This is a genomic window from Terrabacter sp. Soil810 (assembly GCF_001429645.1).
Taxonomy (GTDB): Bacteria; Actinomycetota; Actinomycetes; order Actinomycetales; family Dermatophilaceae; genus Terrabacter.
The window spans coordinates 233,815-282,002 of the sequence record NZ_LMSW01000016.1 but is presented as its reverse complement, the minus strand read 5'-3'; the positions used below and the strand labels follow the sequence as shown (position 1 = coordinate 282,002).

The following is a 48,188-nucleotide window of genomic DNA, read 5'->3' as shown; positions in this document are numbered from 1 at the left end:
GGAGACCGACGGGCACCCCGTCAACGTCGGCCGCGCCCAGCGCGTCGTCCCGCACCGCACCCGGGTCCTGGTCCTCGACCGCGACCGCGGCTGCCGGTTCCCCGGCTGCGGGACCACCCGACACCTCGAGATCCACCACCTCCAGCACTGGCGCGACGGCGGACCCACCGACACCACCAACCTCCTGGGCCTGTGCCCGNCCACGACGGCCACCACCGCGGCGAGTTCACCATCACCGGCGACCCCACCCGACCCGACGGGCTCACCTTCCACACCGACACAGGCCTGCTCATCGGCCCACCCCAGCGACCACCAACCCCGCACCCACCACACCTCACCCTGGCCCCCGACCCAGACCCCCGCGCCGACCAGAAACAGCCCGACCGACGCCGGCCACCAGCCAGACTCGGGCGGCGCTACCCCGCCCCCAGCGGCGCACCCCTGCACCTGCACCTCGTCGACCTCACCCCGACCCGACGCGTCGCCGGCGAGGTCAGCATGACCACTCAGCTGTCGAAGAGCTGCCGGACGCCCCAGGTCGACAGGCAGAACGGGTGGCCGGCCGGGTCGGCATAGACGACGCAGTGGTCGTTCGGCTGGAACTCGAGACGCGTTGCTCCGGCCGCGCTGGCCCGCGCCCCGGTCGCCTCGAGGTCGTCGACGCGGAAGTCGAGGTGCAGGTGCATCGGGGTGGAGCCGCCGGGCCAGGTCGGCGGCTGGAAGTGCTCGACCTGCTGGAAGGCGATGAACGCGTCTCCACTGGAGACCGCGGCCCAGTGCGACGTGCCTCGCGCGACCCCACCGGTGATCTCGGCATAGAACTGCGCGAGCTCGAGTGCGTCGGGAGCGTTGACCGTGGTCCCGTCGAACCGGATCGTGTCGGACATCAGTGGTCCGTCAGGTTCTCGTAGTCAGGAGTCAGGGCGGTCCAGCGCTCATGCCAGGCAGGGGCGGCGGTCTGCTCCGACCAACCGTCGGGGTGGACCGGACCGCCGGTGCGCAGCGACCGCCCGAGGTCCTCGAGGTGCACCTGCCAGCCGGCGCCGTAGAAGTGGAGCTGCCCGACCGGCAGCCCGCGCTCCTCGACGACGAGCCGGGTCTGCGACCCCTCGGCGGTGAGCCAGGCCTCGATCTGGCTCTCGTCGTCGGTGCCGGGCTCGGTCGTCAGCAGCAGGTGGTGCGGCGCGTCGCAGACCTCGACCGTCGCCGGTCCCGTCCACGTGCTCGTGAAGACGGCATGGACCGTCCCACCCACTCGCAGGTCGCCGGACACCTCGGCGATCCAGCGGGCCAGCCGCTCGGGGTTCGTGCAGGCCTCCCAGAGGTCATGGATGTCGGTGTCGTAGACGTCCTCCACGCGGACTGCGCCGCGGGTGTCGTCGAGGGCGCGCATCGTTCCGGTGAGCTTCACTTCCGTGCCTTCTTTCCTCGTGCGATCTCGGTGTGCAGGGCATCGAGCCGGTTCTGCCACAGGGCCCGGTAGCCGTCCAACCACTCGTCGACCTCCATGAGCGCCTCAGGGTGCAGGGTGTAGATCCGGCGCTGCGCCTCCTGGCGCACGTCGACGAGCCCGGCCTCACGGAGCACCCGCAGGTGACGCGAGACGCCGGGTCGGGCGATCGGCAGGGCGTCGGCCAGCTCGCCGGCGGTCGCCGGGTGGTCGCGCAGGATCTCCAGCACCGTGCGTCGGCTCGGGTCGCTCAAGGCCTGCAGTACCGCGTCCATACTTCGACCGTACCCGATCGGGTACGTACCCACAAGGGTACTCAAAAGAGAAGGGATTCAGCCGCCGAAGTCCTGCGTCCAGTAGGAGCGGTAGGGCCCACCGACCGCCGAGCCGACCCCGATGGCCGTGTAGCGGCAGTTGAGGATGTTGGCCCGGTGTCCCGGGCTCTTCATCCACGCGTCCATGACGGCCTTCGGCGTGGGATAGCCGGCCGCGATGTTCTCGCCGATGATCGAGCCGGTGTAGCCCTGTGCCCGGATGCGCTGCGCGAAGGTGCGCCCGTCGAGGCTGGTGTGCGAGAAGTAGCGACGCTTCGCCATGTCGATCGAGTGTGCCTGCGCGGCGCGCGAGAGGCGCGCGTCGAGCGCCAGCGCGCGGCACCCGGCCTTGGTCCGCTGCACATTGGCGAGCTGGATGACCTGGTTCTGGACGCTCACCGTCGCGGCCTCGGCCGCCTGCGGCGACCCGACCGCCGGGGCGGCGAGCGCGGCGGACGCAGCGGCGACGAGCGCCAGGCGGGTGCGTAAGGGCGTAACGGTCTGCATGGGTCCTCCGAGGTGACTGCGGGCGGATGCCGTCCAGCCACGGTACGGAGGTCCGTGACCCCATGTCGGCAAAACGGACATATCCACCTCGCGACCGTGGCGGTGACGAAGCGCTGTCGCCACCGCTGGCTAGCGTGGTCGGCATGAGCATCGAGGTGCGGCCGGCCACGCACGCCCGGTTCGGCGACGTCGCGACCATGCTCGGCCCGAAGAACCCTGCGTCGACCGTGTGCTGGTGCCTGAGCCACCGCATCGACGCGAAGACCAGCAAGGCGCTCGTGGGTCCGGCGCGCGGGGAGTTCGTCCGGGCCCTGACGCGCCGCCGGGTCGCGCCGGGCGTGCTGGCCTACGACGGCGACGAGGTCGTCGGCTGGGCCGCCGTGGCCCCCCGCGCCGAGCTGCCCTTCGCCCGCTCGACGAAGATCCCGCACGTCGACGACCTCGCCGTGTGGTCGCTCTGGTGCATCCGGGTGCGCCCGGGCCACCGCGGCCAGGGCATCGCCCTGCCGCTCCTCGAGGGCGCCGTCGACTACGCCCGCGCGAAGGGCGCGCCGGCCGTCGAGGGCTACCCCGTCGACAACCGTGGGCGCAAGGTCGACCTGACGATGGCGTACGTCGGCACCCGCGCCCTCTTCGAGAGAGCGGGCTTCAGCAAGGCGGCCGACACTGACGCCGTCTCCGGGGGCTTCCCCCGCGTCGTCATGCGCCGGGCGCTGTCCTAGGGTCGCGGCATGACGGTCGTTGGTGCTGACGGGCTCGCCCGCCCCACGTGGGCCTCGGTGGACCCCCTCCTCATGGACTACTACGACACCGAGTGGGGGGTGCCGATCCGCGACGAGCGCGGCCTCTACGAGCGGATCTGCCTCGAGGGCTTCCAAGCGGGACTGTCGTGGGCGACGATCCTTCGCAAGCGCCCCAACTTCCGGGCCGCCTTCTCCGACTTCGTCCCCGACGTCGTGGCCACCTACACCGACGCCGACGTCGAGCGGCTGCTCGGCGACGCCGGCATCATCCGCCACCGGGGCAAGATCCAGGCTGCCATCACCAACGCCCGGGCCACCATTGCCCTGCGCGACGAGGGTGGACTCGTCGACTTCGTCTGGGGCTTCCGGCCCGCCGACACCCCGCGCCCGATCGACCACTCCGAGGTGCCCACCGTCTCCGACGAGAGCAAGGCGCTGTCAAAGGCCTTGCGCAAGAAGGGCTTTGCCTTCGTCGGCCCCACGACGATGTATGCCTTGATGGAGGCCGTCGGCATCGTCGACACCAATCTCATGGGCAGCCACCGACGTGGCAGCTCGGGTGTCTGGCCCGACTAGCCCTCAGCCGAGGACCGCCCGCGCCGCGTTGTGGCCGGGGATCGCACTGACCCCGCCGCCGCGCCGGGCCCCGGCTCCGCCGAGCAGCACGTTGTCGTATGCCGTCTCGACACCCCACGTGCCCACCTCGGAGTCCCGCTCGGCCCAGGGCCACTGCAGCGAGCGGTGGAAGATGTTGCCGCCGGGCAGGCCGACCGACTGCTCGAGGTCGACGGGGCTCTTGACCTCGATGCAGGGGTTGCCGTTGCCGTCACGGGCGAGCACCGACTCGATCGGCTCGCCGAGCACCGAGTCGAGCGAGCGCAGGGTCGCGGCCAGCGCCTCCTTCGTCGCGGTCTCGTTGTCGTCGCGGAAGAGACGGGCCGGCAGGTGCAGGCCGAAGAGGGTCAGCGTCTGGGCGTCGCCGGCCGCGAGCTCGGGCCCGAGGATCGAGCGGTCCGAGAGGGTGTGGCAGTAGATCTCGCACGGCGGCAGGTCGGGGATGTGCCCGTCGCGCGCGGCGGCATACGTCTGCTCGAGCTGGGCGTAGCCCTCGTTGATGTGGAACGTCCCGGCGAAGGCTGCCGCCGGGTCGACGGCGCCGTCGCGGAGCCGGGGGAGGCGCGTCAGCAGCATGTTGACCTTGAGCTGGGCGCCCTCGACCTCGGGCTCGGTGTCGACCGGGTCGGCACCGGCCGCGGCGAGCAGGCGGTTGAGCACGGCCGGCGCACAGCCGGCGACGAGGGTGCCGCCGACGGCACTGCCGCTGCCGGCGCTCCCGCCGGACCAGGCGACCTCGCCCGTCGACGGGTCGACCGAGGTGACCTCCGCCCCGGTGACGATCGTCGCGCCGGCCGAGGCGGCCGCTGCCGCAAGGGAGTCGGTGAGCGCGCCCATGCCCCCGACGGGGACGTCCCAGTCGCCGGTGCCGCCGCCGATGAGGTGGTAGAGGAAGCAGACGTTCTGGCGCAGGTCGCTCTCACCGAGCGAGGCGAACGTGCCGATGAGGGCGTCGGTGGCGATGATGCCGCGCAGCGTGTCGTCGTCGGTGACCGACTCGATGAGCTCGCCGACCGGCCGGGTCGTCAGGGCGTCGAAGAGCTCAGGGTCACCGGAGAGCGCGCGCACCTCGTCGCGCGAGCGCAGCGGTTCGAGGACCGTGGGAAAGACGTGTCCGGCCACCGCGGCCATGCGCCGGTAGAAGTCGCTCCACCCGGCATACGCCTCGTCACCGCCGGTCAGCGCGCGGAAGGCCGCGCGGGTCGCGGCCTCGTCGCCGTGGTCGACGAGCAGGCCGCGGTCGGGGTCCGACGGGACCGGCGTGTACGACGAGAACCGTCGCCGGATGAGCCGGAGGTCGAGGTCGAGGTCGGTGAGCACCTGCCGCGGCAGCAGCGACACGAGGTAGGAGTAGCGCGACAGCCGCGCGTCGACGCCTTCGAAGGCCCGGGCGGACACGGCAGCGCCGCCCACCCGGTCCGATCGCTCGAGGAGGAGGACAGTCCTTCCCGCGCGGGCCAGGTAGGCGGCGGCCGTCAGGCCGTTGTGACCGGCCCCGATGATGATGTCGTCGTAGCGCACCCGGTCAGACTAGGTGCCGTGTCCGGGCGACGCCCCACGACCTCACCACTCCTTCACCGCGTGGTCACCGCGTGGCCGCGGCCTGCCTCGCGGCGTCCTGGCGAGCCGCGTAGAGCCGGTCGGCGGCGTCGATGCTGGCGCGGCTGCTCAGGTCGACCCCGGCGCGGGCCGCGGCGGCGCGCGCCGCGGACGTCGTGAGGTCGGGAGCCACGAAACGCTCCGGCGTGATCGTGCGGTCCACGGCGGCATACCGCTTCGCGTCGCGGGCGAGCGAGTCGGCGGACGCGACCGCCTTCGCCTCCGCCTGCGCGGCCGACAGCTTGAGCGCGAGCCCGAACGCCGGCTTCGTCACGACGGCGTAGCCGTCACGGTGACCGGCGACGTTGGGGTGGTAGCTCTCGCCGACCGGGTTGCTCAAGCCGTTGAGCCACTCGACGTCGTCGCACACGGCGTGACCGACGAACTTCGAGGTCGGGTTGACGAACGTGAACCCGGCGTTCGAGGCGGCCGTGGCCGTCTTCGAGTTGAGCAGGTCCGCGGTCGCGTTGAGGCGTGCCTCCTCGGTGGGCGAGAACCACGTGAAGGCGTTGCAGTCCTCGCCGTTGAAGATGCGGGGGTAGCCGACGACGATGACTCGGGCGTTCGGGGCCTTGGCGCGGATCGAGGAGTAGAGCGTCGCGAGGCGTCCGGGGATCGTGTTGTTGATGGTGCCCTGGGCGGTGTCGATGGCGCCGTTGCAGTTGCTCAGCCAGCTCGGCTGCGCACAGGTCGTCAGGACGCTCGAGAAGCCGGCGTCGTTGCCGCCCACCGAGATCGTGACGTAGGCCGTCGTGCTCGAGAGCGCGGCCAGCTGGGTGTTCGTCACGTTGGCGACCGTCGCCCCGGAGCACGCCCGGAAGCTCAGCGCCAGGCCGAGGGCCGAGGCGTCGAGCGAGGGGTAGGCGTAGACCGAGCGCTGGCACGACGTGCCGTCGCTGATGTAGGTCCGGGTGCCGGTCCCTGAGGAGTAGGAGTCGCCGAGGGCGACGTAGGTCGTGCCGGCTGCGACGGCGGGGGCGCCGAGGGCGAGCGCGGCCCCGAGACCGATGAGGGCGAAGAGGCCGGCGCCGAGGGCTCGCCGGCGGGGGGATGACATGAGGGACCTGCGCTTCACGACACACTCCTTTGTGGGTGGAAGGCTTGCTGACGCTGAGCACTGCAACCGCGAGGGGCGGCACCCGCCGGCCACGGTGTGTCCCGCGTCACACGTCCCACTACCGGACAGTAGGGCCGCCACCCCGGCCCCGCGACCCGAACGCTCGGACCCGTCGTCGGGCGGGTCAGGACGGCGACGCGGGCCGGTCCCCGAGGAGACCGCCGAGCCATCGGGTGTCGGGGTCGACGTCGACGAGGAGGGCCTTGACGAGCAGCGTCAACGGGATGGCGAGCACGGCGCCGACAGCACCGATCAGGAGCGACCAGACGACGAGGGACAGGATCGTCACGAGGGCCGAGAGCCCCACCGCGTCACCGACGACCTTCGGCTGGATCACCGACTGGATGATGAGGTTGATGACGCTGTAGACCACGACCACGAGGACGAACGAGCCCCACCCGCCGTCGAGCAGCGCCAGGATCGCCGGCGGCACGAGGCCGATGAGGAAGCCGATGTTGGGGATGTAGTTCGTGATGAACGCGAGCACGCCCCACAGGAGCGCGCCGGGCACGCCGATGTACCAGAGGAACAGGGTGTCGAAGACAGCGACGATGGCACCGAACACCGTTGCCACGACGAGGTATCGACGCGTGCCGTGCGTGAAGGAGCCCATGGCCGAGACGAACGCGGGACGCTCGGTGCGCAGGGTGGTGAGCGTCTCGGAGAAGCCCCTCGCGTCCATCGCGGAGAAGAGCACGAGCGCGAGGACGAAGACGAGGTTCGTCACGAGCGAGAGGATGTCCGAGAGCAGCGAGGTGAGGACGGCGCTCGCACGCCCGAGGTCCAGCGACGACGCGAGGGCCTGCGTCTGCTCCGGCTTCACCCCGCGCGCCGCGAACCAGTTCGTGATGTCGGCGACGATGGCCGTGAGGTTGTCGGCGTACTGGGGCAGGAGACCCGCGAGCTCGGCGCCCGACACCACGATGAGCAGGGCCAGGCCGACGACACCGAGGTAGATCGCGACGACGACGGCGAGCGTCCCGAGCCAGTGCGGCAGACCGCGGCGGACCATGGCGTTGCGCACCGGGAAGGCCGCGATGGTCAGGACGAGCGCGAGGAAGAGCGGCCCCAGGATGCCGGAGACGAGGTGGATGCCGAACGCCACGACGAAGCCCGCTGCCAGCGCCACGAGGATGAGGACGCCGCGCGGCACCGGTGGCGTCGCGGCGACCGGGCGCGCGGGCCGTGCAGGGCGTGCGGGCGGCGCGTCCGGTGAGGTCATGGCATCCATGGCAGCACCGGGCTCGTCATGGGGGCCTCACCCTGCCGGGGTGATGCCCCTGACCTCAGGTCGCCGGAGCATGAAGGCGAGCGACGTCGGCACGGCGCCGCCACGAACCGGGGAGGGAGTCCCATGTCGACTGCGACGGGGCCCATCGGCCCAGTGGACCTGGCGGTCATCGGATTCCGCGGGGAGCTGCGGCAGAGCGGCATACGCGATGCGGTGGCGCGAGCCGTCGACCGAGGGGCCGTGCGCGTGCTCGACGTCCTCCTGGTCCGCAAGGACGACGACGGCAGCGTGCTGATGTTCGATGCCGAGTCCCCCGAGGGGGCTGAGGAACTCCTCGGCTTCCCGACGGTCATGCCCGACCTCGTCGGCGAGGAGGACGCGCTCGCGATCGCCGCCGAGATGGACCCGGGCACGACGGTGCTCGTCATCGCCTGGGAGAACGTGTGGGCGTCCGAGATCGCCGCCGAGGTGCGCGAGCTGGACGGCCAGCTGCTCGTCCTGGAGCGGCTGCCGCGTGAGGACATCGAGGTGGCCCTGACGGCCATCGCGTCGAGCGAGGAGGGGTCATGAGGGGACGCAGGGGACGGCCCGGTCTGCTCGGGGTGGCGGCCCGCACGGCCGTCGTTGCCGGCACGGCGACCGCTGTGAGCGGGAAGGTGCAGCAAAGCCAGCAGGCCAAGGCGCAGCAGGCGGCGGACGCCGAGGCGCAGGCCGCCGCGACCCAGCCGCCACCGCCACCGCCACCGCCACCGCCACCACCGCCCTCCGCCCCCGCGGTCGACGACATGCTGGCCTCGCTCGAACGCCTGGCGGCACTGCACGCGCAGGGCATCCTCACCGACGAGGAGCTGGCGCAGCAGAAGGCCCGCATCCTGGGCGGCTGATCCACCCGTGGGGGCAGCGACCCCGGGAGCGCGAGCCCTGGCGCGGCTGAGGAGCCGATCGCTGCTGGCCGACCTCAAGGCAGGACTCGTGCTCGGCGTCGAGAGCGTCCCCGACGGGCTGGCGAGCGGCGTCCTCGCGGGCGTCAACCCGCTCGCGGGGCTCTACGGCTACCTCTACGGCATGGTGGGCGCCGCGCTCTTCACGAGCAGCACGCTCATGGCCGTCCAGGCGACCGGGGCCATGTCGCTCGTCGTCGCCGACGCCGACCTGGGGTCGCGCCCCGACCCCGAGCGGGCGCTCTGGACGCTGGCCGCCCTGACCGGCGTCGTCATGATCGCGGCGGGGCTCCTGCGGGGTGGAGTGCTGCTCCGCTTCGTGCCGAGCTCGGTCATGACCGGCTTCGTCACGGCCGTCGGCGTCAACATCGTGCTCGGGCAGCTCGGCGACTTCACGGGAGCCGAGACGTCCGGCGCCAACCGGATCATGCGCACCCTCGACCTGCTCCTCCATCCGTGGCGGATCGACCTCATGACCCTGCTCGTCGGGGTGGTGACGCTCGTCCTCATCGTCGGGCTCCAGCGGACCCGCCTGGGCGCGCTCGGCCTCGTGGTCGCGATGGCCGTGGGCTCCCTCCTCGCGGGCGTGCTCGGGTGGCTCTTCGACGCGGACGTCGCCGTCGTCGGCGACATCGCGGCCGTCCCTCACTCGCTCCCGCTGCCGGCGCTGCCGTCGCTCGGCGACGTGCCCTACCTTGCGTTGCCCGCGGTCTCGCTCGCGTTCATCGGACTCGTGCAGGGCGCCGCGGTCTCGGCTGCGGTGCCCAACCCCGACGGGCGCTCGTCCGTCGCCTCGCGTGACTTCATCGGCCAAGGGGTCGGCAACGTCGTCTCCGGACTCTTCCGGGGCATGCCGGTCGGCGGCTCGATGTCGGCGTCGTCGCTCGTCGCGACGGCGGGCGGCCGGACGCGCCTCTCGCTCGGCTTCGCCGGCGGGGTCATGGCACTGGTCGTGCTCGTGCTCGCCGACGTCGTGGCCCTGGTCGCCCTGCCGTCCATCGCGGCGCTGCTCATGGTCGTCGGCGCCGGCGCGGTGAAGCCGGCGAGGGTGCAGTCGGTCATGCGCACGGGGACCGTCCAGACCGTCGTCCTCGCCCTCACCTTCGTGCTGACCCTGCTCATCCCGGTGCAGTACGCCGTGCTCGTCGGGGTCGCCCTCGCGATCGTGCTCCACGTCGTCGAGCAGTCCAACCGGGTGCGGGTCGCCAGCCTCGACCTCGACGCCGACGGGAGGGTGCGTCAGGGCGAGCCACCGGACACGGTGCCGGGCGGCGAGGTGCTCGTGCTCCAGCCGTACGGCTCCCTCTTCTTCGCCAGCGCCCCGACGTTCCGGGCCCTGCTGCCGCGCGTCGACGAGGGGTCGCGGCACGCCGTCGTCGTGCTCCGGCTGCGCGGGGTCGACCAGATCGGGCTGACCCTCATCGACGTGCTCCGCGGCTACGCGAGGGAGCTCCACGCCCATGACGGCGTCCTCAAGCTCGTCGTCGACAACCGGCAGGTCCTGCACCAGATGGAGGCAGAGGGGCTCGTCGGCCTCGTGGGCCCCGACCACGTCTACCTCGGCACCGAGTGGCTGGGCGAGACCACCCGCCGGGCCCGGGCCGACGCACTGCGGCTCCTCGCCGAGTCGGGCCCGGCCGACGAAGAGGCCTGACCGCCTAGGCTGAACGTCAACAGGTGTGGTCCGAGGGGACCGTGACGACAGGAGGATGACCGTGGGCTTCCCGGAGAACGTGCTCGCCAAGGGAGAGAAGGTCGAGCGCGACCTGCACCCGCACTGGCTCACCGTCGTCGTGCCCACGCTCTTCGGCCTGCTGCTGGCCGCGGCCTGCATCACCGTCGCGCGCGCCACCCCCGACGACGACACCGGCAACCGGATCCAGTGGATCGCCGTGGCAGTGTTCGTCCTCGTCGCCGTCCCGGCGGTCTTCGTGCCCTACCTGCGCTGGCGCACCACCCACTACGTCATCACCTCGCACCGCGTCATGGTGCGCCGAGGCATCCTGACGAAGAACGGCAAGGACATCACGCTCTCGAAGATCACCGACGTGAGCTTCCAGCAGACCGTGGTCGACCGGATCATCGGCGCGGGCTCGCTGCACATCGAGTCGGCCGGCGACAGCCCCGACGAGAACCTCACGAACATCCCGCGCAGCAACGAGGTCCAGCAGCTCATCAACCGCCTCATCGACGAGGACGACCTGCGCCGGCGCACCCACGGCCGCGGCATCGCCGACGCCCCCGGCTCTGACCCGGCCTCCGCGTCCGGTGACGACGGCTACGACGACGACACCACGGCGATCCCGCCCCAGCGGTCCGGGCGTCCCGACCGGCCCGAGCTCGCCGAGGAGCGCCGCCGCCCGCGCGACCTCGGTGACGGCAGCGACCAGGCGCTCTGAGCTCGTCGCCGTCCTCTGCCGCACCGCAGGCGCGTGTGGCATCGTCGGGTCATGACCTCCACTGTCGACGAAGCCGGTGTGACCGCGACCTACCGGGCCGCCCGTGACGAGCTCCTCTCCCTGCGTGGCGACCATGCGCGCGCCGTCCGCGAGTTCACCTTCCCCGACGTGGGGGACCGCTGGAACTGGGGCGTCGACTGGTTCGACGCCGTCGCCCGGGGCAACGACGGCGCCTGCCTGACGATCGTCGAGCAGGACGAGTCGTCGAGGTCGTACTCCTGGGACGAGATGGCCCGCCGCTCCGACCAGGTGGCCGCGCGGCTCGCCGCCCTCGGTGTCCGCCGGGGTGACTCCGTGATCCTCATGCTCGGCAACCAGGTCGAGCTCTGGGAGTCGATGCTCGCCGTCATCAAGCTCGGTGCCGTCGTCATGCCCACGACGACCGCCGTCGGCCCCGGCGACCTCGTCGACCGGATGGAGCGGGGGGCCGCCCGCGCCGTCATCACCAACGCGTCCGAGGTGCACAAGCTCGACGACGTGGCCGGCGACTACGCACGCGTCGCCGTCGGTGGAGCCGACCCGGCGGGGACCGCCACGGACGGCTGGGAGCGCCACGAGGCGGCATACGACCTCGACGTCCCGCCCACCGAGCACCCGGGCACCGGGCCCGACGACCGCATGCTCCTCTACTTCACGTCCGGCACGACGAGCCGCCCCAAGCTCGTCGAGCACACCCAGCGCTCCTACCCCGTCGGGCACCTGTCGACGATGTACTGGATCGGGCTCCAGCCCGGCGACGTGCACCTCAACATCAGCAGCCCGGGCTGGGCCAAGCACGCGTGGTCGTCGTTCTTCGCGCCGTGGGCCGCCGAGGCGACGGCGTTCGTCTACAACTACAGCCGCTTCGACCCCGCCGCCCTGCTGCGGGTCCTGCGCACGCACGAGGTGACGTCGATCTGCGCGCCGCCGACGGTGTGGCGGATGCTCATCAAGAGCGACCTGTCGGGCGGCCCGGGGTCGCTGCGCGAGGTCATCGGCGCCGGCGAGCCGCTCAACCCCGAGGTCATCGCCCAGGTCGACAAGGCGTGGGGGCTGACCATCCGCGACGGCTACGGCCAGACCGAGATGACGGCCGCGGTCGGCAACACGCCCGGCTCGACCGTCAAGCCCGGCTCGATGGGACGACCCCTGCCCGGCTGCCCGGTCGTCGTCGTCGACCCGATCACGAATGTCCTTGTCACAGAGCCGGACTCGGACGGCAACCGCGAGGGCGAGATCTGCCTCGACCTGTCGCAGCACCCGGTGCCGCTCATGACGGGCTACCAGGGTGACGAGCAGCGCAACGCCGACGCCATGGCCGGCGGTTTCTACCACACCGGCGACGTCGCCTCGGTGGACGCCGACGGCTACATCTCCTTCGTGGGCCGCACCGACGACGTCTTCAAGGCGAGCGACTACAAGATCAGCCCGTTCGAGGTCGAGTCGGTCCTCATCGAGCACCCGGCCGTCGCCGAGGCCGCCGTCGTGCCCGCGCCCGACCCGGTGCGCCTGGCCGTGCCCAAGGCGTACATCGCCCTCGCCCCGGGCCACGAGCCCGGCGAGGACGTCGCGCGCTCGATCCTCGCCCACGCCCGCGAGAAGCTCGCGCCGTGGCAGCGGGTGCGACGCATCGAGTTCTACGAGCTGCCCAAGACGATCTCCGGCAAGATCCGCCGGGTCGAGCTGCGTGGCCGGGAGAGCGACCTCGAGGCGGCCGGAGCCGGCCAGCCCGAGAACGAGTGGCGCGACGACCAGTTCCCCGACCTCAAGGGGTGAAGGTCGAGGAGGTCGGGGCCGCAGAGGTCGTCGTCGACGGCGACGCCGGTTCCTGCGGCACGAGGGGCAGGGAGCGCACCGTCGTCTCGTCGATGCGGCTGCAGATGCGCCTGGCCGGGTCCGGCTGGTCCTGACCCGGCTGCTGCACGGTCGGCGCCACGGGTCGGTAGGGGTCGATGCGGGCGCCGCTGATGACCTGGACGCTGTCGTAGGCGGGGCGCCCCTCGAGCAGGTTGCGGAACGAGTAGCGCGTCAGCGAGGTCAGCTCGCACGACGTGCCGAACTGCGCGACGTCGAAGGAGTAGGGCTGCCCGTCGAGCTCCTCGCCCGGCCCCTCGGAGTAGTGCGAGACGACGCCTCCACCGGTGAAGGTGCCGACCTGGATCCGGTTCCCCTCGATCGCCGGCGTGTGCATGTGCCCGTTGACGAGCAGGCGCCCGCGCTCGACCTGCTCGGCGGCATACGGCTCGTGCGTCACGACGACGTCGGGCTCGGGCTGGTCGGCCACGGCCGCGTTGTAACGGTCGGCCGCGGGCTTGGCCTTGGCCGTCGGGTCGGCGTTGTCGTCGCCGAAGTAGCGCGGGTCGTTGAAGCCGGTGATGCGCAGGCCGTGGAAGGTCAGCTCCCGCAGCGACCCCGCGGCGTCCTCGAGGAGCACGACGTTGGGGATGCGGCCGAGGCGCGAGAGGACCGCACGGTCGGTCGGGGACGACTGGTCGTGGTTGCCGCTCGTGAAGATGTAGGGCACGCCGAGCGACTGGATGGAGGCGTAGAGGCCTGCGGCGTCGCCCTCCTGCACGCGGCCGAAGTTGACGAGGTCGCCGCTGTCGATGACGGCGTCGACGTCCTCCTCCTCGATGATCGTGCGCATCAGGGCGTACTGGTTCGCGCCGTGGATGTCGGAGACGAGCAGGAAGCGGGCCGAGACGGGCTCGTTGACGTTGCCGGCGACGTACTTCTGCTGGAGCGCCTGCGTCACCGCGAGGAGGTTGCGGAAGTAGGGCGTCACCTGGTTGGCCCGCGCCTCGACGTCCGCGAGGAGCCCGGCGTTGCGCTGGACGACGCCGAGGACGCCGGTCGTGCGGTACTCCGCGAAGCGGCTCGGCTGGTAGGTCAGGGCGATCCCGCCGAAGGTGACGACGGTCGCCACCACCATCGCCGACGCGACGAAGATCACGTGGTGGCGGCGGGTGTTGCGCTGCCGGATGTAGTGCGAGGCGAGGGCGAGGAGCACCGCGATCGCCGTCGCGCCGAGGACGAAGCGTATGCCGACGCCGACCCCCGCCTGAGCGATCGCCGACGAGATCTCGTCGGAGGACGGCTGCAGGGCCTTGATGTCGACGTTGGGCCGGGTGAAGAGGTTGGTGATCTCCTCCCGCACGGCGACCTGCACGTCGAGGCCGGGCGCGACAATGGGAGAGGCGAACTGGACGTCGACGTCCCCGACGATCGTGGGCGCGTGCAGCACGGGGGAGTGGCGCGGCACGGGGTCGAGGCGCAGGACGGCGCGGTACTGCGACGTCTCGGCGACGGTCGGCGCGAGGTTGGTCGCGGCGACCCCGCCGAGGTAGCAGGCTGCGAGCACTGCGAGCCACTTGAGCACGTGCGAGGCCCGGCGCAGCCAGGGGCTGTCACCGGTCAGCAGGTCGCCCACCTGTCGCATCGACTCACCCTAACCGGACCGGACGTGTCACCCGGACGGTGCCGCCCGTTCACGTCGGCGTGCTGCGATGAGGATGTCAGCGCACCGCAGCGAGGGGGAGTCATGGGGTCGACTCGTCGCAAGGCCGTCGTCGTCACGGCGCTCGTGGCGTATGCCGTCCTGCTCGTCCTCGGCCCGCGCGTCCTCGGCGGGTCGGCCGGGGTCGTCATCCTCGTGGCGAGCTTCGTCGTCGGCTTCGCGTGGCTCGTGCTGCTCGTCGCCCCGTGGGCGGCGCGTGGTCGCGACCGTAGTCTGAGGCGGTGAGCCTCGAGCACCGACCGACCCGGATCATCCTCGTGCGACACGGCGAGTCCGAGGGGAACCTCGACGACACCATCTACGAGCGGGTCCCCGACCATCGGATCGGCTTGACACCCAAGGGATTCGAGCAGGCGCGCCAGACCGGTGCCGTCATCCGGGACGTGCTCGACGGTGAGTCGGTGGAGGTGTACGCCTCGCCCTACGTCCGCACCCGGCAGACGGTCGAGGCGATGGCTCTGCCGGTCGCTGCGGGTGACGTGCGGGTCGAGCCGCGCCTGCGCGAGCAGGACTGGGCCAACTTCCAGGACCCCGTCGACATCGCCGAGCAGAAGGCGCAGCGCGACCGCTACGGCCACTTCTTCTACCGTTTCACCGAGGGGGAGTCCGGCTCGGACGTCTACGACCGGGTGTCGACGTTCCTCGAGTCGATGCACCGCAACTTCGAGACGCCGGCCGCGCCGCGCAACGTCGTGATCGTGACGCACGGCCTGACGATGCGGCTCTTCTGCATGCGGTGGTTCCACTGGGGCGTCGACTACTTCGAGTCGCTCGACAACCCCGGGAACGCCCAGCCCGTGGTCCTGCTGAGGCAGCCGGACTTCCGCTACAAGCTCGAGGCCCCGTTCACGCAGTGGGACACGGGCGTCGTGCCCACCGAGCGCGAGCGCTCCAGCTGGCTCTGACCCTCGGGTCAGAGGTACTGGCCGGTGGGGCCCGGGTCGCCCGGGTGGTGCTCGCCCGGCTGCATGCCGGGAGGCGTCCCGTAGGTGACGCCCGGGCCGGGCGGCAGGGCGCGCATCTGCTGGAGCTGCTGCTGCGCCGCCATCTGCTGCGCGACGAGCGCCGTCTGGATGCCGTGGAAGAGCCCCTCGAGCCAGCCGACGAGCTGGGCCTGGGCGATGCGCAGCTCCGCGTCGGACGGGGAGTCGTCGCGGAACGGCAGCGCGATCCGGTCGAGCTCGGCGACGAGCTCGGGCGCGAGGCCGTCCTTGAGCTCCTCGATGGAGCGGTGGTGCACGTCGGCGAGGCGGCGGCGCCCGGCCTCGTCGAGAGGAGCGTTGCGCACCTCCTCGAGCAACTGCTTGATCATCGAGCCGATGCGCATGACCTTGGCCGGCTCCTCGACGAGGTCCGCCGGGTTGGTGCGCTCCCGCTCGCGTCGCTCCTCGCGGCTCTCCGCGTGGGTGTGCTTGCCATCGGCGGGGTCGTCGTCCTGAGCGTTCGCGACGCCCATGCCGTCGGGGGTCACGACGACGATGCGCGGCTCGTCGCGCTGGGAGTCGGTGTCGGTGCCCTGGCCCTGTCGGCTCGCGTCGTCGCTCATGCGCTCCATCCTGCCTCACGCGCCGGTCTGGATGGTCGGGGCCCGTGCGTCCCCCGTCAGGTCGCACGGGCGTCCAGGCGCGACGAGGCACCCGCCCTCAGGTCGAGCCCGAGGGCGGGCAGGTGCGAGGTTGTCAGCGCGCGCCGGCCGTGGCGAACCACGGGTGGTGGAGGTCGTGGTAGCTGACGTCGCTCATCAGCGCCATCATCTCGTCCATCTCCGCCTGGGTCTCGGGGGGCGGGCTCTTCTGCTCGCCCTCGCGCGCCGCGTCCTCGGTGCGGAAGGCCATCGTCTGGGTGAAGAAGCCGTCGGCGTCGATCGCGATGGTGCCGCCGATGATGTCGGGGCGGGCCTCGTGGAGCATGTCCATCGGGCCCTCCATCATGTGGCGGAAGCGCTCCGCGTCGCTGAGCCGGCCCTGGATGACCTGGACGAAGCCGGCGTCGTCGCTGCCGCCGTCGAGCATCATCGTCACGTCGTCGCAGTCGTGGAAGCTGGCTTCTCCGTCGAAGAGCCGAGCCGTCTGCTTCCACCATGCGCCCTGCTCGGGGCGGGCCGAGTTGGCCTCGGCCGAGGCCCGCGAGTCGAAGCGGACCACGCCGACGAACTCGCCGTCCTCCGTGATGCCGTACGTCCCGCCGAGCCAGCCCTGCGCGCCCGGCTCGAGTTCCTCGCGCCACCGGTCCATCTGCCGGTGGATGGCGTCGGCGTCGGTGCACCGACCCTGGATGACCTGGATGAACACCGTGAACCTCCCGTTGCGATCGGGGGCCGCTTCGAGCCGAAGTGGCCCATCGATCGACGGTACGCCGGTCGCGTCGGACGCGTCAGGGGACGAGTCCGACACGACCGGATTCAGGTGGTGAGGAGGATCTTGCCGATGTGGCCGGAGGCCTCCATCTCGCGGTGCGCCTCGGCGGCGTGCTCGAGCGGGTGCCGCGAGTGGATGACCGGCCGCACCGCGCCAGCTTCGAGGAGGGGCCACACGTGCTCGCGGACGGCGGCCACGATGGCGGCCTTCTCCGTGGCGGGGCGGGCCCGCAGCGACGTGGCGATGACGGCGGCGCGCTTGGCCAGCAGCATGCCCATGTCGAGCTCGCCCGTGCGGCCGCCCATGAGACCGATGGTCACGAGACGACCGCTGATGGCGAGGGCCTCGACGTTGCGGGCGAGGTACTTCGCGCCCATGTTGTCGAGGATGACGTCGGCGCCATGCCCCTTCGTCTGCTCGCGGACCCGCTCGACGAAGTCCTCCTCGCGGTAGTTGACGAGGAACTCGGCGCCGAGGTCGCGGCACACGTCGAGCTTGGCCTGGCTGCCGGCCGTGACGGCGACGTGCGCGCCGACCGCCTTGGCGAGCTGGATGGCCATGGTGCCGATGCCCGAGCTGCCACCGTGGACGAGCAGCACCTGGCCGGGCTGGATGTTGGCGACGAGGAAGACGTTGGACCACACGGTGCACGTCACCTCCGGCAGTCCGGCTGCGTCGATGAGCGAGACGCCCCGCGGCACGGGCAGCACCTGCTCGGCGGGTGCCACGACCTGCTCGGCATAGCCGCCGCCGTCGATGAGGGCGCACACCTCGTCACCGACCCGCCAGCCCTCGACGCCGTCGCCGAGCGCCGCGATCCGGCCACTCACCTCGAGGCCGGGATACTCCGACGCACCGGGCGGCGGCGGGTAGTGCCCGAGGCGCTGCATGACGTCGGCGCGGTTGACGCCCGCGGCGACGACGTCGATGAGAACCTGCCCCGCCTTCACCTCGGGCTCGGGCACCTCGTCGAGGAGCAGGCTGTCGGCGTCTCCGGGCTCGGGGATCGTGATGGCGCGCATGGGTGCGAGCCTATTGACCTCGACGGCCGGACGAGGCGCTGGGGCTGAGGCGGCGCGCGATGTCGTCGGCCGCCAGACGGGCCCGCGCCACGAGCTCGGCCACGTGCTCGGCGCCGGCGTCGGGGGTGCGCAGCGTCAGGGCGATCGCGGCGAGCGGCCGTCCCGCCCGGTCGAGCACGGGCACGGCGACCGACGACAGGTCGGCCGTCACGGTGCCCTCCTCGCGGGCGTAGCCGTCGGTGCGCGTGCGGGTGAGCACGCTCCGCAGCTCGGCGAGCGACCGCGGCCCGCCGCCGCTGCGCTGCAGGAAGGAGGCCCGGTCGGGGTAGAGGGCGCGCACCTGGGTGGCGGGGAGCGCCGACAGCATCGCGAGACCGCTCGCCGTGAGGTGCGCGGGCAGGCGCACGCCGACGTCGGTGACGAGCATCGGCTGCCCGGGCGCGCGCTCCTCGAGGAGGTAGATGACGTCGCGCCCGTCGAGGGTGGCGAAGTGGGCGTTGCGGCCGCTCTGGTCGACGAGCCGGCGCATCGCCGCGCGGGCGACGCGGGCCAGGGGCGCCTGCCGCTGGTAGGCCGAGCCCAGCTCGTAGGCCGCCTGGCCGAGGCCGAAGCGCCGCTCCTCGACGTAGTGGGTGACGTAGCCGCGGCTGTGCAGGACCTTGAGCAGGTGGTAGACCGAGCTGCGGGGGAGCCCGAGGTCGCGGGCGATGGACGCGGCCGGCACCGGCTCGGCGTGGCGGGAGAGGTGCTCGAGGACGTCGAGCGCGTTGGCGGCGGCCGGGGCGTTGGACATGTGGGCCACCTCCAGTCCACGATCGAGCAAGTCTCGCATCCGAGACAATTGTCCCCCCTCGTGGGCCGCCGCGCCAGCCGTTCGGCGGTTCGATGGAGGCATGAACGCAGCACCCGCCCCCGTCGCCGCCTCCGCCTCATTCGCCGGCACCGTCACCGTCGGCACCGGCCCGCTCTCCATCGACGACGTCGTCGCCGTCGCCCGCCACGACGCCCGGGTCGAGCTGTCCGCCGAGGCCGAGGCCGAGATCGCCCGCAGCCGCGAGGTCATCGAGGACCTGGCCCACGACACGGTCGCCCACTACGGCGTCTCGACCGGCTTCGGCGCGCTCGCGACCCGCCACATCCCGACCGCCCTGCGTGCCCAGCTCCAGCGCTCGCTCGTGCGCTCGCACGCGGCCGGTGCCGGCCCCGAGGTCGAGCGCGAGGTCGTGCGCGCCCTCATGCTCCTGCGCCTCTCGACCCTCGCGACCGGACGCACCGGCGTGCGCCTCGAGACCGCGAGGGCGTATGCCGCCCTGCTGAGTGCCGGCATCACCCCGGTCGTGCACGAGTACGGCTCGCTCGGCTGCTCCGGCGACCTCGCGCCGCTGGCGCACTGCGCGCTCGCCGCCATGGGCGAGGGCCCCGTGCGCCTCGCCGACGGCACCCTCACTGACGCGGCAACCGCCCTGCGCGACAACGGGATCGAGCCCGTCGTCCTCGCCGAGAAGGAGGGCCTCGCCCTCATCAACGGCACCGACGGCATGCTCGGCATGCTCGTGCTCGCCATCCACGACCTGCGCCACCTGCTCAAGGTCGCCGACGTCTCGGCAGCCATGAGCGTCGAGGGACTCCTCGGCACCGACGACGTCTTCGCCCCCGACCTGCACGCCCTGCGCCCGCAGGTGGGCCAAGGAGCATCGGCCGCCAACATCCGCGCCGTCATGGCTGACTCGCCGATCCGCGAGTCGCACCGCACCGAGGAGTGCACCCGCGTGCAGGACGCGTACTCCCTGCGGTGCGCACCGCAGGTGCACGGCGGCGCCCGCGACACCGTCGAGCACGCCGCCCGCGTCGCCGCGGCCGAGCTGGCCTCGGCCGTCGACAACCCCGTCGTCACCCCCGACGGCCGCGTCGAGTCCAACGGCAACTTCCACGGGGCGCCCGTCGCCTACGTCCTCGACTTCCTCGCGATCGTCGCCGCCGACGTCGCCTCGATGGCCGAGCGCCGCTCCGACCGCTTCCTCGACCAGGCCCGCAACCACGGCCTGCCGCCCTTCCTGGCCGACGACCCCGGCGTCGACTCGGGCCTGATGATCGCGCAGTACACCCAGGCCGCCATGGTCTCGGAGATGAAGCGCCTCGCCGTCCCCGCGTCGGTCGACTCGATCCCGAGCTCGGCCATGCAGGAGGACCACGTGTCGATGGGGTGGTCTGGCGCCCGCAAGCTGCGCCGCTCGGTCGACGCCCTCGGCCGGGTCCTCGCCATCGAGGTGCTGACGGCGGCGCGCGGCATCCAGCTGCGGGCCCCGCTCGAGCCCTCGCCCGCGACGGGCGCGGTCATCACGGCCCTCGCGGCCCGCACCAACGCGGCTCCCGGCCCGGACCGCTTCCTGGCCCCCGACATCGAGGGCGCCCACCAGGCCGTGACCGACGGCGACGTCCTCGCCGCCGCGGAGTCCGTCACCGGCCCCCTCCGCTGAGCGACCCGGCATACCAACGTTTTCCACCTCGAAGGAGAGTGACATGGAAGGTGCACGACCCGTCCGCGCGGCGCGTGGGACGACCCTGACGGCGCAGTCGTGGGCCACCGAGGCCCCCCTGCGGATGCTCATGAACAACCTCGACCCCGAGGTGGCCGAGCGCCCCGACGACCTCGTCGTCTACGGCGGCACCGGTCGCGCGGCCCGCGACTGGAAGTCCTTCGACGCGATGGTCCGCACACTGACCACGCTCAAGCAGGACGAGACGATGCTCGTGCAGTCCGGTCGCCCGGTCGGCGTCATGCAGACGCACGAGTGGGCACCGCGCGTGCTCATCGCCAACTCCAACCTCGTCGGCGACTGGGCGACGTGGCCCGAGTTCCGCCGGCTCGAGCACCTCGGGCTGACGATGTACGGCCAGATGACGGCCGGGTCGTGGATCTACATCGGCACCCAGGGCATCGTCCAGGGCACCTACGAGACCTTCGCCGCCGTCGCCGAGAAGAAGTTCGGCGGCACGCTCGCCGGCACGCTCACCCTGACCGGCGGGTGCGGCGGCATGGGCGGCGCGCAGCCGCTCGCCGTCACCCTCAACGACGGCGCCTGCCTCATCGTCGACGTCGACCCCGCCCGCCTCCAGCGCCGCGTCGAGCACCGCTACCTCGACGAGGTCGCCACGGACCTCGACGACGCGATCGAGAAGGCGCTCGCGGCCAAGCGCGAGCGCCGCGGCTGGTCGGTCGGGGTCGTCGGCAACGCGGCCGAGGTCTTCCCCGAGCTGCTCCGTCGCGGGGTCGAGATCGACATCGTCACCGACCAGACGTCGGCGCACGACCCGCTCAGCTACCTGCCCGAGGGCGTCGACCTCGCCGACTGGGCCGAGTACGCCGAGAAGAAGCCCGAGGACTTCACCGACCGGGCCCGCGCCTCGATGGCCAAGCACGTCAAGGCCATGGTCGAGTTCCAGGACGCCGGCGCCGAGGTCTTCGACTACGGCAACTCGATCCGCGACGAGGCCCGCCAGGGTGGCTACGACCGGGCCTTCGAGTTCCCCGGCTTCGTCCCGGCCTACATCCGACCGCTCTTCTGCGAGGGCAAGGGCCCGTTCCGCTGGGCCGCGCTCTCGGGCGACCCGCGCGACATCGCCGCGACCGACAAGGCCGTGCTCGAGCTCTTCCCCGACAACGACCGGCTGCACAAGTGGATCCGCGGCGCGCAGGAGCGGATCGCCTTCCAGGGCCTGCCTGCCCGCATCTGCTGGCTCGGCTACGGCGAGCGCGACAAGGCGGGTCTGAAGTTCAACGAGATGGTGCGCACGGGCGAGATCTCGGCGCCGATCGTCATCGGTCGCGACCACCTCGACAGCGGTTCCGTCGCGAGTCCCTACCGCGAGACCGAGTCGATGGCCGACGGCTCCGACGCCATCGCCGACTGGCCGCTGCTCAACGCGCTCGTCAACACGAGCTCGGGCGCGAGCTGGGTCTCGATCCACCACGGCGGCGGCGTCGGCATCGGCCGCAGCCTGCACGCCGGCCAGGTCTCGCTCGCCGACGGCACCGACCTCGCGGCGCAGAAGCTCGCGCGCGTCCTGTCGAACGACCCCGGCATGGGTGTCATCCGCCACGTCGACGCGGGCTACGACATCGCCGACCGCGTCGCGCACGAGCGCGGCGTCCGCGTCCCGATGCAGGAGGGCTGAGAGGGCGTATGCCGTCCCCCTCGTTCGATGTATCGCGCGGTCACCCATGACCGTGCGATACATCGAACCGCGCGGGTGTGCAGGGCGGGCTCAGCGGGGGCGGCGCACCGTGATCGGGCCCTTCGCGTGGTCCGGGTCGATGACCCGGCCACCTTGGATGATCTGGGCGCGCCCGGCGGCCACGAGCCGCCGGGCGGCGTTCCGGGCCGGCTCGACGAGCTGCTCCCAGTCCGCGCCACCGACGGCCCTGGCCGCCTCCGACGGGTCGACCGTGGCCGAGGCGGGGTGTGCCCTGACGAGCTTCGTGAGGGCGTCCTCGAGCTCGAGGTCGACGGGCGTCAGACCGTGCTTGCGGCAGTTGTCGGAGCACCAGCGGACCGTCGCCCAGTCGCGCTCCCAGGCCTTGCGCCACGTGATCGTGCGGCCGCATCGAGCGCACGGTTTGGTGGGCAGCGGGGTGCGTGACATGTGCACAGTCTGCGCCCTCGGGGCCGCGGGGGCGTCAACGGTCCTTGCGGACCTCCTCGTCGGAGATGTCGGCGACGGTCGCGTCGAAGAGGCGGATGACATCGTCGCCGTTGACGGTGAGGCCGATCCCGTGGCCGCCGCCGCCGAGCGAGATGCGGCGGCCGACGAGGTGGGTGTCGGCGATGACGGGCAGGCGCGCAGCGGAGCCGAAGGGCGTGATGGTGCCGCGCTCGTAGCCCGTGACGGCCTTCGCGGCGTCGGCGTCGGGCATCGAGATGCGGTTCGTGCCGAGCAACGCGCGCACCTTGGCCCACGAGAAGGTGCGGTCACCGGGTACGAGGACGAAGACGTGGTCGTCCTCCGCCCGGCGCACGACGAGGGTCTTGATGAGGTCACGCGGCTCGATGCCCCGGGCGGCGGCCGCCTCCTCGAGACTCGAGACGCGCCCGTGCCGGGTCACCGTGTGCTCGATGCCAGCCGCGAGGACCGCGTCGACCGCCGGCGTGCGGATCGGCGGTTCCGAGCCCGAGTCACTACGCTCTGCGGTGTCATCGCGGTCAGGGTCCATGTGACAGAGCCTAGTTATGCCGCCGGACGCAGGCGCCGGCGTTGCGAGGAGTGGTGATCGAGGTGACGACGAGCTTCGAGAAGATGTGGGCCGATCTCGAGCCCGTCGGTCGCGCGCCCGCGTCGGGCGGCTACCGCCGCTACGCATGGACCCGGACCGACCACGACCTGCGGGAGTGGTTCGCGGGCGAGTGCGCGGCGCGGGGCCTCGACCTCGTCGAGGACCGGGCCGGCAACCAGTGGGGCTGGTGGGGCGACCCCGACGCGACGCCCGGCGTCGCCATCGGCTCGCACCTCGACTCCGTCCCCGACGGCGGCGCGTTCGACGGACCGCTCGGCGTGGTCAGCGCGCTCGCGACGGTCGACGCGCTGCGTGACGCAGGGTTCGAGCCCGACGTGCCGCTCGGGGTCGTCAACTTCGTCGACGAGGAGGGGGCGCGCTTCGGCATCGCCTGCGCGGGCTCGCGCATCATCACCGGCGCCCTCGACGCCGACCGTGCCCGGTCGCTCACCGACGACGACGGCGTGTCGATGGCCGACGCCTGGCGCAAAGCGGGGCGCGACCCGGAGACGCTCGGCCGCGACGACGAGGCCGTGCGTCGCGTCGGCCGGTTCGTCGAGCTGCACGTCGAGCAGGGCAAGGCGCTCGCGCTCACCCCCGACGGCGGCGAGGACCTCACCGACCCGGCCCGCGCCGTCGCGATCGGCACCGACATCTGGCCCCACGGTCGCTGGCGCATCGACATCCCCGGTGAGGCCAACCATGCGGGCACGACGCGCATCGCCGACCGCCGGGACGCGATGATCGGCCTCGCCACGGTCATCCAGACCGCCCGGTCGTATGCCGTCGGGCTCGGCTGCGTGGCCACCGTGGGCAAGGTCGACGTCATCCCCGGCGGGGTCAACGCGATCCCGAGCCACGTCACGGCCTGGCTCGACGCCCGGGGCCGCAGCGAGCACGTCGTGCACGCGGTGGTCGACGCCGTGTCGGCGGAGGCCGGCCGCCTCGGCGCGACGACGACGCCGGAGTCGTGGACGCCGACGACCACCTTCGACGCCGGCCTCGTCGGCAGGCTGCGCGGCGTCCTGCCCGACGCGCCGCTGCTCGGCACGGGCGCCGGGCACGACGCGGGCATCCTCGCGACGCACGGGGTGCCGAGCGCGATGCTCTTCGTCCGCAACCCCACAGGAGTTTCACACTCTCCGGTCGAGCACGCAGACGTGGACGACTGCCACCATGGGGTCACGGCCCTCACCGCCGTCGTGACCGAGCTGTGCACAGGGAAGGACCCCGAGTCGATGAGCGACGTCCGATGACCGCGTTCTGGTGTGAGAGTGCTTGGCTGACAGGAGGATTCGCTCGACGCGTCCGCCTCGTGACGCAGGACGGCCTGCTCAAGGAGGTCCTTGTCGACGCGGACCCCCAGCCCGACGACGTCCGCCTCGCCGGCGTGACGCTGCCCGGCATGGCCAACGCGCACAGCCACGCCTTCCACCGTGCCCTCCGCGGGCGCGTCAACGGGGGCGGCGGCAACTTCTGGAGCTGGCGCGAGCAGATGTATGCCGCCGCGGAGCAGCTCAACCCCGACACGTACTTCGCGCTCGCGCGGGCGGTCTTCGCCGAGATGGTGCAGGCCGGCATCACGCTCGTGGGGGAGTTCCACTACGTCCACCACCGTCCGGGTGGCCACGCGTACGGCGACCCGAACGCCATGGGTCTCGCGGTGCGCCAGGCCGCCGACGAGGCCGGGATCCGGCTCACCCTGCTCGACACGTGCTACCTCGAGGGCGGCCTCAACGGCGGCGGCCACGTCGAGCTGCACCCCGGCCAGCGGCGGTTCAGCGACGGCACGGTCGAGGCCTGGGCCGCGCGCATGTCGGCACGGCGCCCCGAGACGGACCGCGTGCGGCTCGGCGCGGCCATCCACTCCGTCCGCGCGGTCAAGCGCGCCGACCTGCCCCGGGTCGTCGAAGCCGTCGGCGACCTGCCGCTGCACGTGCACCTCTCCGAGCAGCACGGCGAGAACCTCGCCTGCCAGATGTTCTACGGTGCCAGCCCGACCCAGCTGCTCGACGAGGCCGGTGCCCTCGGTGCCCACTCGACGGCCGTGCACGCCACCCACCTCGAGGACCGCGACATCGACCTGCTCGGCGGCACCGGCACGGGTGCGTGCTTCTGCCCGACGACCGAGCGCGACCTCGCCGACGGCATCGGCCCGGCCCGGGCCCTCCACGACGCCGGCAGCCCGATCTCGCTGGGCTCCGACCAGCACGTCGTCATCGACCCGTTCGAGGAGCTGCGGGGTCTCGAGATGCACGAGCGGCTCGTCACCAACGAGCGCGACCGCTTCTCGGCCAACGACCTGCTCCTCGCGGCCTCCTTCAACGGCTACCGGTCCCTCGGCTGGTCCGACGGCGGCCACCTGAGCAAGGGCGCCCTGGCCGACTTCGTCACGGTGCGCACCGACACGGTCAACACGGCTGGTGCCGCGCACGACCAGATCATCTACGCGTGCGTCGCGTCGGACGTCTCGACCGTCGTCGTCGGTGGCGACGTCGTCGTCAGCGACGGCCACCACCGGATGGGCGACGTCGGGCGGATGCTCGTCGGCGCCATCGACCGGGTCGCGGGAGGGGTCCCGGCGTGAGCCTGCTCCTCACGGGCATCGCCGAGCTGACGACGAACGACCCGGAGCGGCGCGACGGCCACACCGACCCCGGCGACGCCCTCCTCGGCATCGTCCGCGACGCGGCCCTGGTCGTCTCGGCCGCCGGCGAGGTCGAGTGGGTCGGTCCGGCGGCCAAGGCCCCCGCCGCCGACGACCGGCGCGACCTCGGCGGCCGTGCGGTCATCCCCGGCTTCGTCGACTCGCACACGCACCTCGTCTTCGCCGGCGACCGATCGGCGGAGTTCGCGGCCCGCATGAGCGGCACGCCCTACGACGGAGGGGGCATCGCCGTCTCGGTCGCCGCCACCCGGGCCGCGAGCGACGACGACCTCCGCGCCCTCGTGGCCTCCCGCGTCGCCGAGATGCGTGCGCAGGGCACGACGACGGTCGAGATCAAGAGCGGCTACGGCCTCACCCTCGACGACGAGCTGCGCAGCCTGCGCGTCGCCCGCGAGCTCACCCCGCACACGACCTTCCTCGGTGCGCACGTGGTCCCCGGGGAGTACGCGACGCGGCGGGCGGCCTACGTCGACCTCGTGACGGGCCCCATGCTCGACGCGGTCGTCGCCGACGGCCCCACCGCGCTCGCCGAGAGCATCGACGTCTTCTGCGAGCCGCACTCGGCGCACGCCTTCGACGGTGACGAGGCCCGCACCGTCCTCGAGGCCGGTCGCGCCGCCGGACTGTCGCTCCGCGTCCACGGCAACCAGCTCGGCCACGGCCCCGGCGTCCGCCTGGCCTGCGAGCTCGGTGCCCGCAGCGTCGACCACTGCACCTTCCTGGACGACGCGGACGTCGAGGCGCTCGCCGCCGCACGCGGCACGACCGTGGCCACCCTGCTCCCCGGCGTCGAGTTCTCGACGCGGTCGCCCTACCCCGACGCGCGGGCGCTCATCGACGCCGGCGTCGACGTCGCGCTCGCGAGCGACTGCAACCCCGGCACGTGCTACTCGTCGTCGATCCCCTTCGCCATCGCCCTCGCCGTGCGCGAGATGGGGATGACGCCCGCCGAGGCGCTGCACGCCGCGACGGCCGTCTCAGCGCGCTCGCTCGGCCTGGATCGTCGGGTCGCGCCGGGGCAGCCCGCCGAGCTGGCGGTCATCGACGCGCCGAGCCACCTGCACCTCGCCTACCGGGCCGGGGTGCCGATCGTTCGCGCGCTCGACGTCTAGGAGCCGGCCGCGTCGTCGGCGGGGTGCTCGCAGCGCAGCACCGACCCGGGGCCGGGATGGATGATCCCGGTGTGGCCGTCGGACCACTCCACGACGTAGGGCGGTGCGCCGCCCTCACCCTTCACCTCGCGGATGACGCCCTCGCGCGTGCTCTGACCGACGTGCTCCGCGGCCATCGTGATGCGGTCACCGACCCGTGCCTCCATGGCACACCTCCTCGCGCTGGGGCTCTCCTCCAAGGAGACCACCTCCGGGCCCGCGCGGGAAGGTCTTCGCGGGTCGAGTGACCGACCAGACGTCAGTCGAGCAGCACCCGCTCGCCCAGGCGCGGCACCGAGACGGCGCAGTCGAACCGCTCGCGTATGCCGTCCGCCAGCGCCCGCGCGGCCCCCGGCTCCCCGTGGACGACGTGGACGCTCTCCGGAGGGTGCGGCATCTCGCCGATCCAGGTGAGCAGCTCGTCGGCGTCGGCGTGGACGGAGAAGTCGTCGAGGGTGACGACCTCGGCCCGCACCGGGACGTAGCGACCGGCCATCTTGAGCTCGCGGGCGCCCTCCTGCAGGTCGCGGCCGCGGGTCCCGACGGCCTGGTAGCCCGTGAGCAGCACGGTGTTGCGCGCCTGGGGCAGCAGGTGCCGCAGGTGGTGCACGACGCGGCCCCCCGTCGCCATCCCGGAGGCCGACACGATGATGCACGGCGTGCCCGGGGTGTTGAGCCGGATCGACTCCTCGGCGCTGTGCGCGGTCCGCAGGCCCGAGAGCCGCCGAAGCCGTTCGAGCGCGTCGGGACGCACCTCACCGGCGTGGGCGGGGTCGCGGTAGATGTCGAGCGCCGCGAGGGCCATCGGGCTGTCGACCCACACCGGGACGTCGGGGATCGCTCCGCTCTCGACGAGGTCGGCGATGGCGAGCAGGACGATCTCGGTGCGGTCGACCGCGAAGGCGGGCACGACGACGCTGCCTCCGCGCCGGACGGTGCGGCGGATCGCGTCGGCCATGACCCGGTGGCCGCGGTCGATCTCGGGGTGGGCCCGGTCGCCGTAGGTCGACTCGACGACGACGGTGCGGGCTGCGGGCGGCCGCGCCCGAGGGAGCAGCACCGGGTGGTCGGGCCGGCCGAGGTCGCCGGAGAAGAGGACGCTCGCGCCGTCGATCTCGACGAGCACGCTCGACGACCCGAGGATGTGCCCGGCGGGCACGAAGGTCACGGTGGCGCCCGCGGCGCCGCCCACACGTACGGCCGCGTCGTCGCCCACGGGGCGCAGGGCGGCGACGGCCTCGTCCGCGTCGGCGACGGTGTAGAGCGGGAGCGGTGGGTCGTGCCGCGACCACCCGCCGCGCCGGGCCCCCTCGGCCTCCTCCTCCTGCAGGTGCGCGCTGTCGCGGAGGATGACGCCCGCGAGGGCCGCGGTGCCGGCCGTCGCGTGCACCGGTCCCGCGAAGCCGCCCCGGACCAGTGCGGGCAGGTAGCCGCAGTGGTCGAGGTGGGCGTGGGTCAGGGCCACGGCGTCGACCGAGGCGGGGTCGACCGGAGGGGCCTCCCAGTTGAGCGACCGCCAGCGACGCTCGCCCTGGTAGAGGCCGCAGTCGACCATGAGCCGAGCGCCCTCTCCCTCGACGAGGAACTTGCTGCCGGTGACGGTCCCGGCGGCGCCGAGGAACGTCAGCGCCGGCGCCGGTCCGTGCCTCTCCGGTCTCACGTGAGTGCTCATGGCCCCTCCTCGGGTCCCTCTCCATCGTCCTCCCGCACCCCGGCAGGCAGTCGTGCTTCGCCGCGTGATCATCGAGACATCCGCCTGCTGGACGGCAGCGTCGGCGGGTCTCCGACCACGGTCTGACGACCCGGTCGCACGGCCCTCGTAGGCTCGGGGGGTGAGTGAGGGGAGCGTCTACGACTGGCTGCAGCGCCGGCCGATGCTCCTCGACGTGCCGCTCGCGATCGTCCTCGCTCTCCTCGGGCTCGTCGTCCTCGGCGAGGGCCAGGGCATCGGGTGGGCCGTCGTGGGCCTGTCCAACCTCGCCCTCATCTGGCGCCGCTCGCACCCCGCCACGGCCTTCGCCGTCGTGAGCATCGCGCTTGCGCTCCGGGTCGTCCCGACGAGCAGCCTCCTCCCCGGCGACATCGCCTTCCTCGTCGCCCTCTACTCGCTCGCCGCCTACGACCGACGCCGCGCCGTCCGCCTCGCCGGGCTGGGCGTCGCCGCGCTGGGCTCGGCCATCGCCGGGGTGCGGTTCAGCGCGGTCAGCGGCCGGGTGCCGGGGCCGGGCGAGTTCCTCTTCACCTTCGTCGCCTGCGCCGCCGCCTCGCTCGCGGCGTGGGCGCTCGGCGACCTCAAGCGCGCCCGCCTCCAGCGCCTCGCCGACCTCGAGGACCGCGCCGAGCGGGTCGAGCGCGAGCGCGAGCAGGCCCTGCGGCTCGCCGCCCAGCAGGAGCGCGCGGCCATCGCCCGCGAGATGCACGACGTCGTGGCCCACGCGCTGTCGGTCATCGTCGTGCAGGCCGACGGCGCCGCGTATGCCGCCGAGCGCAGTCCCGAGGGCGCGCTGGCCCGGTCGGTGGGCGCGCTCGAGACCATCGGGTCGACCGCCCGTGACGCCCTGACCGAGACCCGACGCCTCGTCGGGGTGCTGCGCGACCCGGACTCGGGCGTCGAGCTCGCACCGACCGGCGGGGTCGCCCAGCTCGACGACCTCGTCGCGGGCGTGCGCGCCGCCGGGGTGCCGGTGACGCTGACCGTCCGGGGCGCGGAGCGCGGGCGATCCGTGGGCCTCGACCTCGCGGCCTACCGCGTCGTCCAGGAGGCCCTCACCAACGTCATCAAGCACGCCGGACCCGGGGCGAGCGCCGTCGTCGACGTCGAGCAGACCGACGAGGTGCTGCGGATCTGCGTGTGCGACGACGGGGTCGGGGCGCGCAGCGTCGACGACGGCCGTGGCCACGGGCTGCCCGGCATGCGCGAGCGGGTCGCCGTGCACCGGGGCACCCTGACCGCGGGGCCGCGGGTTGGTGGCGGCTTCGAGGTCCTCGCGACGATGCCGACGGAGGGGGAGCGATGACCGAGGTGACGACGGAGCGGCCGACCGACCGGCCGACCCGGGTGATGATCGTCGACGACCAGGCGCTCGTGCGAGCGGGCTTCCGCATGGTGCTCGACGCCGAGCCCGACATCGACGTCGTCGCGGAGTGCGCCGACGGGTTGGCCGCGCTCGACGCACTGCCCGGTCGCGACGTCGACGTCGTGCTCATGGACATCCGCATGCCGCGGCTCGACGGCATCGAGGCGACGCGCCGGGTCGTCGAGCGCGGCGCCACCCCCAAGGTGCTCGTCCTGACGACCTTCGACCTCGACGAGTACGTCTACGCGGCGCTCCGCGCGGGCGCGGCCGGCTTCCTGCTCAAGGACGCCGGCCCGTCGGAGCTGCTCTCGGCGATCCGGGCCGTGCACACCGGGGACGCCGTCGTCGCGCCCGGACCGACGAGGCGGCTGCTCGACGGCTTCCTGCCCGTGCTCGCGACCCCCGTGCAGCCGGCGGGGATCGAGCGGCTGGACGTGCTGACCGAGCGCGAGCGCGAGGTGCTCGAGGCCGTCGGCAAAGGCCTGAACAACACGGAGATCGCCGCGTCGTTCTTCGTCGCCGAGGCCACGGTCAAGACCCACATCGGGCGCATCCTCGCCAAGCTCGGGCTCCGCGACCGGGTGCAGATGGTCGTGCTGGCCTACGAGACGGGCCTCGTCCGCGTCGGCGACGGCTGACGCAGGACGAGGCGGTGCCGGGGCTCGCGCCGTCCGGCGGCGGCTCGCGCCGTGCGGCATCGGCTCACGTCGTCCTGATGTGGGCCTCCTCGCCCGTGCGCTGCCGGATGTCGCGCTCCGCCGCCACGATCAGCTGGTCGGCGAGGTGGCGCAGGGCCCGGGCGACGGCAACCTCGTCGCCGATCCGCCGGGACGCCGGGTCGTCGGACGACCGGTGGCTCGAACCCTTGGCGCTCAGCCGGTCCGTCGGGTCGGCGACGAGCACGACGGTCGCCTTGGTGTCGTCGCCGGACTCGAGCAGCGAGACACGGACCTGCCACTCGCGCAGGTGCTGAGTCGGTGCATGGTCCGCCGGCTCCGCCGGCCGGGGTGCGGCCGTCGCAGCCACGTCGCCAGGCACTCCGACGTGCAGCACCGACCCCGGGCCGGGGTAGATGAGCCCGGTGTGGCCGTCCGCCCAACGCACGACGTACGGCGGGCCGCCGTCGTCGCCGTGCACCTCGAGCACCTCCCCGTCGCGGGTGGGCTCGTCGACGTGCTCTGCCGCGAGCACGATGCGGTCTCCGACGTGTGCTCTCACGATGGCCTCCTCGATCGGTCTCAGACCAGAACACCACCCGGACGGCGGGCTGCTCAGGGGCGAAGGGCTCCCGGGTACGGGACCTTGGACCCTGTCCGCGCCTGACGGTCCGGGCGTGAGATGGGTCCACGTCGTGCGCAGGCACGGCCGACGGGCCGAGGGAGGCGCGACGAGCACCATGCAGGCGTGGGTCGTCGACGAGCCGGGACCGCTGCGGCGGCACCCGCTCGTCAGGGCCGAGCTGTCCCTCCCGGAGCCCGGCCCCGGCGACGTGCTGGTCCGTGTCCGGGCCTGTGGGGTGTGCCGCACGGACCTGCACCTCGTCACGGGCGACCTGCCGCGACACCGGCACCGCGTCGTGCCCGGTCACGAGGTGGTCGGTGAGGTGGCACTCCTCGGAGAGGGCGCACACCGCTTCGCGCTCGGGGACCGGGTGGGCGTGGCCTGGCTGCGGACCACGTGCGGCGCGTGCCGGTGGTGTCGCTCGGGACGCGAGAACCTCTGCGCCGCTTCGCGATACACCGGCTGGGACGCCGACGGCGGCTACGCGGAGTGGACCGTCGTGCCCGAGGCGTACGCCTACCGGGTCCCGGCCTCGTTCTCGGACGTCGACGCGGCGCCGCTGCTGTGCGCGGGAATCATCGGTTACCGCTCGCTGCGACGCGCGCAGCTGCCGCCCGGCGGCCGGCTCGGCATCTACGGCTTCGGCGCGAGCGCCCACCTCACGGCACAGGTCGCCGTCGCCCAGGGGGCCGAGGTGCACGTGCTGACCCGGGGTGAGGGTGCCCGCGCGCTCGCCGCAGAGCTCGGGGCGGCCTCGGTCGGTGGTCCGTACGACGCGCCGCCGGTGCCGCTCGACGCCGCGATCCTCTTCGCACCGGTGGGCGAGCTCGTCCCGGTCGCCCTCGAGGCCCTGGCGTCGGGCGGCACTCTCGCCCTGGCGGGAATCCACCTCACTGACATCCCCGCGCTCGACTATCAGCGCCATCTCTTCGGGGAGCGGTCCGTGCGCAGCGTCACGAGCAACACGAGGCAGGACGGGGTGGAGTTCCTCCTGCTGGCCGAGCGGCTGCGGCTCCGGGTGACCACGACGCCGGTCCCGCTGGGTGAGGCCGACCGCGCGCTGATGGATCTCGAGGCCGGCCGCGTGCACGGAGCGGCGGTGCTCGTGCCGGACCACTCGCGCTGAACCGCCCGGTCGATGAGCCGCGCGCCGCGCGGGTCGGGCAGCTGACGGCCTAGCGGCCGCCGGTGGCCTTGTCGATGGCCTTCTTCGTGGCGCGCTCGGCCTTGTCCTTGCCCTTGGCGAGCTTGCGCGCCGCCTTCTTGTCGGTGAGCGACGCCTTCTCGTCCTCGAGGGCCTTGGGCAGGTGGCCCGTCGAGCGCCGGTAGTAGCTCGCCGCGCCGCGCTCGACGGCGACCCGGGCCGTGGCCACGGCCATCGACGAGATCGCGGTGAAGATGATGACGTCGCGGGTGCGCTCGCGCTCGAAGTCGCCCTTGACGGGCACGTTGCGGCCGGTCGCGAGCTTCCAGCCCTTCTGCGTGGCGTCGGTCGCGATCTTCGTGGCGAGGATGGTCGACCCGACGCTGAGGATCTTCCACACGGGGCCGCCGAGCGGCGTACGGGGCGTGGCGGCGTCCTCGGCCTTGGCCTTCGCCCTGCTGAGCGCCTTGGTGGCCTTCTTCGAGTCCTTGGGTCCCATGCCGTGACTGTACCCACGTCGTGCGGAGTAGAGTCACCCCCGACAACTGAAGAGCACCACCCACCCATCACGACAGGGGAGCGCGACACGCGCTGAGAGTGCGGCAGCCCGAAGGGCCGAGCCGCAGACCCTCGAACCTGCTCCGGTTAGCACCGGCGAAGGAAGTCGGTATTTCTCAGGCCACCGCACGGCATACGTCATCGACGTGTGCCGTCCGGCTGGCTTCCCCCAGGTATCCACACGTATCCACTGGAACCCGGGAGACACACCATGTCCAAGACCATCACCGCGAGCGGGCCGCTGACCCGCTGGCGCACCATCGACCTGCTCACCTGCGCCTTCCTCGGGGTCGCCTTCGGCGTCGCCTACTGGGCCTGGGGGCTCGTCTACTCCGTGCCGTCCGAGGCCGTGTCGGCGGCCTTCCCGCCCCTCGGGGCCCTCTTCAACTGGCCCTGGCTCGTCGCCGGCATCGTCGGCATGCTCATCATCCGGCGCCCCGGCGCGGCCGTCTTCACCGAGCTGCTCGCGGCGATCGTCTCGGCGCTCATCGGCACGCAGTGGGGGCTGACCACGCTCGTGTCGGGCCTCGTGCAGGGGCTCGGCGTCGAGCTCGGCTTCGCCGTCTTCGGGTATGCCGTCTACAGCTGGGCGCCGCTGTTGCTCGGTGGCTTCCTCGGCGGCGCCTTCGAGGCCGTCTACGAGTGGTACTCCTACTGGACCGACTGGGGCTGGGGCTACAAGATCTCCTACCTGCTCCTGCTCGGCGCCTCGGTGGCCGTCCTCGGCTCGCTCCTCGCCGTCGGCCTGACGCGCCTGCTCGCCGCGGCGGGCGCGCTCAACCCGTTCCCTCCGGGCCAGGAGGTCCGCGAGCAGCGGGCCGTCTGACGGGTTCGAGGTAGACGCGCCGATGGCACGAGAAGCCGAATACCTCGACGCGGGGTCGCGGTCGGTGACCTCGGGTGTCGGCGTGCGCGTCGAGGACCTGACGTGGCGGCCCTTCGGGCGCTCCCGTCCGGTCCTCGACGGCCTCGACCTGACCCTCGATCCCGGCGAGCGCGTGCTGCTCGCCGGGCCGAGCGGGTCGGGCAAGTCGACCCTGCTCCGCGCCGTCGCCGGTCTGCTGCTCACGGCCGACGCCGGTGACCTGTCGGGCACCGTCACCGTGGGCGGTCATGCGCCACAAGACGTTCCGGGCTCGGTGGGGCTCGTCCTGCAGGACCCGGGAGCCGGAGTCGTCGCCTCGAGCATCGGGCGTGACGTCGCCTTCGGCCTCGAGAACGTCGTGCTGCCCCGCGACGAGATGCCGGCACGTGTCGCGGCCGCGCTGCGCGAGGTCGGGCTGACGATGCCGCCCGACAGCCCACCGTCGACCCTGAGCGGCGGCGAGTCCCAGCGGCTGGCGCTCGCGGGCGCGCTCGTCATGGAGCCTTCCGTGCTGCTGCTCGACGAGCCCACGGCGATGCTCGACGCCGACACGGCGGCCGGCGTGCGTGCCGTCGTGGCCGAGGTCGTCGAGCGGCGCGGTCTCACCCTCGTCGTCGTCGAGCACCGGCTGGGCGGCTGGCTCGACCTCGTCGACCGTCTGGTCGTCCTCGACGCCTCCGGCTCGGTCGTCGCCGACGGCGAGCCGCGTCAGGTCCTCGCAGAGCACGGCAACTCCCTTGCGGCGCAAGGCATCTGGGTCCCTGGCGTGCCCGATCCGGAGCCGCTCGAGCTCGTTCTCGAGCCGGCCCCGTCAGCGGCGGCCGGCCGCGTGCCGCAGGGCCGTCTCGTCGCGGCGGCCGCCGACGTCCGGGTCGAGCACCGCAGTCGTCGGCTGGGGGAGCGGTCGCGCACGACGCTCGCCGTCGACGGCCTCGACCTCGAGGCGCGCGCCGGTCGCTCGCTGGCGCTCGTCGGGCCGAGCGGGGCCGGCAAGTCCTCGCTCATGTCCGCACTCGGCGGCCTCGTCTCGCCGAGCGGCGGGAGCGTCGACGTCGCGCTGCCCCTCACGCCGGCCGAGACCGGCGACCGCGCCGTGGCCCGTGACCGGCTCGCGCCGCCGCACGAGTGGTCCTCGATCGACCTCGCCCGCGTCGTGTCCTGGGTGCCGCAGCGTGCAGCCACCTCGCTCGTCGGCCGCACCGTGCGCGACGACGTGCTCACCACCCCGCTCGCCCTCGGGCAGGACCCCGATTCGGCCGGTCGCCGAGCCGACGACCTGCTCGCGGCCCTCGGGCTCGCCCACCTCGCCGACGCCGACCCGCGCCAGCTCTCGGGCGGTGAGCAGCGTCGCCTCGCGATGGCCTCCGCGGTGGCGCACGGGCCCGCCCTCGTGCTCGCCGACGAGCCGACCGTCGGGCAGGACCGGCTCACGTGGGCGGCCGTCTCCGGCGTGCTCGCGGCGGCCCGTGACGAGGGCGCGGCCGTCGTCGTCACGACCCACGACCCCGGCGTCGTCGACGACGCCGACGGCGTCGTCGCGCTGGCCGCCCCGAACCAGCCACCGCCCGACCCGGAGCCGGAGCGGCACCCGCTGCTCGCCCGGGTCGGCCCGCTCGCGCTGCTCGGCGCGGCGCTGTGCGTCCTGCCCCTGCCCGCCCTGCTGGACACGTGGCGCCAGGCCCTCGCCGTCCTCGCCGTCGAGGTCCTGCTGGGGCTCGTCGGCCTGCTCGCGCCGGGCCACGGCCGAGCCCCGGAGGGACGCCTGCGCGGGGTCCTCGCCCGGCTCGCGCCCGCTGGGCTCGCCGTCGTCGGCGTCGCGTGGTCCGCCTGGCTCCTCGGCGGGCGTGACCTCGAGGTCGCGGCCGGGGCGGCCTTGCGCGTGCTGTGCCTGCTCGTCCCGTCGGCGTTCGTCGTCGGCTTCCTCGACCCCGAGGGACTCGGCGACCACCTCGCCCAGCGGCTCCGTCTGCCGGCCCGTCCCGTCGTGGCCGCGACGGCGGCCCTCCAGCGGCTCCAGTCGTTCGACACTCTCTGGGGCGAGCTCATGACGACCCGCCGGGTGCGCGGCATCCGCGCCGACCGGGGGCCGCTCGCCCGCGGCCGTGAGGCCGTCGTCGTCACGGGCGGCCTGCTCGTCGGCGCCCTGGGCCAGGCGTCGGCGCTGGCGCTCGCCATGGACGCCCGGGGCTTCGCGGAGGCCCGGCGCCGCTCGTGGGCGGGCCCGGCGCCGTGGCGACTGCCCGACACGCTGGCCCTCGGCGCCGGGGTCCTCGTGGTCGCCGCCGCGGTCGCGGCCCGGCTGACGCTCTCCTGACGTCGTAGCGGGGCACAATGGGCGGCGCACACCTCGCGACAGGAAGGCGCCGCACGTGCCCATGCCAGGCCGACCCCGCCCAGCCACCCGTGTCATCCGCACACCCAGGGCGTATGCCGTCCCGACCGTCGCGCTGGGCCTGTCCGCCTCGCTCGTGCTGGCGCTCGCCGCGTGCGGCCAGCCCGCGCCGTCATCGCCCGACGACTCCGTCGCCCCCACCGTGAGCGTGCCCGTCCAGCCGACGATCACGGCCGAGACCCCGAGCGACGACGTGGCGGACCCGAGCGACACGGCCGCGCCGAGCGACGGCGGCCTCTTCGACGCGGCCTCGAGCCTCACGGACGCGACGTGCGAGCCCACGGGCGAGTCGTGGAGCTTCACCGGCACGCTGACCAACTCCGACACCGAGGAGCACACGTTCACCGTGGCCGTCTTCATCGTCAAGGACTCCGACGGCTCAGACGTCGCCGGCAAGGAGGTCGACGTCACGCTGGCGGCGGGGGCGACCGCACCGGTCTCCGTCAAGAACTTCCACACCGGGCCGAGCAAGGGCGTCGAGTGCCTGAGCGGCGTCACCGTGAAGGGCCTCTGAGGTGCGGCTGTTCCTCGTGCGGCACGGGCAGACCCACGCCAACGTCGCGCGCCAGCTCGACACGGCCGTGCCCGGTCTCGACCTCACCGACGAGGGTCGGGGGCAGGCCCGGGACCTCGCCGAGCGGCTCGGCGGCGAGGACCTCGGGGCCATCTACACCTCCGACCTCGTGCGCACCCAGCAGACCGCGGCGCCGCTCGCCGAGATGCTGGGCCTCGAGATGGTCGTGCTCCCCGGGCTGCGCGAGATCCAGGCCGGCGACTACGAGATGTCGACCGAGTGGCAGCCCTACATCGACGCCGTCATCCGCTGGCGCGACGAGCCCGACCACGCGATCCCCGGGGGCGACAGCGGTGCCGGCTTCATGGAGCGCTACGACGCGGCGATCGCCCGCATCGCCTCCGACGGCCACGAGTCCGCCCTCGCCGTGAGCCACGGAGCGGCCATGCGCGTCTGGTGCTCTGCCTCGCTCGGCCTGCCGGCCGACTTCTTCGACGGGCGCCGCCTCGACAACGCGCACGTCGTGACGATGGAGGGTGACCCCGTGGCCGGGTGGCGCCTGCTCGCGTGGGGCGACGAGCCGGTCACGCATGGCTGAGCCGCGACGCGCCGCCAGCCATGGCACGTGGCGATGGGCCGGCGCCGTCGGCGGGGTCGTGCTCGCCGCCGCGTCGTGGGGCTCGGGCGCGCTGCCGCGACCCAACACGGGTGTGCTGTGGCCGGGCCTCGCGTGGTGGACGACCAAGGGCGGCTCACCGCTCCTCGCGACGGTCTCGGTCCTCGCGATGGGCCTGCTCGTGCTCGCCTGGTGGCGCCTGCGCGAGGCGGACGTGTCGGTGCGCTGGTGGTGGGCGACGATCGCGCTGTGGTTCGTGCCGCTCGTGGCGGCGATGCCGCTCTACAGCCGCGACCTCTACTCGTACGCCGCGCAGGGCCTGCTCTGGGACCAGGGGCTCAGCCCCTATGACCACGTCGTCCGCGAGCTCGACTCGCCGTGGCGCGGATCGACGGCGCCGACGTGGCTCGACAGCCCGACGCCCTACGGACCGGTGTGGCTGCTCCTCGCCCGGGCCGTCGCCTCGGTGTCGGGTGAGCTGTGGGTCGCGCTCCTGCTCCTGCGCCTGCTCGCCGTGGCCGGGGTGGTCGTCATGGCCTGGGCCGTGCCCGACGTGGCCCGCCGGATCGGCTGGTCGCCCGTGCGGGCGCTCTGGCTCGGCGTCGCGGTGCCGCTCGTCGGCGCCCACTTCGTCGGGGGAGCCCACAACGACGCCCTCATGGTCGCCGCGGTGCTCGGGGGCCTGGCCCTCGCGCTGCGGGGCCGGTTCGTCCTCGCGTGCGTCGTCATCGCGCTCGGGGCCATGGTCAAGGTCACCGCCGTCATCGCGCTGCCCTTCGTCGTCGTCCTCTGGGCCCGCCACGTCGCGGCGGCACGAGCCCCGGGGGCGGGCGACCCGGCATACGCCCGCTGGGGTGACGTGCTGCGCGCGGGCGCACTCACGCTGGTGTGCGCCGGGGTCCCGATGGCGCTCGGCGGAGTCGTGACCGGGCTCGGGTTCTCGTGGCTCAACCCGACGGGGACCCCCGGCAAGAACGAGCAGTGGACGTCACTGCCCACCGCGATCGGGATCGCCGTCGGCGCCGTCGGGCACCTGCTCGGCCACGACGCGTGGCGCGACACCGGCATCGCGGCCGCGCGGGCCGTCGGGTTCGTCGTGCTCGCCCTGCTCCTCGTGCTCGTCTGGCTCGCGGCGCTCAAGCCCGCGGACACCCGCGACCTGGCCGCGGAGGACGCCGCGGCCGAGCCACGACTGCGGCCGGTCCGCGGCGTCGCCTGGGCGATGCTCGCCGTCGTCGTGCTCGCCCCCGTCTTCCTCGGGTGGTACTACCTCTGGGCGCTTCCGCTCTTCGCCGTGTCGCTCGGCGCCCTGTGGCAGGAGCGTCTCGAGGGTCCCCTGGCCGTGGTCGCCACGGTCGTCTGCTTCGCGACGCTGCCCGAGGGCTACAGCCTCGGGCTGACCACGACCGCCGTCGGGGTGCCGGTCGCGATCGTCGTCCTCGTCCTGCTGCTGCGGAGCGGCCTGCGCACCGCCCGCCGCACCGACTGGCGACACCTGCTCGACCTCGACCGCCCTCTCGTCCGCAGCCCCGAGCCCGTCCCTCGTTCGAGGTGACGCCCGCCGGGTCACGGATCGGCGACAGTTGGACACGGGTGACTGCGGGTCGGGGCGACGTGTCCCACACTGTCCCGGTGAGTGACTCCGGCTTCGTCGACGAGGCCCCGACCGGCCGCGGCGTCCCCACGAGCGGGCCCGATGCGGCGCCCACAGCCAGGAGTCGACGGCGCCCCGGCCCGGCAGGCATCGGTTTCATCGTGCTCGTCGTCGCCCTGCTGGCCTTCGGGTTCTGGGCCTGGTCGAGCCGCGTGCACACCGACGACGTCGCCGCCTACGAGTCGCTCGCACGCGAGGTCGAGGAGCTCGACCGCTCGATGGTCCCGCTCGGCCACAGCGAGCTCCCGCCCTGCCGGGAGAGCATCGACGGACGCATCACCCGCACCTACCCGCCCTCGACGGGGCCGCAGGCCGCCGAGCTCGTCGGCTACCTCGAGCAGAAGGGCTGGACGCAGGGGTCCGCCGTGCCGCCTGTCGTGGGCCACCTGACCCGGGTCGAGAACGGCCACGTCCTCACGGTCGACGTCGCCGCCGGCGCGCTCAACCAGCTCGTCGCGTCGCTGACGGCCAGCAGCCCCGGCTCCAGCCTCGGCTGCCTCGGCCGCTAGCCACCCCGCCCCACTCGTCCCACGCGCGACGTGACGGACGCGACGGGCCACATGGTGGGAATGACGCAGCTCACGGCGTACGCCGGTGGGACGCTGGTCCACATGCGCGCGGTGACCCAGAGCAAGAAGCTCCAGAACGTCTGTTACGAGATCCGGGGTCCCGTCCTGGCCGAGGCCAAGCGGCTCGAGGACGAGGGGCACCGCATCCTCAAGCTCAACATCGGCAACCCGGCGCCGTTCGGCTTCGAGGCTCCCGAGGACATCCTCGTCGACGTGATCCAGGAGCTGCCGACGGCGCAGGGCTACAGCGACAGCAAGGGCATCCTCTCGGCCCGGCGCGCCGTCAAGCAGCACTACGAGGTGCGCGACTTCCCGCCGGTCGGCGTCGAGGACATCTACCTCGGCAACGGGGTCAGCGAGCTCATCGTCATGGCGATGCAGGGACTGCTCGACAACGGCGACGAGGTGCTCATCCCGGCGCCGGACTACCCGCTGTGGACCGCGGCCGCGAGCCTCGCCGGCGGCAACGCCGTCCACTACGTCTGCGACGAGCAGGCCGGCTGGGCCCCGGACCTCGACGACATCCGCAGCAAGGTCACCGACCGCACGCGCGCCATCGTCGTCATCAACCCCAACAACCCGACGGGCGCCGTCTACCCGCGCGAGGTGCTCGAGGCCATCGCCCAGGTCGCCCGCGAGCACGAGCTGATCATCATGGCCGACGAGATCTACGACAAGATCCTCTACGACGGCGCGACGCACACCTCCATCGCGGCCCTCGCGCCCGACCTGCTCTGCCTGACCTTCAACGGCCTCTCCAAGGCCTACCGCGTCGCCGGCTTCCGGTCGGGCTGGCTCGTCATCACGGGGCCGAAGGAGCACGCGCGCAACTACCTCGAGGGCCTCGACATCCTCGCCAACATGCGTCTGTGCGCCAACGTGCCCGCGCAGCACGCGATCCAGGTCGCGCTCGGCGGCTACCAGTCGATCAACGAGCTGATCCTGCCCGGCGGCCGGCTCCTCGAGCAGCGCAACGTCGCGTGGGAGATGCTCAACCAGATCCCCGGGGTGTCGGCGACGAAGCCCGAGGGGGCGCTCTACCTCTTCCCGCGGCTCGACCCGAAGGTCCACGACATCCACGACGACGAGCGCTTCGCCCTCGACCTGCTCCGCGACCAGAAGATGCTCATCGTCCACGGCACGGGCTTCAACTGGTCGACGCCCGACCACTTCCGGCTCGTCTTCCTGCCCCGCGTCGAGGACCTCGAGGACGCGGTCGGTCGGCTCGAGAAGTTCCTCTCGACGTACTCCCAGTAGTCGGAGCAGCGGTCAGCGGGAGGTGGCCCACCACTTGAGGAGCAGGCCGAGCACGACGCCCCAGACGACCGTGAGCAGCAGGCTGATCGCGACGGCCAGGAGGGCGGGCCGGCGCCCACCCGGCTCACGGCGCACGAGGCTGAGCCCCGCGAGCGCCAGGCCGAGCAGCTGCGGCAGGAAGACGAACCCGAGGACGACCGCCGACAACGAGGCGACGACCGCGGCCCGGGCGATCGGCGCGTCTGCTGCCAGCCGGGCGGACGCGGCGTCGCGGGGATGATCGGGCTCGCTCACGCGTTCAGGGTAACGATGAACGCGATGACACCAGCGCACGCTCCGCGGCCGTATGCCGCCCGGCCCGGTCAGCGCCCGGCGCTCGCTGCCGGGGCCGCCCTCCTCGTCGTCCTCTCGCTCGCCGCGTGCGGTGGGTCGGACCCGACGATCGGTGACCTGCCCGCGGGCGTCGCCGACGCGCGCCCGAGCATCTCGGCCGAGGAGGCACAGTTCGTCCTCGCGGCGCAGAAGCTCGGGGCCTCGGTCACGGGTGACACGGTGAACGACGACATCGAGACCGGGACGACCACGTGCTGGGCGCTGAAGAACGGTGGCGTCGAGCTGGCCCAGATCGCGGTCGACGACGACGACAGGCCGCTGCCCAACACCGGTGAGGCGCTGCGCACGAAGCAGCTGATGGCCGCAGGCGTGCAGGCCTTCTGCCCCGACTACGACGACCAGGTGTCCCAGCTCAAGCTGCCGTGACCGTGGGCGCGGTGGAACCGGTGGGTGGAATACCGCGCACCACGCTGCCCGTTGGCACCCACGTGAGTCCTGCCGCCAGAGCCCAGCTGAACATCCTCGACCTCGTGCCCGTCCTCGACGGGGGCAGCGCGGGGGAGGCGATCGCCTCGACGGTCGACATCGCCCGCCACGCCGAGAAGTGGGGCTACGGCCGCTACTGGATGGCCGAGCACCACAACATGCGTGGGGTGGCGTCGAGCTCGACGGCCGTGCTCATCGGCCACGTCGCCGACCAGACCGAGACGATCCGCGTCGGCGCGGGCGGCATCATGCTGCCCAACCATGCGCCGTACGTCGTCGCCGAGCAGTTCGGCACCCTCGCGACGATCCACCCGGGCCGCATCGACCTCGGGCTCGGCCGTGCCCCCGGCACCGACCCCTTCACGACCCGTGCCCTGCGCCGCAACGAGGCAGCGGCCATGAACTTCGCCGGCGAGGTCGAGGAGCTCATCGGCTACCTCGGTGACCCCGACCCTGACGCGAAGGTCCGTGCCATCCCCGGCGAGGGGACGCACGTGCCGATCTGGATCCTCGGGTCGAGCCACGGCGGCGCCCAGGTGGCGGCCGCCCTCGGCCTGCCCTACTCCTTCGCCTCGCACTTCGCCCCGGCCGCCCTGATGAGCGCCCTCGAGGTCTACCGCTCCCGCTTCACCCCGTCGACGGAGCCCGGCGGGCTCGACGCGCCGCGCTCGATGGCGGGCGTCAACGTCATGGTCGCCGACACGACGGCCGAGGCCGAGCGCCTCTTCACGAGCGTGCTCCAGCGTTTCCACGGCATCGTCACCGGCCGCCGCGCCGGGCTCCCCGAGCCCGAGGGCGACATCGCGACCCTCATGGCGCAGTGGTCGCCGGCCGAGCGCCAGGCTGTCAACGAGATGACGCGCGTCTCGCTCGTCGGCACTCCCGACGAGGTGCGCGACGGCCTCGCCGGCTTCGTCGAGGCCACCGGCGTCGACGAGGTCATCGTCACGTGCGGCGCCCACGACCACGACGCGCGGCTGCGCTCCTACGAGCTGCTCGCCGACGCATGGAACTGACCGTCTGAAAGGCTTGACCCCATGAGCACCGACGCCCCCGACCTCCGTTCCGTCACGCTGACCCGCGACAGCATGGGCCGCTACACCGCCCGCAACCTCCGCGGCGGCTCGATCACCGTCAGCTCCGGCACCGACGAGCTCTCGCCCGTCGAGCTGCTCCTCGCCGGCATCGCCGCGTGCACGGCCGTCGACGTCGACACGGTGACGTCCCGCCGCGCCGAGCCCGACGACTTCGAGGTCGAGGTGACGGCCGACAAGGTCAAGGACGAGCACGGCAACCACCTCCAGGACATCACGGTGACCTTCCGCGTGCGCTTCCCCGAGGGTGACGGCGGTGACGCGGCGCGCGAGATGCTGCCGAAGATGGTCCAGCGCTCGCACGACGAGTGGTGCACCGTCAGCCGCAGCGTCGAGCTCGGCACGAAGGTCACCGCCACGGTCGAGTGACCGGCGACCGCCGCGACGACCGAGGGCGTATGCCGTCAGGCGCGGTGGGCGGCGTCGAGCCACTCGATGGGGTCGCCCCACCCGAGCCGCGTCACGCCGTGCTTGTCGAGCGCGCGGACGGCGAGGGTGCGCCGGTGCGCCGCGAACGTCAGGACGTGCGCGACCATCGCGCCGTAGGAGCACACGTAGGGCGGGTCGCTGGCGGCATCGACGAAGACGTCGTCGAGCTGTCCCTGCTCGATGGCGTCGCGCACGTGCCAGAGGAAGACGGGCGCGGCATCGGCGACAGCCAGGCGCCGAAGGTGTCACGTGAGCCGGTCACGTCACGATCCTGCGCGCCCCGGCCCCCCGCGTACTTGATCGGGTTTGCTCTGCTCGCAAGGCCGCTCGCTCCAGTGTCGCGTCGGGCTCAGTGGTAGACGACGACCTTGTCGCCGATGCGCACCTTGAAGAAGAGCGCCTTGACCTGTGCGTAGTCGGCGATGTTGACGCAGCCGTGGCTGGCGCTGGCGTAGCCGAGACGCGCGAAGTTCGACGAGTAGTGCACGGCCTGGCCGCCGGAGAAGAACATCGAGTAGGGCATCGGCGTGAAGTAGAGGTTCGAGATGACGTACTCGTACTTGCGGGAGACGCTGAAGGTGCCCTCGCGCGTCTCGTGTCCGGGCCGGCCGAAGCGGGCCCACATGGCCGTCTGCGGCTTGCCGTCGACGACCCACGTCAGGGTCCGAGTGGCCTTGTCGACGCACATGACGCGGCCGGTGCGGCAGCGCTTGTCGAGCGACGCGAGGGTCGGCACGAGCGGGCGCAGGCCGGCGTAGTAGCGGTGCTTGTCGAACGTGCCCGGCACGTAGGTGAGGGCGCGCAGGCGCGCCCAGGTGCGGGTGTCGACGACGCCCGACTGCGGCACGTCGTAGGTGCGCTGGAAGGCGAGGACCTTCTGGCCGAGGGTCCAGCCGTAGGTGCCGGAGTACGCGTACGGCCACAGGCCCTTGGCGCCGAGACGCCGCTGGAGCTCGCGCACGTTCGCGGCAGGGGCCGACGTGCTGATCGCGGTCGGGGACGCCGTCAGCGAGACGAGCCGGCTCCACGTGCGCTGGTCGAGGACGCCGGACTGCGGGAGGTTCTGGTCGCGCTGGAAGGCGAGCACCCTCTGGCCGAGCGTCCAGCCGTAGTAGCCCGACACGGCATACGACCAGTAGGACGCCTTGACCACGCGCAGACGCACCTGGAGGTCTTTGACGGCGTTGCCGGACGCGCCCTCCTTGAGGCGGGTCGGCGTCGCGGTGAGGGCGACGAGGCGGTTCCACGTGCGCTGGTCGACGACGCCCGTGGTCGGGAGGCCCTGGTCGGTCTGGAAGGTCAGGACCCGCTGCCCGAGCGTCCAGCCGTAGACGCCGGAGACGGCGTAGGTCCAGTAGGAGGCCTTGACGAGGCGCAGGCGCACCTGGAGGTCCTTGACCTTCCAGCCCGAGCTGCCCTCGGGGATGACGACCGGGCTCGGGGCGGGTGGCGGCGGCGTGGTCGTGGTGGGGCTCGGCGTCGTGGTGGTGCTGGTCGTGGTCGACGGCGTCGTCGTGGCGGTCGTGCTGGTCGTCGTCCCGGTGGTCGTCGACGAGGTGGTCGTCTCGGTCGAGGTGGTCCCGGCGGCGCCGCTCGCCGATGTCGAGGTGCCGGGCGGTGTCGGCGTGCCGGTCAGGTCGTCGGCGCGCGCGGCCGGAGCCGTGACGGCGAGCGCGACGATCGCGAGTGCCGCGGCGACGCTGCCTGCGGTGCGATTCCTGTCCATGCGGATGGTCCTCATGGTGTCCCCTGGTGTCCTGACCGCGCGACGGCGGGTGTGAGTCGGCGCGAACGCGCCCTTCATTGTGGCAGGCGAGCCGTGCTTTGGCGCGGAGTCCCGACACGCCTCTTGACGCCTCGACGCGGCGAAAGGTTGTCGCCGCGAGGTCACGACTGCGGTGGACCGCCGGGCTCAGGCGCCCGGCAGGCGGCGGACGGTGAGGATCTGCTCGGCGCGCCCGACCGGGCCGCGCTCGTCGTGCAACGTCGTCGAGGTCAGCCCGAGGCCCGTCGGGCCCATCGTCACGCTGGTGTCGAAGCCGACCCAGCCGCGCACCGGCTCGCGGAAGAGGTGCACGCTGAGGTCGACGTTCGGGAACATCCACTCCTGCGGCGAGACACGGACGGCGATGCCGTTGGCGGTGTCGGCGAGGCGCACGAGATCGGCTGTGGGAGAGCAGGTCTCGCCGTCGACGAGCGGGTTGAGCGCGCGGATCCAGGCGCGGGTCCGGCCCGGTCGGCGCTCGGGATCGACCCGGAACTCGAGTCCCTCGATGTAGCCGCCCTCCCACGTGTCGGTGCCGACCCACGGGCGCATCTCGTCGGGTCCGGGGATCGGCGCGAGCTCGACACCGGCCACGGGCTCGGAGTCGTGCGACGCGAGACGCCACGCGTGGGCCCGCACGACGGCGCGGTCGTCCACGAGCATCGTCGCCTCGACCAGCTCGATGGTGCGTCCCGGCCGTGTCGTGCGCACCTCGACCCGGCTCGGTCGCGCGGGGATCATGCCGAGGATGTCGAAGGAGATGCGGGCGAGCTGCATGCCGTCGCGCGGCTCGTGCAGGTCGATCTCGTGGGCGAGGATGCCGCTGACCGGCGCCATGTGCTGCTCGTCGTCACGCCACGCGCCCTGCACGTGGACGGTGGGCGCGTAGAGCCCCGGGCCGAGCCGGCGGTAGAAGGCCGGGGTCTCGTGGTCGAGCTCGGCGCCGGTGCTGTCAGGGGTCTCGCTGGTCACCCGCCCACCCTAGGTCGCCGTCCCGGCCGGGCCGGCGCGAGCCCGTCGAGCAGGACGCCGAGGCCGAACGCGTGAGCGGAGCGGGCATCGGCCGCGGCGTGCGTCGCGGCGCCGGCGGCCTGCCCGACGCGGCTGGCGAGCGGGAAGCGCTCCTCGATCCCGAGGGCGGCGAGCTCGGCGCCCTCGCGCAGCCACCACTGCTCCGGCGTCTCCTCGCTGCGCTCGGCCCGGGCCGCCTCGAGGGCTCGCGCCGAGGACCGGACGAACGCCAGGACGAGAGCGAGGGCCTGGTCCTTGGCGGGGTCGGTCAGCGGCAGCGGCTCGACGGCCCCGAGCTCGCGCTCGTACTTGCCGAGGGTGCCGGGGCCGAGCACGGCTCGTTCGGTCTCCACGTGGGCGAGCCACGGGTGCCGCGTCAGGAGCGTGAGGTTCTCGTCGGCCACCTGGCCGAGGCGATCCCTCCAGGACCCCGACAGCGGCGCCCACTCCATGTCGAGCCGGCACTGGTCGACCATGAGGTCGAGCAGCTGCGCCTTGTTCGCGACGTGCCCGTAGAGCGTCATGACCCCGACGCCGAGGTGTTCGGCGACCCGGCGCAGCGAGACGTCGTGCAGCCCGCGGTCGTCGGCCTCGCGGATGCCGGCGTCGACGACGGCATCGACGGTGAGGGTCGGGCGGCGCCCGGGGCGCGGGGGGAGTGGGCGCTCACGTCGCCAGAGCAGCCGGACGGTGCCCACGGGCCCACCCCGTTCGTCTCGTGAATCGCCTCGGGAACGATTCGGTATGCCGTACGTTATTGTCCGTACACCGTACGGAAAGAGGTTCCCATGCCCGGCACGATCACCGGATTCGCCGTCTCGCTCAACGTCCCCGATCCCGACGCGTCCGCCGACTTCCTCGTCACCCACCTCGGTCACGTCGTCGAGATGCGCGACGACGGCTTCGTCTCGCTCCGGCACCCGGACGGTGGGTCGAACGTCATCTTCCTGCGCACCGGACTGCCGAGCTTCAAGCCGGCGGAGGTCGGCGGGTCGGCACGCGACGGGCTCCTGCTCGCCTTCGTCGTGGACGACCTCGATGCCCGGCACGAGCGGCTCGTGGCCGCCGGGGTCGACGTCGTCACGGCGCCTGAGACGGAGCCCTGGGGCGAGCGGTTCGTGCAGTACCGCGACCCCAACGGTCTCGTCGTGCAGCTCGTCCAGTGGGTCTGAGCCCGGCGCCGGGCCCTCGGGCTCAGCTCGCGCCGTCGGACAGGCCGAGACCGAGGTCGACCATGCGCACGAGGCGCGGGGCGAGCTCGTCGACGGCACCGGGCGGCAGGTCGCGCAGCGGCCCCTCGAGTGCGAGCATCGCCATGCCGTGAACGGCTGACCACGCGAGCAGCTCGGCGCCCGGCCGCTCGTCGTCGGACATGACCCCGGCGTCGACCATGGCGTCGAGGGAGTCGGCGAGCAGCTGGAAGGGGGTGCGGCCGCCGACGCCGGCCGCATCGGGGGACGCGGCCCGGCTGAGGTCGACGGGCACGGCGAACGCTGCGCGGAAGAGGCCCGGCTCGTCCATCGCGAAGCGCAGGTAGCCCACGCCCACCGCCCGGAAGCGGGCGCGGGCGCGCTGGCCGGTCTCGAGGTCGGCGGGGACGGCGTCCATCGTGGCGCTGATGACGTCCGCGGCCCGCGCCTGCGCGCGGGAGACCACCTCGCCGAGGAGGGCGTCGCGGTCGGCGAAATGGCGGTATGCCGCATTGGCCGAGACCCCGACGCGACGCGTCGCCTCCCGCAGGACGACCTTGTCGGGGCCACCCTCCCGGGCGAGGTCGGTGCCGGCCTCGAGCAGGGCCCGGCGCAGGTCGCCGTGGTGGTACGTCGCCCGTGCCGGCGGCGCGCCCGAGGGGTCGGGTGCCGGGTCGGCGTCGAAGGCGGCGGACGTGCTCACGGACCCATCATGCTCCGGGCCGTGCCTGCTGGTCTCACCCGGCTGCGGGATGGGACGGGGGTGTCGCGATGCCCCTGTGCGTCAGCACGGTGCGGAGCAGGTCGGGGCGGTTGGTGATGAGGCCGTCGACGCCGAGGTCGACGAGCCGTCCCATGCCTTCCTCGTCGTCGACCGTCCACGGCACCACGGCGAGTCTGGCGGCGTGGGCCGAGCGGACGAACGCGGCGTCGACGGGGAGGTCCTCGCGCGGTGAGATGGCCACGACCCCCGTGATGCCGGAGGCGGCGCGCACGACGTCGCCGTCCACG

53 protein-coding genes, 1 pseudogene and 1 riboswitch (1 of these 55 running past the window's edge) are annotated in these 48,188 nt (G+C 73.0%); of the genes and pseudogenes, 29 read left to right on the top strand and 25 right to left on the bottom strand.

What is annotated here, in order from left to right:
* Window positions 1-67 precede the first annotated feature (67 nt).
* Window positions 68-199, top strand: a pseudogene (locus ASG96_RS24770) (HNH endonuclease signature motif containing protein); the annotation flags it as partial.
* Between the two features lie 307 nt (window positions 200-506).
* Here ASG96_RS24770 and ASG96_RS22125 read toward each other — a convergent pair.
* From ASG96_RS22125 to ASG96_RS22110, 4 genes are read right to left on the bottom strand one after another with little or no spacing between them, the layout of a single operon-like run.
* Window positions 507-887: a VOC family protein gene (locus ASG96_RS22125; protein WP_056751559.1), complete on the bottom strand. Its 381-nt coding sequence runs from the start codon at window positions 885-887 to the stop codon at window positions 507-509.
* Complete coding sequence (locus ASG96_RS22120; RefSeq protein WP_057589418.1) at window positions 887-1,411, bottom strand: SRPBCC family protein; 525 nt, start codon at window positions 1,409-1,411, stop codon at window positions 887-889. Before ASG96_RS22120 ends, ASG96_RS22125 begins: the two co-directional genes overlap by 1 nt.
* Window positions 1,408-1,725, bottom strand: coding sequence for a helix-turn-helix transcriptional regulator (locus ASG96_RS22115; protein WP_057589417.1), 318 nt, complete (start codon window positions 1,723-1,725; stop codon window positions 1,408-1,410). Before ASG96_RS22115 ends, ASG96_RS22120 begins: the two co-directional genes overlap by 4 nt.
* Window positions 1,726-1,782: 57 nt before the next feature.
* Window positions 1,783-2,271, bottom strand: coding sequence for a CAP domain-containing protein (locus ASG96_RS22110; protein ID WP_057589416.1), 489 nt, complete (start codon window positions 2,269-2,271; stop codon window positions 1,783-1,785).
* 143 nt (window positions 2,272-2,414) lie between these two features.
* Between ASG96_RS22110 and ASG96_RS22105 the strand changes: the two genes are divergently transcribed.
* Window positions 2,415-2,993, top strand: a complete 579-nt coding sequence (locus ASG96_RS22105) for a GNAT family N-acetyltransferase (RefSeq protein WP_056754325.1) — start codon at window positions 2,415-2,417, stop codon at window positions 2,991-2,993.
* A gap of 9 nt (window positions 2,994-3,002) precedes the next feature.
* Window positions 3,003-3,590 (top strand): DNA-3-methyladenine glycosylase I, encoded by a 588-nt coding sequence (locus tag ASG96_RS22100; RefSeq protein WP_057589415.1) that lies wholly within the window; start codon window positions 3,003-3,005, stop codon window positions 3,588-3,590.
* Between the two features lie 3 nt (window positions 3,591-3,593).
* Here ASG96_RS22100 and ASG96_RS22095 read toward each other — a convergent pair whose 3' ends face one another.
* The 3 genes from ASG96_RS22095 to ASG96_RS22085 all read right to left on the bottom strand — a co-directional run bounded on the left by ASG96_RS22095 (window position 3,594) and on the right by ASG96_RS22085 (window position 7,567).
* On the bottom strand, window positions 3,594-5,150 hold the full coding sequence (locus tag ASG96_RS22095; protein ID WP_057589414.1) for an NAD(P)/FAD-dependent oxidoreductase: 1,557 nt from the start codon (window positions 5,148-5,150) through the stop codon (window positions 3,594-3,596).
* A 64-nt stretch (window positions 5,151-5,214) separates the two neighbouring features.
* Window positions 5,215-6,303 (bottom strand): SGNH/GDSL hydrolase family protein, encoded by a 1,089-nt coding sequence (locus ASG96_RS22090; protein ID WP_082591966.1) that lies wholly within the window; start codon window positions 6,301-6,303, stop codon window positions 5,215-5,217.
* A 166-nt stretch (window positions 6,304-6,469) separates the two neighbouring features.
* Window positions 6,470-7,567: an AI-2E family transporter gene (locus ASG96_RS22085; protein ID WP_235509270.1), complete on the bottom strand. Its 1,098-nt coding sequence runs from the start codon at window positions 7,565-7,567 to the stop codon at window positions 6,470-6,472.
* Window positions 7,568-7,699: 132 nt separating this feature from the next.
* Here ASG96_RS22085 and ASG96_RS22080 point away from each other — a divergent pair, with 132 nt between their 5' ends.
* From ASG96_RS22080 to ASG96_RS22060, 5 genes are read left to right on the top strand one after another with little or no spacing between them, the layout of a single operon-like run.
* Entirely contained in the window at window positions 7,700-8,146 is a 447-nt protein-coding gene (locus ASG96_RS22080; protein ID WP_157611112.1) for a DUF6325 family protein, read from the top strand.
* Window positions 8,143-8,460 carry an SHOCT domain-containing protein gene (locus tag ASG96_RS22075; protein ID WP_057589411.1) on the top strand — a complete coding sequence of 106 codons (318 nt, stop codon included), beginning with the start codon at window positions 8,143-8,145 and terminating at the stop codon, window positions 8,458-8,460. The genes ASG96_RS22080 and ASG96_RS22075 overlap by 4 nt, the downstream gene beginning before the upstream one ends.
* 7 nt (window positions 8,461-8,467) lie before the next feature.
* A complete protein-coding gene (locus ASG96_RS22070; protein WP_057589410.1) occupies window positions 8,468-10,171 on the top strand; it encodes a SulP family inorganic anion transporter in 1,704 nt (567 codons plus the stop codon).
* 55 nt (window positions 10,172-10,226) lie between these two features.
* Window positions 10,227-10,916, top strand: a complete 690-nt coding sequence (locus tag ASG96_RS22065) for a PH domain-containing protein (protein ID WP_057589409.1) — start codon at window positions 10,227-10,229, stop codon at window positions 10,914-10,916.
* A 51-nt stretch (window positions 10,917-10,967) separates the two neighbouring features.
* The gene (locus ASG96_RS22060; RefSeq protein ID WP_057589408.1) at window positions 10,968-12,731 is read left to right on the top strand and encodes an AMP-binding protein; all 1,764 of its coding nucleotides are present in this window, start codon (window positions 10,968-10,970) and stop codon (window positions 12,729-12,731) included.
* On the opposite strand, the gene ASG96_RS22055 is transcribed toward ASG96_RS22060, so the two are convergent.
* Window positions 12,721-14,394 (bottom strand): metallophosphoesterase, encoded by a 1,674-nt coding sequence (locus tag ASG96_RS22055; RefSeq protein ID WP_235509269.1) that lies wholly within the window; start codon window positions 14,392-14,394, stop codon window positions 12,721-12,723. The genes ASG96_RS22060 and ASG96_RS22055 overlap by 11 nt on opposite strands.
* Window positions 14,395-14,496: 102 nt before the next feature.
* On the opposite strand from ASG96_RS22055, the gene ASG96_RS22050 reads away from it, so the two are divergent.
* Both ASG96_RS22050 and ASG96_RS22045 read left to right on the top strand, forming a co-directional pair.
* Entirely contained in the window at window positions 14,497-14,697 is a 201-nt protein-coding gene (locus ASG96_RS22050; protein ID WP_056751592.1) for a hypothetical protein, read from the top strand.
* The gene (locus ASG96_RS22045) at window positions 14,694-15,377 is read left to right on the top strand and encodes a histidine phosphatase family protein (RefSeq protein ID WP_056751594.1); all 684 of its coding nucleotides are present in this window, start codon (window positions 14,694-14,696) and stop codon (window positions 15,375-15,377) included. Before ASG96_RS22050 ends, ASG96_RS22045 begins: the two co-directional genes overlap by 4 nt.
* Window positions 15,378-15,385: 8 nt before the next feature.
* On the opposite strand, the gene ASG96_RS22040 is transcribed toward ASG96_RS22045, so the two are convergent.
* The 4 genes from ASG96_RS22040 to ASG96_RS22025 form a co-directional block, all read right to left on the bottom strand.
* Window positions 15,386-16,018 carry a bacterial proteasome activator family protein gene (locus ASG96_RS22040; protein ID WP_056751596.1) on the bottom strand — a complete coding sequence of 211 codons (633 nt, stop codon included), beginning with the start codon at window positions 16,016-16,018 and terminating at the stop codon, window positions 15,386-15,388.
* Window positions 16,019-16,151: 133 nt separating this feature from the next.
* Window positions 16,152-16,763, bottom strand: a complete 612-nt coding sequence (locus ASG96_RS22035; protein WP_057589406.1) for a hypothetical protein — start codon at window positions 16,761-16,763, stop codon at window positions 16,152-16,154.
* Window positions 16,764-16,873: 110 nt separating this feature from the next.
* Entirely contained in the window at window positions 16,874-17,851 is a 978-nt protein-coding gene (locus ASG96_RS22030; RefSeq protein ID WP_057589405.1) for an NAD(P)H-quinone oxidoreductase, read from the bottom strand.
* A gap of 10 nt (window positions 17,852-17,861) precedes the next feature.
* Window positions 17,862-18,644, bottom strand: coding sequence for an IclR family transcriptional regulator (locus ASG96_RS22025; protein WP_057589468.1), 783 nt, complete (start codon window positions 18,642-18,644; stop codon window positions 17,862-17,864).
* 100 nt (window positions 18,645-18,744) lie between these two features.
* Between ASG96_RS22025 and hutH the strand changes: the two genes are divergently transcribed.
* Both hutH and hutU read left to right on the top strand, forming a co-directional pair.
* Window positions 18,745-20,328: a histidine ammonia-lyase gene (gene hutH / locus ASG96_RS22020; protein ID WP_057589404.1), complete on the top strand. Its 1,584-nt coding sequence runs from the start codon at window positions 18,745-18,747 to the stop codon at window positions 20,326-20,328.
* Window positions 20,329-20,371: 43 nt separating this feature from the next.
* Window positions 20,372-22,027 carry a urocanate hydratase gene (gene hutU / locus ASG96_RS22015; RefSeq protein ID WP_056751608.1) on the top strand — a complete coding sequence of 552 codons (1,656 nt, stop codon included), beginning with the start codon at window positions 20,372-20,374 and terminating at the stop codon, window positions 22,025-22,027.
* Window positions 22,028-22,117: 90 nt separating this feature from the next.
* Here the strand turns inward: hutU and ASG96_RS22010 are convergent, their stop codons facing one another.
* Window positions 22,118-22,495: a DUF2256 and DUF3253 domain-containing protein gene (locus tag ASG96_RS22010; RefSeq protein ID WP_056754334.1), complete on the bottom strand. Its 378-nt coding sequence runs from the start codon at window positions 22,493-22,495 to the stop codon at window positions 22,118-22,120.
* A 34-nt stretch (window positions 22,496-22,529) separates the two neighbouring features.
* The gene (locus ASG96_RS22005) at window positions 22,530-23,063 is read right to left on the bottom strand and encodes an aminoacyl-tRNA deacylase (protein ID WP_082588448.1); all 534 of its coding nucleotides are present in this window, start codon (window positions 23,061-23,063) and stop codon (window positions 22,530-22,532) included.
* Window positions 23,064-23,116: 53 nt separating this feature from the next.
* Between ASG96_RS22005 and ASG96_RS22000 the strand changes: the two genes are divergently transcribed.
* Genes ASG96_RS22000 through hutI form a run of 3 tightly spaced genes read left to right on the top strand, consistent with a single transcriptional unit; the run spans window position 23,117 to window position 26,903 of the window.
* A complete protein-coding gene (locus ASG96_RS22000) occupies window positions 23,117-24,379 on the top strand; it encodes an allantoate amidohydrolase (protein ID WP_082591965.1) in 1,263 nt (420 codons plus the stop codon).
* Complete coding sequence (locus ASG96_RS21995; RefSeq protein ID WP_056751611.1) at window positions 24,376-25,710, top strand: formimidoylglutamate deiminase; 1,335 nt, start codon at window positions 24,376-24,378, stop codon at window positions 25,708-25,710. The genes ASG96_RS22000 and ASG96_RS21995 overlap by 4 nt, the downstream gene beginning before the upstream one ends.
* Window positions 25,707-26,903, top strand: a complete 1,197-nt coding sequence (gene hutI / locus ASG96_RS21990; RefSeq protein WP_057589403.1) for an imidazolonepropionase — start codon at window positions 25,707-25,709, stop codon at window positions 26,901-26,903. Before ASG96_RS21995 ends, hutI begins: the two co-directional genes overlap by 4 nt.
* Here the strand turns inward: hutI and ASG96_RS21985 are convergent.
* Both ASG96_RS21985 and ASG96_RS21980 read right to left on the bottom strand, forming a co-directional pair.
* A complete protein-coding gene (locus ASG96_RS21985) occupies window positions 26,900-27,109 on the bottom strand; it encodes a DUF1918 domain-containing protein (protein WP_020142172.1) in 210 nt (69 codons plus the stop codon). The genes hutI and ASG96_RS21985 overlap by 4 nt on opposite strands.
* 92 nt (window positions 27,110-27,201) lie before the next feature.
* Window positions 27,202-28,614, bottom strand: coding sequence for an MBL fold metallo-hydrolase (locus ASG96_RS21980; RefSeq protein WP_056751616.1), 1,413 nt, complete (start codon window positions 28,612-28,614; stop codon window positions 27,202-27,204).
* 160 nt (window positions 28,615-28,774) lie between these two features.
* Here ASG96_RS21980 and ASG96_RS21975 point away from each other — a divergent pair, with 160 nt between their 5' ends.
* Both ASG96_RS21975 and ASG96_RS21970 read left to right on the top strand, forming a co-directional pair.
* Entirely contained in the window at window positions 28,775-29,959 is a 1,185-nt protein-coding gene (locus ASG96_RS21975) for a sensor histidine kinase (protein WP_056751619.1), read from the top strand.
* Window positions 29,956-30,657, top strand: a complete 702-nt coding sequence (locus tag ASG96_RS21970; RefSeq protein WP_057589402.1) for a response regulator transcription factor — start codon at window positions 29,956-29,958, stop codon at window positions 30,655-30,657. Before ASG96_RS21975 ends, ASG96_RS21970 begins: the two co-directional genes overlap by 4 nt.
* A 64-nt stretch (window positions 30,658-30,721) precedes the next feature.
* Here ASG96_RS21970 and ASG96_RS24765 read toward each other — a convergent pair whose 3' ends face one another.
* On the bottom strand, window positions 30,722-31,237 hold the full coding sequence (locus ASG96_RS24765; RefSeq protein WP_056751626.1) for a DUF1918 domain-containing protein: 516 nt from the start codon (window positions 31,235-31,237) through the stop codon (window positions 30,722-30,724).
* A 115-nt stretch (window positions 31,238-31,352) separates the two neighbouring features.
* Between ASG96_RS24765 and ASG96_RS21960 the strand changes: the two genes are divergently transcribed.
* Entirely contained in the window at window positions 31,353-32,426 is a 1,074-nt protein-coding gene (locus ASG96_RS21960) for a zinc-dependent alcohol dehydrogenase family protein (protein WP_369813651.1), read from the top strand.
* A gap of 49 nt (window positions 32,427-32,475) precedes the next feature.
* Here ASG96_RS21960 and ASG96_RS21955 read toward each other — a convergent pair whose 3' ends face one another.
* Window positions 32,476-32,943 (bottom strand): DUF4235 domain-containing protein, encoded by a 468-nt coding sequence (locus ASG96_RS21955; RefSeq protein WP_056751631.1) that lies wholly within the window; start codon window positions 32,941-32,943, stop codon window positions 32,476-32,478.
* Window positions 32,944-33,007: 64 nt separating this feature from the next.
* A riboswitch (TPP riboswitch) is annotated at window positions 33,008-33,124 on the top strand.
* An 89-nt stretch (window positions 33,125-33,213) separates the two neighbouring features.
* On the opposite strand from ASG96_RS21955, the gene ASG96_RS21950 reads away from it, so the two are divergent.
* The 7 genes from ASG96_RS21950 (at window position 33,214) to ASG96_RS21920 (ending at window position 40,869) form a co-directional block, all read left to right on the top strand.
* A complete protein-coding gene (locus tag ASG96_RS21950; protein WP_056751635.1) occupies window positions 33,214-33,828 on the top strand; it encodes an ECF transporter S component in 615 nt (204 codons plus the stop codon).
* A 22-nt stretch (window positions 33,829-33,850) separates the two neighbouring features.
* Window positions 33,851-36,181, top strand: coding sequence for an ATP-binding cassette domain-containing protein (locus ASG96_RS21945; protein WP_057589400.1), 2,331 nt, complete (start codon window positions 33,851-33,853; stop codon window positions 36,179-36,181).
* 55 nt (window positions 36,182-36,236) lie between these two features.
* A complete protein-coding gene (locus ASG96_RS21940) occupies window positions 36,237-36,773 on the top strand; it encodes a hypothetical protein (RefSeq protein ID WP_157611111.1) in 537 nt (178 codons plus the stop codon).
* 1 nt (window position 36,774) lies between these two features.
* Window positions 36,775-37,371 (top strand): histidine phosphatase family protein, encoded by a 597-nt coding sequence (locus ASG96_RS21935; RefSeq protein ID WP_056751642.1) that lies wholly within the window; start codon window positions 36,775-36,777, stop codon window positions 37,369-37,371.
* A complete protein-coding gene (gene mptB, locus ASG96_RS21930; RefSeq protein WP_057589399.1) occupies window positions 37,364-38,944 on the top strand; it encodes a polyprenol phosphomannose-dependent alpha 1,6 mannosyltransferase MptB in 1,581 nt (526 codons plus the stop codon). The genes ASG96_RS21935 and mptB overlap by 8 nt, the downstream gene beginning before the upstream one ends.
* Window positions 38,945-39,021: 77 nt before the next feature.
* Entirely contained in the window at window positions 39,022-39,552 is a 531-nt protein-coding gene (locus ASG96_RS21925) for a hypothetical protein (protein ID WP_056751651.1), read from the top strand.
* A gap of 102 nt (window positions 39,553-39,654) precedes the next feature.
* The gene (locus tag ASG96_RS21920) at window positions 39,655-40,869 is read left to right on the top strand and encodes a pyridoxal phosphate-dependent aminotransferase (protein ID WP_056754343.1); all 1,215 of its coding nucleotides are present in this window, start codon (window positions 39,655-39,657) and stop codon (window positions 40,867-40,869) included.
* 12 nt (window positions 40,870-40,881) lie between these two features.
* Here the strand turns inward: ASG96_RS21920 and ASG96_RS21915 are convergent, their stop codons facing one another.
* On the bottom strand, window positions 40,882-41,163 hold the full coding sequence (locus tag ASG96_RS21915; RefSeq protein ID WP_056751654.1) for a hypothetical protein: 282 nt from the start codon (window positions 41,161-41,163) through the stop codon (window positions 40,882-40,884).
* Between the two features lie 24 nt (window positions 41,164-41,187).
* Here ASG96_RS21915 and ASG96_RS21910 point away from each other — a divergent pair, with 24 nt between their 5' ends.
* The 3 genes from ASG96_RS21910 (at window position 41,188) to ASG96_RS21900 (ending at window position 43,151) form a co-directional block, all read left to right on the top strand.
* Window positions 41,188-41,628: a DUF732 domain-containing protein gene (locus tag ASG96_RS21910; protein ID WP_056751656.1), complete on the top strand. Its 441-nt coding sequence runs from the start codon at window positions 41,188-41,190 to the stop codon at window positions 41,626-41,628.
* 62 nt (window positions 41,629-41,690) lie between these two features.
* Window positions 41,691-42,704 (top strand): LLM class flavin-dependent oxidoreductase, encoded by a 1,014-nt coding sequence (locus tag ASG96_RS21905; protein WP_235509268.1) that lies wholly within the window; start codon window positions 41,691-41,693, stop codon window positions 42,702-42,704.
* Window positions 42,705-42,725: 21 nt separating this feature from the next.
* Window positions 42,726-43,151: an OsmC family protein gene (locus tag ASG96_RS21900; protein ID WP_057589398.1), complete on the top strand. Its 426-nt coding sequence runs from the start codon at window positions 42,726-42,728 to the stop codon at window positions 43,149-43,151.
* A 35-nt stretch (window positions 43,152-43,186) separates the two neighbouring features.
* Here the strand turns inward: ASG96_RS21900 and ASG96_RS21895 are convergent, their stop codons facing one another.
* The 4 genes from ASG96_RS21895 to ASG96_RS21875 all read right to left on the bottom strand — a co-directional run bounded on the left by ASG96_RS21895 (window position 43,187) and on the right by ASG96_RS21875 (window position 46,685).
* Entirely contained in the window at window positions 43,187-43,405 is a 219-nt protein-coding gene (locus tag ASG96_RS21895; RefSeq protein ID WP_057589397.1) for a hypothetical protein, read from the bottom strand.
* Window positions 43,406-43,560: 155 nt separating this feature from the next.
* Window positions 43,561-44,937 (bottom strand): L,D-transpeptidase family protein, encoded by a 1,377-nt coding sequence (locus ASG96_RS23000; protein WP_082588450.1) that lies wholly within the window; start codon window positions 44,935-44,937, stop codon window positions 43,561-43,563.
* A 186-nt stretch (window positions 44,938-45,123) separates the two neighbouring features.
* Window positions 45,124-45,948, bottom strand: coding sequence for a thioesterase family protein (locus ASG96_RS21880; protein ID WP_057589395.1), 825 nt, complete (start codon window positions 45,946-45,948; stop codon window positions 45,124-45,126).
* The gene (locus ASG96_RS21875) at window positions 45,945-46,685 is read right to left on the bottom strand and encodes a TetR/AcrR family transcriptional regulator (protein WP_056751670.1); all 741 of its coding nucleotides are present in this window, start codon (window positions 46,683-46,685) and stop codon (window positions 45,945-45,947) included. The genes ASG96_RS21880 and ASG96_RS21875 overlap by 4 nt, the downstream gene beginning before the upstream one ends.
* Before the next feature lie 90 nt (window positions 46,686-46,775).
* Between ASG96_RS21875 and ASG96_RS21870 the strand changes: the two genes are divergently transcribed.
* Window positions 46,776-47,159, top strand: coding sequence for a VOC family protein (locus ASG96_RS21870; protein WP_056751672.1), 384 nt, complete (start codon window positions 46,776-46,778; stop codon window positions 47,157-47,159).
* A gap of 22 nt (window positions 47,160-47,181) precedes the next feature.
* On the opposite strand, the gene ASG96_RS21865 is transcribed toward ASG96_RS21870, so the two are convergent.
* Both ASG96_RS21865 and ASG96_RS21860 read right to left on the bottom strand, forming a co-directional pair.
* Entirely contained in the window at window positions 47,182-47,880 is a 699-nt protein-coding gene (locus tag ASG96_RS21865; protein ID WP_056751675.1) for a TetR/AcrR family transcriptional regulator, read from the bottom strand.
* A 34-nt stretch (window positions 47,881-47,914) separates the two neighbouring features.
* Window positions 47,915-48,188, bottom strand: the 3' portion of a protein-coding gene (locus ASG96_RS21860; protein WP_082591978.1) for a glycerophosphodiester phosphodiesterase family protein. Its footprint extends 764 nt past the window's final position; only the last 274 of its 1,038 coding nucleotides appear in the window; the start codon falls outside the window, past its right edge; its stop codon occupies window positions 47,915-47,917.

What these genes read in the sequence shown, in the direction of transcription:
- ASG96_RS22125 (WP_056751559.1), bottom strand. Translation starts at nt 887, where the DNA reads ATGTCCGACACGATCCGGTTCGACGGGACCACGGTCAACGCTCCCGAC.
- ASG96_RS22115 (WP_057589417.1), bottom strand. Translation starts at nt 1,725, where the DNA reads ATGGACGCGGTACTGCAGGCCTTGAGCGACCCGAGCCGACGCACGGTG.
- ASG96_RS22110 (WP_057589416.1), bottom strand. Translation starts at nt 2,271, where the DNA reads ATGCAGACCGTTACGCCCTTACGCACCCGCCTGGCGCTCGTCGCCGCT.
- ASG96_RS22105 (WP_056754325.1), top strand. Translation starts at nt 2,415, where the DNA reads ATGAGCATCGAGGTGCGGCCGGCCACGCACGCCCGGTTCGGCGACGTC.
- ASG96_RS22100 (WP_057589415.1), top strand. Translation starts at nt 3,003, where the DNA reads ATGACGGTCGTTGGTGCTGACGGGCTCGCCCGCCCCACGTGGGCCTCG.
- ASG96_RS22085 (WP_235509270.1), bottom strand. Translation starts at nt 7,567, where the DNA reads ATGACCTCACCGGACGCGCCGCCCGCACGCCCTGCACGGCCCGCGCGC.
- ASG96_RS22080 (WP_157611112.1), top strand. Translation starts at nt 7,700, where the DNA reads ATGTCGACTGCGACGGGGCCCATCGGCCCAGTGGACCTGGCGGTCATC.
- ASG96_RS22075 (WP_057589411.1), top strand. Translation starts at nt 8,143, where the DNA reads ATGAGGGGACGCAGGGGACGGCCCGGTCTGCTCGGGGTGGCGGCCCGC.
- ASG96_RS22065 (WP_057589409.1), top strand. Translation starts at nt 10,227, where the DNA reads ATGACCGTGGGCTTCCCGGAGAACGTGCTCGCCAAGGGAGAGAAGGTC.
- ASG96_RS22060 (WP_057589408.1), top strand. Translation starts at nt 10,968, where the DNA reads ATGACCTCCACTGTCGACGAAGCCGGTGTGACCGCGACCTACCGGGCC.
- ASG96_RS22055 (WP_235509269.1), bottom strand. Translation starts at nt 14,394, where the DNA reads ATGCGACAGGTGGGCGACCTGCTGACCGGTGACAGCCCCTGGCTGCGC.
- ASG96_RS22050 (WP_056751592.1), top strand. Translation starts at nt 14,497, where the DNA reads ATGGGGTCGACTCGTCGCAAGGCCGTCGTCGTCACGGCGCTCGTGGCG.
- ASG96_RS22040 (WP_056751596.1), bottom strand. Translation starts at nt 16,018, where the DNA reads ATGAGCGACGACGCGAGCCGACAGGGCCAGGGCACCGACACCGACTCC.
- ASG96_RS22030 (WP_057589405.1), bottom strand. Translation starts at nt 17,851, where the DNA reads ATGCGCGCCATCACGATCCCCGAGCCCGGAGACGCCGACAGCCTGCTC.
- ASG96_RS22025 (WP_057589468.1), bottom strand. Translation starts at nt 18,644, where the DNA reads ATGTCCAACGCCCCGGCCGCCGCCAACGCGCTCGACGTCCTCGAGCAC.
- hutH (WP_057589404.1), top strand. Translation starts at nt 18,745, where the DNA reads ATGAACGCAGCACCCGCCCCCGTCGCCGCCTCCGCCTCATTCGCCGGC.
- hutU (WP_056751608.1), top strand. Translation starts at nt 20,372, where the DNA reads ATGGAAGGTGCACGACCCGTCCGCGCGGCGCGTGGGACGACCCTGACG.
- ASG96_RS22010 (WP_056754334.1), bottom strand. Translation starts at nt 22,495, where the DNA reads ATGTCACGCACCCCGCTGCCCACCAAACCGTGCGCTCGATGCGGCCGC.
- ASG96_RS22005 (WP_082588448.1), bottom strand. Translation starts at nt 23,063, where the DNA reads ATGGACCCTGACCGCGATGACACCGCAGAGCGTAGTGACTCGGGCTCG.
- ASG96_RS21995 (WP_056751611.1), top strand. Translation starts at nt 24,376, where the DNA reads ATGACCGCGTTCTGGTGTGAGAGTGCTTGGCTGACAGGAGGATTCGCT.
- ASG96_RS21985 (WP_020142172.1), bottom strand. Translation starts at nt 27,109, where the DNA reads ATGGAGGCACGGGTCGGTGACCGCATCACGATGGCCGCGGAGCACGTC.
- ASG96_RS21980 (WP_056751616.1), bottom strand. Translation starts at nt 28,614, where the DNA reads ATGAGCACTCACGTGAGACCGGAGAGGCACGGACCGGCGCCGGCGCTG.
- ASG96_RS21970 (WP_057589402.1), top strand. Translation starts at nt 29,956, where the DNA reads ATGACCGAGGTGACGACGGAGCGGCCGACCGACCGGCCGACCCGGGTG.
- ASG96_RS21955 (WP_056751631.1), bottom strand. Translation starts at nt 32,943, where the DNA reads ATGGGACCCAAGGACTCGAAGAAGGCCACCAAGGCGCTCAGCAGGGCG.
- ASG96_RS21950 (WP_056751635.1), top strand. Translation starts at nt 33,214, where the DNA reads ATGTCCAAGACCATCACCGCGAGCGGGCCGCTGACCCGCTGGCGCACC.
- ASG96_RS21945 (WP_057589400.1), top strand. Translation starts at nt 33,851, where the DNA reads ATGGCACGAGAAGCCGAATACCTCGACGCGGGGTCGCGGTCGGTGACC.
- mptB (WP_057589399.1), top strand. Translation starts at nt 37,364, where the DNA reads ATGGCTGAGCCGCGACGCGCCGCCAGCCATGGCACGTGGCGATGGGCC.
- ASG96_RS21920 (WP_056754343.1), top strand. Translation starts at nt 39,655, where the DNA reads ATGCGCGCGGTGACCCAGAGCAAGAAGCTCCAGAACGTCTGTTACGAG.
- ASG96_RS21910 (WP_056751656.1), top strand. Translation starts at nt 41,188, where the DNA reads ATGACACCAGCGCACGCTCCGCGGCCGTATGCCGCCCGGCCCGGTCAG.
- ASG96_RS21900 (WP_057589398.1), top strand. Translation starts at nt 42,726, where the DNA reads ATGAGCACCGACGCCCCCGACCTCCGTTCCGTCACGCTGACCCGCGAC.
- ASG96_RS23000 (WP_082588450.1), bottom strand. Translation starts at nt 44,937, where the DNA reads ATGGACAGGAATCGCACCGCAGGCAGCGTCGCCGCGGCACTCGCGATC.
- ASG96_RS21870 (WP_056751672.1), top strand. Translation starts at nt 46,776, where the DNA reads ATGCCCGGCACGATCACCGGATTCGCCGTCTCGCTCAACGTCCCCGAT.